This is a genomic window from Streptomyces sp. NPDC046197 (assembly GCF_040646295.1).
GTDB lineage: Bacteria > Actinomycetota > Actinomycetes > Streptomycetales > Streptomycetaceae > Streptomyces.
Map to the genome: position 1 here is coordinate 105,998 of NZ_JBEYZY010000016.1, position 57,671 is coordinate 163,668.

45 protein-coding genes, 1 pseudogene and 1 riboswitch (2 of these 47 running past the window's edge) are annotated in these 57,671 nt (G+C 71.1%); of the genes and pseudogenes, 33 read left to right on the plus strand and 13 right to left on the minus strand.

Features of this window, described 5'->3' with window-relative positions:
* The 4 genes and pseudogenes from AB0A61_RS22995 to AB0A61_RS23010 all read left to right on the plus strand — a co-directional run.
* Nucleotides 1-1,315: pseudogene (locus AB0A61_RS22995) on the plus strand (recombinase family protein); its annotated part reaches 590 nt to the left of the window's first position; the annotation flags it as partial.
* Between the two features lie 448 nt (nt 1,316-1,763).
* Nucleotides 1,764-2,387 (plus strand): TetR/AcrR family transcriptional regulator, encoded by a 624-nt coding sequence (locus AB0A61_RS23000; RefSeq protein WP_361295119.1) that lies wholly within the window; start codon nt 1,764-1,766, stop codon nt 2,385-2,387.
* Nucleotides 2,388-2,468: 81 nt separating this feature from the next.
* On the plus strand, nt 2,469-3,170 hold the full coding sequence (locus AB0A61_RS23005; protein WP_361295122.1) for a ribonuclease HII: 702 nt from the start codon (nt 2,469-2,471) through the stop codon (nt 3,168-3,170).
* Between the two features lie 68 nt (nt 3,171-3,238).
* Nucleotides 3,239-3,868 (plus strand): hypothetical protein, encoded by a 630-nt coding sequence (locus AB0A61_RS23010; protein ID WP_361295125.1) that lies wholly within the window; start codon nt 3,239-3,241, stop codon nt 3,866-3,868.
* Between the two features lie 366 nt (nt 3,869-4,234).
* On the opposite strand, the gene AB0A61_RS23015 is transcribed toward AB0A61_RS23010, so the two are convergent.
* Nucleotides 4,235-4,849: a hypothetical protein gene (locus tag AB0A61_RS23015; protein WP_361295128.1), complete on the minus strand. Its 615-nt coding sequence runs from the start codon at nt 4,847-4,849 to the stop codon at nt 4,235-4,237.
* A 360-nt stretch (nt 4,850-5,209) separates the two neighbouring features.
* The gene (locus AB0A61_RS23020; protein WP_361295131.1) at nt 5,210-7,375 is read right to left on the minus strand and encodes a RecQ family ATP-dependent DNA helicase; all 2,166 of its coding nucleotides are present in this window, start codon (nt 7,373-7,375) and stop codon (nt 5,210-5,212) included.
* Nucleotides 7,376-7,541: 166 nt separating this feature from the next.
* Between AB0A61_RS23020 and AB0A61_RS23025 the strand changes: the two genes are divergently transcribed.
* The 7 genes from AB0A61_RS23025 (at nt 7,542) to AB0A61_RS23055 (ending at nt 19,275) form a co-directional block, all read left to right on the plus strand.
* Entirely contained in the window at nt 7,542-9,179 is a 1,638-nt protein-coding gene (locus AB0A61_RS23025) for a DUF4192 domain-containing protein (RefSeq protein WP_361295134.1), read from the plus strand.
* Nucleotides 9,180-9,619: 440 nt separating this feature from the next.
* A complete protein-coding gene (locus AB0A61_RS23030; RefSeq protein WP_361295137.1) occupies nt 9,620-11,539 on the plus strand; it encodes a glycogen debranching N-terminal domain-containing protein in 1,920 nt (639 codons plus the stop codon).
* Nucleotides 11,540-11,670: 131 nt separating this feature from the next.
* Complete coding sequence (locus AB0A61_RS23035; RefSeq protein WP_361295140.1) at nt 11,671-12,429, plus strand: NUDIX domain-containing protein; 759 nt, start codon at nt 11,671-11,673, stop codon at nt 12,427-12,429.
* A gap of 163 nt (nt 12,430-12,592) precedes the next feature.
* Entirely contained in the window at nt 12,593-15,286 is a 2,694-nt protein-coding gene (locus tag AB0A61_RS23040) for an ATP-binding cassette domain-containing protein (protein WP_361295143.1), read from the plus strand.
* Between the two features lie 162 nt (nt 15,287-15,448).
* On the plus strand, nt 15,449-16,336 hold the full coding sequence (locus AB0A61_RS23045) for an FCD domain-containing protein (RefSeq protein WP_361295146.1): 888 nt from the start codon (nt 15,449-15,451) through the stop codon (nt 16,334-16,336).
* Between the two features lie 418 nt (nt 16,337-16,754).
* Nucleotides 16,755-18,293, plus strand: a complete 1,539-nt coding sequence (locus AB0A61_RS23050) for an RNA polymerase sigma factor (protein WP_361295149.1) — start codon at nt 16,755-16,757, stop codon at nt 18,291-18,293.
* A gap of 121 nt (nt 18,294-18,414) precedes the next feature.
* Entirely contained in the window at nt 18,415-19,275 is an 861-nt protein-coding gene (locus tag AB0A61_RS23055) for a serine protease (protein ID WP_361295152.1), read from the plus strand.
* Between the two features lie 102 nt (nt 19,276-19,377).
* On the opposite strand, the gene AB0A61_RS23060 is transcribed toward AB0A61_RS23055, so the two are convergent.
* Nucleotides 19,378-19,608: a hypothetical protein gene (locus AB0A61_RS23060; RefSeq protein ID WP_361295155.1), complete on the minus strand. Its 231-nt coding sequence runs from the start codon at nt 19,606-19,608 to the stop codon at nt 19,378-19,380.
* Between the two features lie 441 nt (nt 19,609-20,049).
* Here AB0A61_RS23060 and AB0A61_RS23065 point away from each other — a divergent pair, with 441 nt between their 5' ends.
* The 6 genes from AB0A61_RS23065 to AB0A61_RS23090 all read left to right on the plus strand — a co-directional run bounded on the left by AB0A61_RS23065 (nt 20,050) and on the right by AB0A61_RS23090 (nt 27,135).
* Nucleotides 20,050-22,173: a DNA topoisomerase IV subunit B gene (locus AB0A61_RS23065; protein WP_361295157.1), complete on the plus strand. Its 2,124-nt coding sequence runs from the start codon at nt 20,050-20,052 to the stop codon at nt 22,171-22,173.
* A 393-nt stretch (nt 22,174-22,566) separates the two neighbouring features.
* On the plus strand, nt 22,567-23,091 hold the full coding sequence (locus AB0A61_RS23070) for a DUF1453 domain-containing protein (RefSeq protein ID WP_361295160.1): 525 nt from the start codon (nt 22,567-22,569) through the stop codon (nt 23,089-23,091).
* Nucleotides 23,088-24,239, plus strand: coding sequence for a histidine kinase (locus tag AB0A61_RS23075; protein ID WP_361295163.1), 1,152 nt, complete (start codon nt 23,088-23,090; stop codon nt 24,237-24,239). The genes AB0A61_RS23070 and AB0A61_RS23075 overlap by 4 nt, the downstream gene beginning before the upstream one ends.
* Nucleotides 24,236-24,925, plus strand: coding sequence for a response regulator transcription factor (locus AB0A61_RS23080; protein WP_361295166.1), 690 nt, complete (start codon nt 24,236-24,238; stop codon nt 24,923-24,925). Before AB0A61_RS23075 ends, AB0A61_RS23080 begins: the two co-directional genes overlap by 4 nt.
* 69 nt (nt 24,926-24,994) lie before the next feature.
* Nucleotides 24,995-25,546 carry a DUF485 domain-containing protein gene (locus tag AB0A61_RS23085; RefSeq protein ID WP_361295169.1) on the plus strand — a complete coding sequence of 184 codons (552 nt, stop codon included), beginning with the start codon at nt 24,995-24,997 and terminating at the stop codon, nt 25,544-25,546.
* Nucleotides 25,543-27,135 carry a cation acetate symporter gene (locus tag AB0A61_RS23090; protein WP_361295172.1) on the plus strand — a complete coding sequence of 531 codons (1,593 nt, stop codon included), beginning with the start codon at nt 25,543-25,545 and terminating at the stop codon, nt 27,133-27,135. Before AB0A61_RS23085 ends, AB0A61_RS23090 begins: the two co-directional genes overlap by 4 nt.
* A gap of 46 nt (nt 27,136-27,181) precedes the next feature.
* Here AB0A61_RS23090 and AB0A61_RS23095 read toward each other — a convergent pair whose 3' ends face one another.
* The gene (locus AB0A61_RS23095; protein ID WP_361295175.1) at nt 27,182-27,874 is read right to left on the minus strand and encodes a response regulator; all 693 of its coding nucleotides are present in this window, start codon (nt 27,872-27,874) and stop codon (nt 27,182-27,184) included.
* A gap of 161 nt (nt 27,875-28,035) precedes the next feature.
* On the opposite strand from AB0A61_RS23095, the gene AB0A61_RS23100 reads away from it, so the two are divergent.
* The 3 genes from AB0A61_RS23100 to AB0A61_RS23110 all read left to right on the plus strand — a co-directional run bounded on the left by AB0A61_RS23100 (nt 28,036) and on the right by AB0A61_RS23110 (nt 30,926).
* Nucleotides 28,036-28,851: an ABC transporter ATP-binding protein gene (locus AB0A61_RS23100; protein WP_361295178.1), complete on the plus strand. Its 816-nt coding sequence runs from the start codon at nt 28,036-28,038 to the stop codon at nt 28,849-28,851.
* Nucleotides 28,841-29,704 (plus strand): ABC transporter permease, encoded by an 864-nt coding sequence (locus AB0A61_RS23105; protein ID WP_361295181.1) that lies wholly within the window; start codon nt 28,841-28,843, stop codon nt 29,702-29,704. The genes AB0A61_RS23100 and AB0A61_RS23105 overlap by 11 nt, the downstream gene beginning before the upstream one ends.
* 160 nt (nt 29,705-29,864) lie before the next feature.
* Nucleotides 29,865-30,926, plus strand: coding sequence for an ABC transporter substrate-binding protein (locus AB0A61_RS23110; RefSeq protein ID WP_361295184.1), 1,062 nt, complete (start codon nt 29,865-29,867; stop codon nt 30,924-30,926).
* Between the two features lie 52 nt (nt 30,927-30,978).
* Here AB0A61_RS23110 and AB0A61_RS23115 read toward each other — a convergent pair whose 3' ends face one another.
* The 4 genes from AB0A61_RS23115 to AB0A61_RS23130 all read right to left on the minus strand — a co-directional run bounded on the left by AB0A61_RS23115 (nt 30,979) and on the right by AB0A61_RS23130 (nt 35,694).
* Nucleotides 30,979-31,659 carry a response regulator gene (locus AB0A61_RS23115; protein WP_361295187.1) on the minus strand — a complete coding sequence of 227 codons (681 nt, stop codon included), beginning with the start codon at nt 31,657-31,659 and terminating at the stop codon, nt 30,979-30,981.
* Nucleotides 31,656-33,326, minus strand: a complete 1,671-nt coding sequence (locus AB0A61_RS23120; RefSeq protein ID WP_361295190.1) for a sensor histidine kinase — start codon at nt 33,324-33,326, stop codon at nt 31,656-31,658. The genes AB0A61_RS23115 and AB0A61_RS23120 overlap by 4 nt, the downstream gene beginning before the upstream one ends.
* 115 nt (nt 33,327-33,441) lie before the next feature.
* Nucleotides 33,442-34,383, minus strand: coding sequence for a sucrase ferredoxin (locus tag AB0A61_RS23125; protein ID WP_361295193.1), 942 nt, complete (start codon nt 34,381-34,383; stop codon nt 33,442-33,444).
* A 54-nt stretch (nt 34,384-34,437) separates the two neighbouring features.
* On the minus strand, nt 34,438-35,694 hold the full coding sequence (locus AB0A61_RS23130; protein WP_361295196.1) for a citrate synthase: 1,257 nt from the start codon (nt 35,692-35,694) through the stop codon (nt 34,438-34,440).
* A 96-nt stretch (nt 35,695-35,790) separates the two neighbouring features.
* Here AB0A61_RS23130 and AB0A61_RS23135 point away from each other — a divergent pair, with 96 nt between their 5' ends.
* Nucleotides 35,791-36,957, plus strand: a complete 1,167-nt coding sequence (locus AB0A61_RS23135; RefSeq protein WP_361295199.1) for a citrate synthase — start codon at nt 35,791-35,793, stop codon at nt 36,955-36,957.
* Between the two features lie 259 nt (nt 36,958-37,216).
* The gene (locus AB0A61_RS23140) at nt 37,217-37,453 is read left to right on the plus strand and encodes a hypothetical protein (protein ID WP_361295202.1); all 237 of its coding nucleotides are present in this window, start codon (nt 37,217-37,219) and stop codon (nt 37,451-37,453) included.
* 58 nt (nt 37,454-37,511) lie between these two features.
* Here the strand turns inward: AB0A61_RS23140 and AB0A61_RS23145 are convergent, their stop codons facing one another.
* Entirely contained in the window at nt 37,512-38,018 is a 507-nt protein-coding gene (locus AB0A61_RS23145) for a DUF6082 family protein (protein ID WP_361295205.1), read from the minus strand.
* 401 nt (nt 38,019-38,419) lie between these two features.
* Here AB0A61_RS23145 and AB0A61_RS23150 point away from each other — a divergent pair, with 401 nt between their 5' ends.
* The gene (locus AB0A61_RS23150) at nt 38,420-39,625 is read left to right on the plus strand and encodes a CobW family GTP-binding protein (protein WP_361295208.1); all 1,206 of its coding nucleotides are present in this window, start codon (nt 38,420-38,422) and stop codon (nt 39,623-39,625) included.
* Nucleotides 39,626-39,697: 72 nt separating this feature from the next.
* On the opposite strand, the gene AB0A61_RS23155 is transcribed toward AB0A61_RS23150, so the two are convergent.
* Nucleotides 39,698-42,154, minus strand: coding sequence for a DNA topoisomerase IV subunit A (locus tag AB0A61_RS23155; RefSeq protein WP_361295211.1), 2,457 nt, complete (start codon nt 42,152-42,154; stop codon nt 39,698-39,700).
* A 365-nt stretch (nt 42,155-42,519) separates the two neighbouring features.
* Here AB0A61_RS23155 and AB0A61_RS23160 point away from each other — a divergent pair, with 365 nt between their 5' ends.
* The 4 genes from AB0A61_RS23160 (at nt 42,520) to AB0A61_RS23175 (ending at nt 47,398) form a co-directional block, all read left to right on the plus strand.
* A complete protein-coding gene (locus tag AB0A61_RS23160) occupies nt 42,520-43,926 on the plus strand; it encodes a pitrilysin family protein (RefSeq protein WP_361295214.1) in 1,407 nt (468 codons plus the stop codon).
* Nucleotides 43,923-45,311: a pitrilysin family protein gene (locus tag AB0A61_RS23165; protein ID WP_361295217.1), complete on the plus strand. Its 1,389-nt coding sequence runs from the start codon at nt 43,923-43,925 to the stop codon at nt 45,309-45,311. Before AB0A61_RS23160 ends, AB0A61_RS23165 begins: the two co-directional genes overlap by 4 nt.
* 275 nt (nt 45,312-45,586) lie before the next feature.
* Nucleotides 45,587-45,747: riboswitch (cyclic di-AMP (ydaO/yuaA leader) on the plus strand.
* Nucleotides 45,748-45,759: 12 nt separating this feature from the next.
* Nucleotides 45,760-46,518, plus strand: a complete 759-nt coding sequence (locus AB0A61_RS23170) for a M23 family metallopeptidase (protein WP_361295220.1) — start codon at nt 45,760-45,762, stop codon at nt 46,516-46,518.
* A gap of 184 nt (nt 46,519-46,702) precedes the next feature.
* The gene (locus AB0A61_RS23175) at nt 46,703-47,398 is read left to right on the plus strand and encodes a GntR family transcriptional regulator (RefSeq protein WP_361295223.1); all 696 of its coding nucleotides are present in this window, start codon (nt 46,703-46,705) and stop codon (nt 47,396-47,398) included.
* A gap of 211 nt (nt 47,399-47,609) precedes the next feature.
* Here AB0A61_RS23175 and AB0A61_RS23180 read toward each other — a convergent pair whose 3' ends face one another.
* Nucleotides 47,610-47,891, minus strand: a complete 282-nt coding sequence (locus AB0A61_RS23180; protein ID WP_361295226.1) for an HPr family phosphocarrier protein — start codon at nt 47,889-47,891, stop codon at nt 47,610-47,612.
* Between the two features lie 177 nt (nt 47,892-48,068).
* Here AB0A61_RS23180 and AB0A61_RS23185 point away from each other — a divergent pair, with 177 nt between their 5' ends.
* The 4 genes from AB0A61_RS23185 to AB0A61_RS23200 all read left to right on the plus strand — a co-directional run bounded on the left by AB0A61_RS23185 (nt 48,069) and on the right by AB0A61_RS23200 (nt 53,467).
* Nucleotides 48,069-50,900 carry a GNAT family N-acetyltransferase gene (locus tag AB0A61_RS23185; RefSeq protein ID WP_361295229.1) on the plus strand — a complete coding sequence of 944 codons (2,832 nt, stop codon included), beginning with the start codon at nt 48,069-48,071 and terminating at the stop codon, nt 50,898-50,900.
* A gap of 53 nt (nt 50,901-50,953) precedes the next feature.
* Complete coding sequence (locus AB0A61_RS23190) at nt 50,954-51,550, plus strand: DUF5998 family protein (RefSeq protein ID WP_361295232.1); 597 nt, start codon at nt 50,954-50,956, stop codon at nt 51,548-51,550.
* Nucleotides 51,550-52,740, plus strand: a complete 1,191-nt coding sequence (locus AB0A61_RS23195) for a nucleotide pyrophosphatase/phosphodiesterase family protein (RefSeq protein WP_361295234.1) — start codon at nt 51,550-51,552, stop codon at nt 52,738-52,740. Before AB0A61_RS23190 ends, AB0A61_RS23195 begins: the two co-directional genes overlap by 1 nt.
* A gap of 76 nt (nt 52,741-52,816) precedes the next feature.
* Nucleotides 52,817-53,467 (plus strand): thymidine kinase, encoded by a 651-nt coding sequence (locus AB0A61_RS23200; protein ID WP_361295237.1) that lies wholly within the window; start codon nt 52,817-52,819, stop codon nt 53,465-53,467.
* 23 nt (nt 53,468-53,490) lie between these two features.
* Here the strand turns inward: AB0A61_RS23200 and AB0A61_RS23205 are convergent, their stop codons facing one another.
* Nucleotides 53,491-54,294, minus strand: a complete 804-nt coding sequence (locus tag AB0A61_RS23205; protein ID WP_361295240.1) for a VOC family protein — start codon at nt 54,292-54,294, stop codon at nt 53,491-53,493.
* 297 nt (nt 54,295-54,591) lie between these two features.
* On the opposite strand from AB0A61_RS23205, the gene AB0A61_RS23210 reads away from it, so the two are divergent.
* Nucleotides 54,592-55,443 carry a sulfurtransferase gene (locus AB0A61_RS23210; RefSeq protein ID WP_361295243.1) on the plus strand — a complete coding sequence of 284 codons (852 nt, stop codon included), beginning with the start codon at nt 54,592-54,594 and terminating at the stop codon, nt 55,441-55,443.
* A gap of 263 nt (nt 55,444-55,706) precedes the next feature.
* Here the strand turns inward: AB0A61_RS23210 and sepH are convergent, their stop codons facing one another.
* Nucleotides 55,707-56,732, minus strand: a complete 1,026-nt coding sequence (gene sepH / locus AB0A61_RS23215) for a septation protein SepH (RefSeq protein ID WP_361295246.1) — start codon at nt 56,730-56,732, stop codon at nt 55,707-55,709.
* Nucleotides 56,733-57,222: 490 nt separating this feature from the next.
* Between sepH and AB0A61_RS23220 the strand changes: the two genes are divergently transcribed.
* Nucleotides 57,223-57,671, plus strand: the start of a protein-coding gene (locus AB0A61_RS23220) for a hypothetical protein (protein ID WP_361295248.1). Its footprint extends 451 nt past the window's final position; only the first 449 of its 900 coding nucleotides appear in the window; the start codon lies at nt 57,223-57,225; its stop codon lies off the right edge, out of view.

The window sequence follows — 57,671 nt, forward strand, 5'->3', positions numbered from 1 at the left end:
CCTCGATGTGTGTCGGGAGGGCGAGTCCCTGACAGGTGAAGCGGTCACTGTCCGCAGGGCCTATGCGCTGATTGTTGATGACGGGCTGAGTTGGACCGACGCGGCTGCCAAGTTGAATCTTGAGGGTTTGGTGACTCGCTCGGGAGCGCCGTGGTCCAGTGAAAACCTGAAATGCCGCATGATGTCACGTGCTGTACTTGAGGGTGTTCAGGTTTTCAGGGACGTCGAGTCAAGGGATTCTCGGTACGGTCGCGGTGCAAAGGTTGACTCCGACGGAAACCCGCTTTACGGGGCGACGGTCACGATTCGTCTGGATCCCGTGCTTGACGAAAAGCAGGTGCAGAAGCTTAAAGATGCCGCTGAGAAGATTGCAAAGCGGCGCTCGCCACGAAAAGGGAGGAATGTTTACCCGCTCTCTATGAGGATTGAAAGCCTTTGTGGCTCCTATTACGTAGGTCGAGTGCAGTCCTCCACGGGTGAGCGCACCTATGTCTGCTCTGGGAAGCAACCGAAGTATGCCGGGGCTCCCGTGTGTAAGTGCAGTCAGATAAACGCCGAACAGATCGAGGCTGAGGTTTGGGGCCGTACCGCCAAGATCTTTGGAGATCCGGACGAATTGATGGCCCTTGCCTCTGAGTGGATTGACGTGACCCTCGGAGGTAATTTGGCGCATGAAGACCGAATCGAAGACCTCGATCGCAACATGGCAGTACAAGAAAAGGCGATTGCTACCGTCATGGGGATGACGGCGAAACAGGCTGCGGAGATGGGTTTGGAAGGTGAGGCGGCGCAAGATTTGGTTGCGGCCGCAGTCAAGCCGCTGACGGAGGAATTGGCGCGGCTGAAGAAACTCAAGAGTGAAGCCGTGACCTGGCAGTTGGAAACCCTTGCAGCCGAACAGAGGGCACGAGACCTACGGTCGCTGGCTGAGCTGGCGCGCACGGAAATGCCCAGCATGCCGCCAGAAGATCAGGCCGGGGTGATCGACCTAGCAGACATCAGGGTCCGGGTTCAGGGGACGGTTCCCGTGAGGAAGGCGGGCAAGGAATGCTCGGTTGGCATGTGGTTCCGGGAACGCGGCCTGGGGATTCCCGTAGGGGTCACCGATGATGACTGGGCTCAGATTAAGCCGCTCGTAAAGAAGACTGGTCGAGGGTCTGGAAAGAAGACGGATCTTCCGCTGAGGGATGCAGTAGAAGCCATCCTGTGGAAGGGGCGAACGGGAGAGGGGTGGGGCGAGGCGGCTGCGCGTATGCAGCGAGGCGCACGCAAGTCCCTCATGTCGCGCTGGTCAAGGTGGGTCGACGATGGGACCTGGGGCCGTGTCGTGGCCGCTCTGGCTGGCGCTGAGACGGCTCCCGTGCCGGACGTGTCCACAGCGGTTGGCCTGCCTGACCTGGAGATTTCAGGGGCCGTTGAGCCTCGGCTCCTTTTGGAGGACTCCGAGACTCATGATCAAGCTGTCGCGTCGAGTACCACCATGAGTTGGCAGGCGGCGATGACGGTGAGCGCGATGCCGGGATGCCCCTCCCGGCGGGCGGTACTCGGCTTCTGGTCCTGAATCAACTGAGAGGTTGTCACTATGGGTCCCCCACAACAGCATTAGTGAACGATCGCGTTCACTGTCGCGTCAAAGGTAGTGAGTCCCCAGTAGTGAACGCAAGCGTTCACTTAAGGCACTTTCATGTGGCGTGTCCCCCGCCGCTGCCGCTTGGTCTCTCACTCCGAAATCCCCGCTCCCCGCTCGCTGGAGACGAACACACATGGTTACCTCGGGCTGGACGGCCGCCCCCGCTCAGACGACTTCCCCGCGTCGGCGTGGCGCCGTGCTCGAACGCGCGATCCTCGATGCCGCGCTGGAACAGCTCAGTACGGTCGGCTGGAAGGGCCTCACCATGGAGGGCGTGGCCGCCGGCGCCCAGACCGGAAAGGCCGCCGTCTACCGCCGCTGGCCGTCCAAGGAAGACCTCGTCGCGGACGCCCTTCAGGCCGGTCTGCCGCGTGCCGAGGAGGCGCCGGATCTCGGAAGCGTGCGCGAGGACCTGCTCGCGCTGTGCCGCCAGGCGCGTGAGGCGATGTACTCGCGCCCCGGCTTCGCGCTTCGCGCGGTGATTCACGAATGCGACCCCGCGCAGGTGGAGCGCTTCCATGGCGTCATCTTCGAAGGGGTCGTGGAGCCGACCATCAAGCTGCTGCGCGAGGTGATTACCCGCGGAATAGGGCGAGGAGAGGTCCGGCCCGATGCCGCGAACGGCTATGTCTTCGATGCGATTCCGGCCATGTTGATGTACCGCTCCAAGATGTGCGGGAGTGAATGGCCGGATCGGGATCTTGAAGAAATGATCGATCAGCTCATGGTTCCGCTGCTGCGGCCGCACGGTCGCTGACCGCAGGGTCGGCCAGGAGCGAGGTCACGGGGGGAAACCGGGTGTCGCGGCGGGATCCGGGCAGCGTACGCTAAGGGCGCCATGCCGTACGAACCACCTACTCACACCGTCGAGCGCTCCCTCCGGGCCACGACTGGAGCGAAGGTCATTGCCGGTGTCGACGAGGTGGGGCGTGGCGCGTGGGCCGGTCCTGTCACCGTCTGCGCGGCGGTCACCGGACTGCGCCGTCCCCCCGTGGGCCTCACCGATTCCAAACTGCTCACCGTGAAGCGGCGCACCGCGCTCGCCGAGGAGCTGCACACGTGGGTGACGGCGTACGCCCTCGGGCACGCCTCGCCGGAGGAGATCGACGACCTGGGCATGACGGCCGCGCTCCGGCTCGCCGCGGTGCGGGCCCTGGAGGGACTGCCGGTCCGGCCCGACGCGGTGATCCTCGACGGCAAGCACGACTACCTCGGCACGCCCTGGCAGGTGCGTACGGTCATCAAGGGCGACCAGTCGTGTGTGGCGGTGGCCGCGGCTTCCGTGATTGCCAAGGTTCACCGCGACAAAATGATGGCCGAACTGGGTATCGACCATGCAGACTTCGGTTTTGCGGCCAACGCCGGGTATCCGTCGCCCGTGCACCGGGCCGCGCTGGAGGAGCGGGGGCCCACCCCGTACCACCGGCTGTCGTGGGCGTATCTTGATGCGCTGCCCAGGTGGCGGCATCTCAAGAAAGTCCGCGTCTGGGCGGAGGGAAGCGTTCCGGAGATCGAGGGCCAGCTCGGCTTCGATTTCTGACGGTTCCGCTCGTCCCTAGGTGCCACCCGCTCGCGCGTGCCGTACCAGCGTTTGATAAATATCAGCCCATGCCTCTCATTCCCGAGGAGCCTCAGATTCACGAGAGTGCCCAGGGTCCCCGCGTCACTCCGGCCACTGGCCGCACCGCGCCGACCCCTCGTCCCGTACCCGGCCCCCGCCCCGCGGCTCCGCCGCGCCCCGGCCGTCCCGGTCCCCTGCGGCCCGCGGCGCCGGTGCAACGCGCGCCTCGGGACGTGGCCGCGGCCAAGCCCGGGCCGTCGGCTCCGGCCGCCCCCGCGGCCTCGGCGAGCCCGCAGATCCAGTTGATCCCCGCCTCGGCCGAGGGAGCTCTCGACGCGGCAGAGGAAGCGGTCGACCTGCTTCTGGAGTCGGGCCGTGCCCCCGGGGAGGTGCTGGTGATCACCACCGGCGAGCCGCACCCGTGGGCCGCCCATGAGCTGTCCTTCGGTGAAGCCTCCTACTGGGCGCAGCACGATGCGGGCGACGACGTCTTCTACGCGGACGCCGCCCTGGCCTCCCGCGCCGCGCCCCGCCCCGTGGTAGTGGTCGCGATCAACGGCGGTCCCGCCGCCTCCGCCGCCACCGCGCTCCCGCTGGCCCACGCTCGGGCCGGTGCCCTGCTGATCGTCTGCGGCGACCCGCAGCAGATCAACTCGGTGCTGGGCGCCGGCGTCTGAGTGGCTTCCGGTACGTTCGGGACCTTTCCCGTACGTCCGGGGCGAGGGCGACGGGCGCCGTCGCGGCGCACCGGTACGGAGGGAGTTTCGGCGTGCGCCGGTGATCGCGGGCGGTCGGCTGTGCACACCGGTCGCGCGATGTCGTAGCGGGCCGCGCCCGCCGACCGGGCAGTTGCTCAGGGGGCAGAGGCGGTTGCCGCCCAAGGGGCAGAGGGCGTCGGGGGCCGTCCGGACCTGGGTGGGCCATTGCATCCGCAGGGATTCGGGCACAACCGATGGCGCGTACATCTCCGGCGGGCGCGTGACGAGGTGCCCCGGCGAGGGTGGGGCGCGAGGTCCGCAAGGCCCCGGTGCCGAGCCTTGGCGTCAGCGGGCCGCCGCGCGACGCAGGACGTCGGAGGCGGCGCCTCCGGTGCGCGGCGCCGGGGGCAGTGACTCCGCAGTCCCGAGGGGTTCGGGCGGTGAGTCGGCACTCGGACGGCGGCCGCCGCGGCCCTCGCCGAGAACCTGCCAGCCGTCCCGGGTCAGTGTGATGTACGCCCCGCAGCGCAGCCCGTGCAGGGTGCATGCGTCACGCAGGCCCCACATCCACGCGCCGTCCTCCTCCGTCCAACGTGCGTCGCCCTCGCGGCAGTAGAGCAGCACCGCGGTCCGCACCGGGGTACGCCGCCGCAGATCGTGCGGGATGACCCGGCGCAGCTGGGCGAGCACTGCGTTGCGGAACATCCAGCCATCGGCGGAGGAGGGCCGGCGGATGAACGAGGCGCTGGCCCGCAAGCGCTCGTCCGGGTCGAGGACCGCGACGACGGCCGTCGTGGGCTTCGGGTGGTGCCGGGCGTGCAGCCCGCTCACGACTTCCCGGGGATTGCGCAGCAGAGGGATGCCGGCGGCGGCCCACTCCGCGGGTTCGAGCACACGGTGGGCGGAGGCGGCGGACGTCGACAACGACGCCGCCGAGGACGGAGCGAATCCGAAGGTCACGTTCCTCCCTTCGGCTACGCGCCCACACTGCGGGCGGGGTCGGATTCGGGAGCGCACACCGCAGTAGAGCCCTACCTGATCACGGCCGAGCCGTGCGGGGAGCGGACTTCAATTCTTCCTGCCGAACTTGGATGCGGCAACGAGCAATTGGGGCCACCGACCGTTATCAGGTGACCCGTGGCTTATATCCCTACCCACTGTGTCGCCGTGCGACGCCTGATGAGTTCGGACACACACGTTCCTATGTCATGGAGGCGTGTGCGGTCCAGAGGGACTGTCCGCGCGGCCACGTCATTCCGCGCGCGAGTGATCGACCGGGACGCGCACGACTCCCGCGTGCGCCGGGCCACCCGGTCGTGCTCAGCCCTGCACCGCCAGGACCAGCGGCAGCACTCCCTGCGCACCGCACCGCCTCAGCAGGCGGGCAGCGACGGCAAGTGTCCAGCCTGTCTCGGTGTAGTCGTCCACGAGGAGCACCGGGCCCGGGTTCCCGGCGAGGGCGGAGACCAGTGCGGACGGCACGGTCAGCGCCCCGGCCAGGGCCTTGAGGCGCTGGGCACTGTTGCTCCGTGACATCCGGGGCGCGTCGTCGGTGTACTCGACGGTGCCCAGCAGCGGCAGTCGGCCGACCTCGGAGACATGGGCGCCCAGGGAGTGGATCAGCCGGGGCCGGGTGCGTGAGGCCACGGTGACGACACCGACCGGTCGCGGCTGGGAGTCCGCCGCTCCCGAGGCCCAGCCACCGGGCCCCTTGGCCCAGTCGACCAGCACCCCCACCATGGCCCTCGCCACGTCCTCCGGCACCGGGCCGTCGGGCGCGGGGGACGCGAGCATCGGCCGCAGCCGATTCCCCCAGCCGATGTCCGACAACCGCCCCAGCGCGCGCCCGGGAGCGGCCTGTTCACCGGCTGGAATACGTCCCTTGAGATCGACACCGATCGCCGGGAGACCCGTCGGCCACATGCGGCGGGGCTCCACCTCGACACCGGCGCGGTGGAGATCCACGCGCGCCGCGTCCAGCGCGGCCGTGGAGGTGTCCGCGGTGAAGCGGGCGCCGGCACAGTTGTCGCACCGGCCGCACGGCTTGGCCGTCTCGTCGTCGAGCTGGCGCTGCAGGAACTCCATCCGGCAGACCGTCGTCGCCGCGTACTCGCGCATCGCCTGCTGCTCGGCCTTCCGCTGCCGCGCGACCCAGTCGTACCGCTCCTTCTCGTACGCCCACGGCCGGCCCGTCGCGACCCAGCCGCCCTTGACCCGCCTGACCGCCCCGTCCACGTCGAGGACCTTGAGCATCGCCTCCAGCCTCGAGCGGCGCAGCTCCACCAGGGGCTCCAGAGCGGGCAGCGACAGCGGGCCGTCCGCGCGGGCGAGCACGTCGAGGGTGCGGCGCACCAGGTCTTCGGAGGGGAAGGCGAGGGACGCGAAATACTCCCAGATCGCCTCGTCCTCCCTGCCGGGGAGCAGCAGCACCTCGGCGTGCTCGACACCACGACCGGCGCGTCCCACCTGCTGGTAGTAGGCGATGGGTGAGGAGGGCGAACCGAGGTGCACGACGAAACCGAGGTCGGGCTTGTCGAAGCCCATGCCGAGTGCCGAGGTCGCGACCAGTGCCTTGACCCGGTTGGCGAGCAGGTCGTCCTCTGCCTGCTGCCGGTCGGCGTTCTCCGTGCGGCCGGTATAGGCGGCGACCGCGTGCCCGCGTTGCCGCAGGAAGGCGGTGACCTCTTCGGCAGCGGCCACCGTGAGCGTGTAGACGATCCCGGATCCCGGAAGTTCGTCGAGACGGTCGGCGAGCCAGGCCATCCGGTGTGCCGCGTCCGGCAGCCGCAGCACGTTCAGGCTGAGGCTCTCCCGGTCCAGCGGCCCGCGCAGCACCAACGCGTCCGAGGTACCGCCCGTCCCCAGCTGTTCGGCGACGTCGGCGGTCACGCGCGCATTGGCGGTGGCGGTGGTCGCGAGGACGGGGACGCCCGGCGGCAGGTCGCCGAGCATGGTGCGCAGCCGCCGGTAGTCGGGGCGGAAGTCGTGACCCCAGTCGGAGATGCAGTGGGCCTCGTCGACCACGAGGAGCCCGGTCGCGGCGGCGAGCTTGGGCAGGACCTGGTCGCGGAAGTCGGGATTGTTCAGCCGTTCCGGGCTGACCAGCAGCACGTCGACCTCACCAGCGGCGATTTCGCCCTGGACCGTGTCCCACTCCTCGGTGTTCGCCGAGTTGATGGTCCTGGCGTGGATACCGGCGCGGGCCGCGGCCTCCACCTGGTTGCGCATCAGCGCGAGCAGCGGGGAGACGATCACGGTGGGGCCGCCGCCCTGCGCGCGCAGCAGAGAGGTCGCCACGAAGTAGACCGCGGACTTGCCCCAGCCCGTGCGCTGCACGACCAGAGCCCGGCGCCGCTCGGCGACCAGCGCCTCGATCGCCCGCCACTGGTCCTCGCGCAGCCTGGCCGTCCCCGTGCCGTCGCCGACGAGTCGGGCGAGAACGGCATCGGCCGCCGCCCGGAGGTCCGCGTTGCTCGTGTGCTCCATGGGTCCCATACAACAGGACGGCACTGACAATCGGGACACGAGCCCGGGCGGGAAGCGTCGGCCCCGCCCCACCCACCGCACGCGCACGCAACCGCGTTGACGTGTTCCTGGTCGGACTTATCCACAGGCTCAAGCGGAACAATTTGTTTCGCGAGATCGTCGGCGCATGACGAATCACAGCGAAACGACCGGATCCTCCGGAACTGGATTCCCCCGGAACAGCGACATCACGTACGACGGACCGGGCCCCGAACACCAGGTCACCCTCCGCACCCCGGCCGAGCTCGCCGATGCCCTGCCGTACCTGCTGGGGTACCGGCCCGAGGACAGCATCGTGCTGGTCGCTCTCTACGACCGGGACGGACGCGGCCGGTTCGGCGGCCGGGCCAGGCTCGGCATCCCCGCGAGCGCGGACGACTGGCCGGCCGCGGCCCGGCAACTGGCCCACGGGCTGATCACCGGCAGCGAACGCCGGGGTGCCAAGCCCGAGCAGATGGTCGCCTTCCTCTGCCAGGAGCCGTCACCGGGTGAAACGGGCCGAGAGGTCGTGCGGCGACTGGAGCCCCTCGCCCACAGGCTGCGCACGGAGTGCGGCCGGCTCGACGTCCCCGTGATCGAGGCACTGTGCATCTCGGGCGGCCGCTTCTGGTCGTACTGCTGCCCGACCGACGGCTGCTGTCCCGACGAGGGGCTCCCGATGGGCCTGCCCGGCACCTCCGTGCTGGCTGCCGCCGCGACCTATGCCGGAATCCAAGTACGGGGCAGCCTACGGGAGTTGAGGGCCAGGATGCTCCCCTGGGAGAGCTCCGCCGCACTGGAGCAGGAGATCGCCCTGGACGCCGCCGGCATGGCCCTGGTGCCACGGATCCTCGACGACGGCAGCCGCGCGGAGGTTGCCGAGGAGACCTTGGAGCTGGCCGAGCGCGTCATGCGCCGCTTCGCCGAGGCACCCTTCGTATCCGGCACCGCGCCCGCGGACCTCCGCGACGACACCCTGCTCGAACACGATGAAGCAGCGCTACTGATCCTCGGCCTGCAGGACCGCACCACGCGCGACCGCGCGGCCGAGTGGATGGAGGGCGAAGAGGCCGGTCCGGCGCTCCGGCTGTGGCGGGCCCTGGCCCGACGCTGCGTCGGCCCGTACACCGAGCACGCCGCCGCTCCGCTCACACTGGCCGGCTGGGTCGCCTGGTCGACCGGTGACGACATCGAGGCCCGGGAAGCACTGGCCATGGCCCTGGGCGCCGACTCCGAGTACCTGTTCGCCCGTCTGCTGCACCAGGCCTGCAACGAGGGCCTGGACCCGGAAGCGGTCCGCCGCTGCCTGCGCACGGAGCGTGGGGGGCGTGCGGGGCGTGCGGGGTCGAAAACGGGGGTCGACTGCCGGCCGGACGGAGGGGCCGACCACCAAGTGAGCGAAGGGGCCGGTGGACGGGCGGAGGAAGACACCGACGCACGCGCCGCCGAGTGCACTGCCGTGCAGGAGGCAGCCGAGGCCGCGACGCCGCAGAAGGAGGTGGGGCCTACCTGCGACACCGGCTCATCCTCACCGTCAGATGCGTCCGTACCGGCAGGGACGTCCCGCCGTCGGCGCCGCTCCCGTGCCAACAGCTCCGATCCCGGCGCTCTCGGGCCGGACCGCTCCCGCCCGGCGGTCTCCAGGACCGACAGCGCGCGCCCAGGCTCGTCCCGGGCGGCGGACGGCACGCGCCCGCCCATCCCGGCGAAGGGTGGCACACGGCGTCGAGGTGCATGTCGGCCCGCCCCGCACGCTGACAGCGACGCCCCACAGGAGAACACATGAACAACTCTGGGCGTCAGAGCACTCCACGCGCCCCTCGCCGCCTGCTCGCGCAGGCGCGCCCAGCCCGCCATTCGGTCGGCTTCACGGCCGTGAGCGTGACCCGGACCAGCCCCGCTCCGTTCACCTGAGTGGCGGAATGCCTGTCCGGGGCACGCCGCCGCCCCCTCATTGCCCTTCCGGAGCACGCACCAGGCGCCGAGCAGTCCGGGGCCCACAGAGCGCAGAGGAAGCCGCCCATGCACCAGCAGACTCCGCCCTCCGCCGTCGGCGATCCCACCCTCCTGGACCCGGTACCGACCTCGACGGGAGACAGGAGGCCTGCGCGACTCACAGGGGGGACGCGCACCCCCCTTTCCCCGGTTCCGCGTCGAGACCCCCGAGCGCAGGTGTCGCTGTCCGGGCCACAGCGCTCCGGGGACCTGCCGTCCACGCACGACACCATGATCTGCGTCGCCCTCCCCGGACTGGCGATCTCCACCGCGCAAGGGCAGTTGAACGGCAACGGGCTGGAGGGCTTCTACCGCGGGGGCCGACGCCTGCTCTCCCGCTGCCAGGTCCGGGTCGCCGGACGTGAACCGCTCGTCGTGCAGGCCCGGATGATCACAGCCGGCCGGGTCCGTTTCGTGGGCACCCTGCGCGCTTCCCCCGGTTCCCGACCGGACCCGGACGTCGTCGTCGAGCGCATGCGTGACGCGGACGGCACCGAGCGGATCACGCTGCGCAGCGCGGCCCTGCGCCCGCTGCGCCTGCCCCTGGAGGTGGCCCTTGGCACGGACCTCGCCGACCTGAGCACGATCGCCTCCGGTCGCACGGCGGGCGAACTTTCGGCAACCGTCCGCGACTCGGGCCTCCGCTGGTCCTGCGACACCGCGAGCGCGTCGGTCACGGCCGACCCGCCTCCGACGGACGCGCTGGCTTCCGCCGGACTGCTGCGCTGGGAGTTCGACCTGCCGGCGGGCGGCACGGCGAGCGTGGAGCTGCGGGTACGACAGGACGGCGCGGGGCCAGTACGGGCCGTCGGCCGCACGGCTACGAGCCCCTTCGCCCCCGCGTACGCCGTCGGCGACGCGTCCCAGGCCGGCGGGCTGCTACGCACCAGCGTCGACGACCTCCGGGCGTTGCTGCTGCGGGACCCGACGCATCCCGCGGACCTGTATCTCGCGGCGGGCGCGCCCTGGCGCTGTGGTCCTGCCCCGGCCGAAGCGCTCGCCGCGGCCCGGATGGCGCTGCCTCTCGGCACCCGGCTCGCGGCCGGCACCCTGCGCGCCCTCGCCCGCACCCAACTCAAGGGCTCCGGGCCACAGTCAGGAATGATCCCCGGGCCCCGCCGGGACGCCGGACCGCACCTTCCGCCGGGCTGCACCGGCACGGAGGCCACCCTGCTCTTCCCCACGCTGCTCGCGGAGGCCCGCCGCTGGGGACTGCCCGAGCGCGAGACCGAGGACCTGCTGCCGACGGCGGAGCGCTGTCTGACCTGGCTGCGGACCACCGTGGGCGACGGCACGTACCTGAGCGAGCCGCCGCTCGGCGGCCCCGTTCGCTGTGACACGCAGGCCCACGCGCACCGGGCGGCCCTGCTGGGCGCGGATCTGCTGGACGCGTTCGGGCGGCCGGGCGCCGCCGAGCTGCTGCAATGGGCCCAGGAGCTGCGGTCGGCGTTCCGCGAGGATTTCTGGGTCGAGGACCGCACCGGGGGCAGGCCGGCCGCCGCCCGGGCTCCGGACGGACGCCTCCTGCCGCATCTGGGCGGTGCCGCCGTGCATCTCCTGGACACCGGCCTGCTGGGCGGCGGTGAACCCGCGCCCGGGCTCCTCGACAAGGTGCAGACCGAGCAGCTCGCCCGGCTGCTCGGGTGCCCCGCCATGGACTCGGGATGGGGGCTGCGCGGGCTGGCCGCGAAGGAGGTCGGCTACAACCCCTTCGGTCACCGCGCCGGTGCCGTGCGGGTTCAGGAGACCGCCGTCGCGGTCGCAGGCCTGGCCGCCGCAGGCTACGAGAAGGAGGCGGGATCGCTGGCGACGGGAGTCCTGGCGGCAGCCGAGGCATTCGGCCACCGGCTGCCCGAGATGTACTCCGGGGAGCAGCGCAAGGACGGCAGCGTCCCCGTTCCGCACCCCGCGGCCTGCCGCCCCTCAGCCACGGCCGCGGCCTCCGGGGTCCTGTTGCTGACCGCGCTCGCGGGAATCCGCCCCGACGCTCCGGCCCGCGCGGTCACGCTGCGCCCCGTGCGCAGCGCGCCCCTCGGGGAGATCGGTCTCATGGGGCTCCGGGTCGCCGGCGCGCCCTTCTCCGTGCGGGTCAGCCGGCTCGGGCTCGCCCTGGTCGAGGAGGCGGCAGACGGTTTGCAACTGGGAGTGTGACCTCGCACGATGCGCCACCGGAAGAGAGCGGGACGCGGACCGTGACAACCGCGGACGGCCGAAGCGGCTCAGTCGGCCGTACGACCGGCGAAGGGAGTGTTTATCGTCAGGCAGACGACTATGATCGCGGCATGCCCTACGACCCGTCAGCCTTTCCGCCCTTCGCCGTCACCGTGGACCTGGTCGTGCTGACCGTACGCCGCCATTCACTGTGCGCGCTGGCGGTCCGCAGGGGCGAGCCGCCTTTCCAGGGGCGCTGGGCACTTCCGGGCGGTTTCGTGCGCGCGGACGAGGACCTGGCGCAGGCGGCAGCGCGCGAGCTTGCCGAGGAGACCGGACTGCGCGCCCACGACCCGTCCACTCCCGTCCAGGACAACGGAGCCCATCTGGAGCAGCTCGCGACCTATGGCGACCCCAAGCGCGACCCCCGGATGCGCGTGGTCAGCGTCGCCCACCTCGCCCTGGCTCCGGACCTGCCCGCGCCCCGGGCGGGTGGTGACGCCAGCAACGCCCGCTGGGCGCCAGTCGAGGAACTGCTGCAGCAGGGCGGCTACGGCCGCGACGGTGAGCCGCTGGCGCCGCTCGCGTTCGACCATGCCCAGATCCTGGCGGACGGGGTCGAGCGGGCCCGGTCGAAGATCGAGTACTCGTCGCTGGCGACCGCCTTCTGCCCGCCCGAGTTCACGGTCGGCGAGTTGCGCCGGGTCTACGAGGCGGTGTGGGGCGTGGCGCTCGACCCGCGCAACTTTCACCGCAAGGTGACCGGCACACCGGGCTTCCTGGTGCCCGCCGGGGGTACGACCACCCGCCAGGGTGGTCGGCCCGCCCAGCTCTTCCGGGCCGGCGGCGCGACCCTCCTGAATCCGCCGATGCTCCGCCCCGAGGTCTGAGGAACGGTCCCCGGCAAGGCGACGATCAGGTCCAGGGCCGGGCCACGGTGAGCCGTCCTTGCTTGCGAACGGCGAACACGGAGTCGACCGGCGACGACAACGGCTTACGGCGAGGGTGTCGCGATACCCGAAAAAACGGACATAACGCGCTATCTTGCTGCGGGTGATCCAGGCCTTCGGACTGACCAGCGACCACCGTAAGGACCTTCCGCCTGCCGTCGACGACGTCTCTTTCGAAGCGCCCGAGGGGCGTGTCACCGCGCTGCTCGGAACGGCGGGCGCGGGTAAGACGACGACGCTCCGGCTCATGCTCGAACTCCAACAGGGCCGCGGCATCACCTACTTCAGGGGCCGTGCCCTGCACCGCATCGCCCATCCTTCGCGCGAGGTCGGCGTCCTGCTCGGCGACGTCCCCGGGCATCCCTCCCGTACCGTTCGTGGCCACCTGCGCCTGCTGTGTGCCGCGGCGGGAGTCCCGGCCCGGCGTGCCGACGAAGTCCTCGAAGTGGTCGGTCTCGTCAGTCTGCGCGACGAGCGCCTGGGCACTCTCTCGCGCGGAATGGACCGCCGTCTGGGCCTGGCCTGCGTGCTGCTGGCCGACCCGCACACGCTGGTGCTCGACAATCCGGCCGAGGGACTCTCCACGCGAGAGGGGCGTTGGCTGCACGGCATGCTGCGGGCGCACGCGGCCCACGGTGGCACGGTCCTGTTCACCACGGCCGACTCCAAGGAGGCGGCGCGCGTTGCCGACCGCGTCGTCACGCTGGAGCACGGCAAGGTGGTGGCCGACCAGGAGACCAAGGACTTCGCCCGCACCCGGCTGCGCCCCCGTGTCGCCGTCCGCAGTCCGCACGCCGCCCGTCTGGCGGCTCTGCTCGCCAAGGAGGCCCGCGCCGCCCGTCGCTCCCTCGAAGTCGTGCGGGAGGAAGGCAACCGTCTGTCCGTCTACGGCAGTACGTGCGCCGACGTGGGCGACGCCGCGTTCCGTCACGGCATTCTCATCCACCAACTCGCCGACGAGGTGGGTGACATGGACCCCGGCGCCGGAACGACGCCCTCGGGCGCCGGCCGAGCCTCCGATGCCCTCACGGCGCGGGCGTCGGCGTCGGTCGCCGATGCGCGGCAGGCGCCCGCCGACGCGCGGCAAGCGCCGACCGACCCGCGGAGGGCGCCGACCGACGTGCGGCAGGCGCCGACCGACGTGCGGCAGGCGCCGACCGACGTGCGGCAGGCACCGGCCGACGCGCGGCGGGCATCGGCCGACGTGCGGCTGGAGCCCTTCGACTCCCCGGTTGCCCGACGGCGTGAGCCCGTCGCGGGCCGTCGGTTCACCGACACGCCCGTCTCGGGCACCGGCATGCCGCGGGGGGCGGCGCCGTCCGAGTCCACGATCGGCACCGCGGCCGCCGCCGGGCGCGACAGGAACGTATCGTCGGCGACGGATCTCGAGCGTGCCTCCGTAACCGGACGCCCCGGGACCTCATCCGCCGCGCCGCACGTCGAAGGCGCGCCCGCCGCAGCGAGCCCACAGGACGCGCCCGACGCCCCACCGCCGGAGAGCGCATGGGGCACCGCGGGTCCGGGGGTCGTCCCGGGTTCCCCGCGTCGCGTTGGCTCCTCCGCCGCAGCGGGGACGGGGGGCGCGGTGGACCGCCCGCGGCTGGAGAACGCGTCGGTCACCTCGCGTACCCGGGCCGCATCCGGCCCACCCGGGTCGGACGGCGCTTCCGCCGATGCGCATCCCGAGGCCGCATCCGTCACCATGCGTTCGGACGGCGCGCCGGTCACTTCGCGTGCCGACCCCGCACACACGCCGACGCGCGCCAACGGCACTTCCGTCACCGCCCGTCCCGCAAGGCCGTCCGCGGCGGAGCGCCACCCGGACGCGCGCGCCACTTCCCGGCTCCCAGAACCATCCGCTGCTGCACGGTCTCCCGAGACGCCCGCACGCGCGGGCGCGCTCACGGGCGACACGGATGCCCCCGCCGCAGCGACCGCCCAGCCCTCGATTCCGACCCCGCGTCCCGCCGAGGTCACCGCCTTCGATGCCTCGTTGCCTCTGCCGCCTCCCATCTCCGTGCATCCAGGTCGCAGCCCCCTGCGCCCGCTGCGGTACGAGCTGCGCCGCGCCGCCGGCATCAGCACGGGCTTCGTCACGGGTGCCGCGGTCCTCGTCCTGTCAGCCCTGACCGCCCTGGTCCTGGGGCATGTCGGTCACACGCCGCAGGCACGGCTGCTGACCGCGTGGCCGCGACAGCTTCCCCTGCCGCCCGCGGCACTTGGTGCCGGGCTGCTCGGCGCGCTCGCCTTCGGCGACGAGTTCCGCCACCCGGCGCTGGCGGCGGACCGCGGCACCGTGCCACGCCGGCTGGGGCTGCTCGTCGCCAAGCTCCTGGTCGCCGCCGGCACCGCGCTGATGCTGGCCTTCCTCACGGTGGGCTGCGACGCCGAAGCGCTCTACGTCGTCTACGGACGGGAGCTCGCCCAAGTTCCCGGCGACTGGCTGTCGATGGGCGCGAGTTGGATCGGTCTCGTGATCGGATGCGCCTGGGTCGGCGTGCTGGCCGCGGGTCTGTTCCGGTCCACCACGGCCGGACTCGCGGCGGTGATCTTCGTGCCGGTCCTCGGCGTACCTCTGGTGGAGAAGGCTCTGGGCGCGTCTGCGGCGCGGGCCTCGGCCGGCCTTCCCGCGCGGCTGCGCGAGGTGTTTCTGCTGCGGTGGCCCTTCGGGGGCGATCGCTACCTCGCCGCCGCGGCGCAGGTGATCGCCCAACCCACCGGCGCCGCACTGACGTTGTCGCTGGCTGGGCTGCTGTGTGCCTATCTGCTCACCGCTCTGCGCAGCCGGGTCCGGTGAACGCGATGCGGCCTCTTTCGGTCGCCGTCTGCGCGCAACTCCCCGGAGGAAGCCCATTTCTTTCCGATAAGGCGTCAATTGCGACGGGGTGAGCGATCACCCTTTCGTGTGCTTTTCACCAAAGACCTCAAGGGAGTTGGAGGCGACGCCGACAAAGGATCCGTGAGTACCCTTGCGCACACCATGATGACCGCCGCCCGCTCGTCAGACTCAGGTCTCGTCGGCCCGGGCGAACTCGACCGCTACCCCTACGCGGAGGCGCCTGCCCCCGATCGCGTGGGAGCCCCTTCCTGGGAGGGCTCGGACCCGGAGCTGGGCCGCGTGGGCAGGCGCGCCGCGGGCAGCCGCGGCCGCGGACTGCACGGCCAACTCGTCCAGCAGCTGGGACAGATGATCGTCTCGGGGGACCTGGGCGCCGACCGCCCGCTGGTACCCGAGGAGATCGGCCAGCGCTTCGAGGTCTCCCGCACCGTCGTCCGTGAGTCGCTCCGCGTTCTGGAGGCCAAGGGCCTGGTCAGCGCGCGCCCGAACGTCGGCACGCGCGTGCGCCCGGTCAGTGACTGGAACCTCCTGGATCCGGACATCATCGAGTGGCGGGCCTTCGGCCCGCAGCGCGACGACCAGCGCCGCGAGCTGAGCGAGCTGCGCTGGACGATCGAACCGCTCGCCGCGCGTCTGGCCGCCGGGCACGGGCGCGAGGACGTCCAGCAGCGCCTGTCCGACATGGTCGAGATCATGGGTCACGCGATGGGGCAGGGGGACGCGCTCACGTTCTCCCGCGCCGACACCGAGTTCCACACCCTGCTCATCCAGATCGCGGGCAACCGCATGCTGGAGCACCTCTCCGGGATCGTCTCGGCGGCCCTCCAGGTGTCCGGCGGCCCCGTCACGGGCTGCGACCGGCCGAACGAGACCTCCCTGGCACAGCATGCCCGGATCGTCGACGCGCTCGGGGCCGGTGACGGTGCGGCGGCCGAGGCGGCCATGCGGCAGCTGCTCACGGTCCACCCCGAGGTGGAGCGGGTGGTTCCCGCGCCGCGCGAGCACTGAGCCGTGCGCGGACGGCGGCTTGTCCGCCGTCCTCCCGCGGCCCCACCCGGTCGGCGGATCGTCTCTCGCAGGACCCGGCCGGACACTCCGCGGACCCGGCGGGGTCCGCGTGCGACGAGCAGTCGAGCCGCTGGTGGGGCCACACGGAAAACACTCATGGTCTTTTCTGCCCGCATCTGTCACATTTTGAGCGCTTACGGGGTGTGACTCGGGCCACGCAGATTGGGCGTAACGCTCGTGGGAACAGCGCGATGACCTAAGAGGTGACAGCCGCGGAGGGAATACGGACGTCGTTCACGGCGCTGTGAATCTTCCCGGCCCCCGCCCGCGCCGTCGGCCCATCCCCAGGCCGGTGGTCGGCTCCTGTCCGCTGTGGACGGGGCCGGAAGCCGTTTTCCAACGTTCCGAGAGGTTGTTCGTGTCGGCCAGCACATCCCGTACGCTCCCGCCGGAGATCGCCGAGTCCGTCTCTGTCATGGCTCTCATTGAGCGGGGAAAGGCTGAGGGGCAGATCGCCGGCGACGATGTGCGTCGGGCCTTCGAAGCTGACCAGATTCCGGCCACTCAGTGGAAGAACGTACTGCGCAGCCTCAACCAGATCCTCGAGGAAGAGGGTGTGACGCTGATGGTCAGTGCCGCGGAGCCCAACAAGCGCACCCGAAAGAGCGTCGCAGCGAAGAGTCCGGCCAAGCGCACCGCCACCAAGACGGTCGCAGCGAAGACGGTGACCACCAGGAAGGCCACCGCCACCGCCACTCCGGCGGCACCCGCCGCCGACACGCCCGTCGAGGACGACGCCCCCAAGAAGGCCGCTGCCAAGAAGACGACCGCCGCGAAGAAGGCGGCGGCGAAGAAGACCACCGCCGTGAAGAAGACGGCGGCCAAGAAGACCACCGCCGCCAAGAAGGACGACGTCGAGCTCATCGAGGACGAGGTGCTCGAGGACCCGAAGGGCGCCGAGGAGCCCGAGGGCGCCGAGAGCGCAGGCTTCGTGCTCTCCGACGAGGACGAGGACGACGCGCCCGCTCAGCAGGTCGCCGCGGCCGGCGCCACCGCCGACCCGGTCAAGGACTACCTCAAGCAGATCGGCAAGGTCCCCCTGCTCAACGCCGAGCAGGAGGTCGAGCTCGCCAAGCGCATCGAGGCGGGCCTGTTCGCCGAGGACAAGCTGGCCAACGCCGACAAGCTCGCCCCGAAGCTCAAGCGCGAGCTGGAGATCATCGCCGAGGACGGCCGCCGCGCCAAGAACCACCTCCTGGAGGCCAACCTCCGACTGGTGGTCTCCCTGGCGAAGCGCTACACCGGCCGCGGCATGCTCTTCCTGGACCTCATCCAGGAGGGCAACCTCGGTCTGATCCGCGCGGTGGAGAAGTTCGACTACACCAAGGGCTACAAGTTCTCCACGTACGCCACCTGGTGGATCCGTCAGGCGATCACCCGCGCCATGGCCGACCAGGCCCGCACCATCCGTATCCCGGTGCACATGGTCGAGGTCATCAACAAGCTCGCCCGCGTGCAGCGCCAGATGCTCCAGGACCTGGGCCGCGAGCCCACCCCGGAGGAGCTGGCCAAGGAGCTCGACATGACCCCGGAGAAGGTCATCGAGGTCCAGAAGTACGGCCGCGAGCCCATCTCGCTGCACACCCCCCTGGGTGAGGACGGCGACAGCGAGTTCGGTGACCTCATCGAGGACTCCGAGGCGGTCGTCCCGGCCGACGCGGTCAGCTTCACGCTGCTGCAGGAGCAGCTGCACTCGGTCCTCGACACGCTGTCCGAGCGCGAGGCGGGCGTCGTCTCCATGCGATTCGGTCTCACCGACGGTCAGCCGAAGACCCTCGACGAGATCGGCAAGGTCTACGGCGTCACGCGTGAGCGCATCCGCCAGATCGAGTCCAAGACCATGTCGAAGCTGCGCCACCCGTCGCGTTCGCAGGTGCTGCGCGACTACCTCGACTGAGGCACGGCTCTGGACACCGAAGGCCCGGTTCCCCCGACGGGGACCGGGCCTTCGTGCTGCGGGTCGCGCCGCCGTGCATGACTCTGGGTGTCCCATGACCATCCCAGAGTGAGGAGCATGCATGCGACGTCGCATTGTCCGGGCACTGGCCCGGCCGCTGGTCCTGGCGGCCGCAGGAGCCGCGATACCACTGATGACTGCCGCCCCTGTCGCCGCCGACGGCATCGTCGTCGGCGGATTCCCCGTCGACGTGTCGGCGAGCCCCTGGACCGTGGCGCTGTCCAGCCGTGACCGGTTCGGGGGTACGCGCGCGGGGCAGTTCTGTGGAGGGGTGGCCGTGGGCCGTACGACCGTGGTCACCGCGGCCCACTGCATGACCAGGGAAGTCCTGGGCGCACCACCGACGGGTGACCTGAAGGTCATCGCAGGGCGTACGGATCTGCTCTCCAGCCAGGGCAAGGAGATACCCGTACGCGACACCTGGGTCAATCCCCGCTACGACGCCGCCACCAACTCCGGGGACTTCGCCGTGCTCACCCTCGCCGAACCCCTGCCGCAGAGCTCGGTGATCAAGATGGCGGGTGCGAGCGACCCGGCGTACACGCCGGGCACGGGCGCCGAGGTCTACGGCTGGGGGGACACCACCGGCACGGCCGCCTACGCGCACAGTCTGTACGCGGCACGGGTGCACGTGCTGCCCGACTCCCAGTGCCGCCGGGCGTATCCGGGCAGCGTCGACGGCACCTACCTGCCCGAGACCATGCTGTGCGCCGGAGAGAGCGCGGGAGGCCACGACGCCTGCCAGGGGGACAGCGGGGGGCCGCTGGTCGCGCAGGGCAAGCTGATCGGGCTTGTGTCCTGGGGGAGTGGCTGTGGACGCCCGGGGAGTCCGGGGGTGTACACGCGCGTGTCCGACGTCGTGCGGACACTGAGCCTGTTCGGCGGTACGAGCGCATCACACTCGGCGTCCGGTGTGAGCTGACCGGGATCGCCGGCCACGTGGATCGGGCGGCCGCTCCTGGGTGTCAGGAGCGGCCGCCCGATCGCCGGCCTGTGCCGGCGCTGGCTCGTCGCGCGAGGTGTTTCAGTGCTCGTCGTCGGACGCGGATGCGGGGATCGACGTCAGGCGCTCGCTCTCGTCCTGTATCTCAGCGGCGATCTTCTTGAGTTCCGGCTCGAACTTGCGGCCGTGGTGGGCGCAGAAGAGCAGCTCTCCGCCGCTGAGCAGGACGACGCGCAGGTATGCCTGGGCGCCGCAGCGGTCGCAGCGATCAGCGGCCGTCAGCGGGCTCGCGGGGGTCAGAACAGTAGTCACGTCGCCTCTTCTCTAGCTCGACGAGCTGTCGTACCAGGGTCAACATCCAACCAGCCCCAAACGTTCCCGCTCGCGGCTTTTCCTCGAAAAAATCTTTCGTGGCGGTCGGCTGCTGCCGGTTTGGCGGCGAATGTGCCGTAATGCGTGTCTGTGTGTCTTACGGTTTCGCGCTGTCGGTCATGGTCGAGTCCTCCCGGCCGGGTTGCCGGTTGTTCATGAGGACGTGCCCGGAGCCTAAATGGTTCATGCCTCGAAGGGAACGTGATATGTGCTTCACTCCATCGAAGGATCGAACATGCATGCGACTCTCTACTACTCTGGGTTCCTGCCGAGGGTTGCGTTACAAGGGCTCTACCAGGCCTCGGTACCCTCTGAGCGGCAACCCAAGCCGCGGCCTTACCCCATAGGGCCTCACCTGAAATTCAGCGAGGAGCGAACCGCGTGACCGCCGAGACGTCCGTGCCGTCCACAGCTCTGCTGGCAGGAGCAGACCGGGACGGTTCCAACTACACCGCGCGGCACCTGCTCGTCCTGGAGGGCCTCGAGGCCGTGCGCAAGCGCCCGGGCATGTACATCGGCTCGACCGACAGTCGTGGCCTGATGCACTGCCTGTGGGAGATCATCGACAACTCCGTGGACGAGGCACTCGGCGATTACTGCGACCACATCGAGGTGATCCTCCACGACGACGGCTCCGTCGAGGTGCGGGACAACGGTCGCGGCATCCCGGTGGACGTGGAGCCCAAGACCGGCCTGTCCGGCGTCGAGGTCGTCATGACCAAACTGCACGCGGGCGGCAAGTTCGGCGGCGGCTCCTACGCGGCCTCCGGCGGTCTGCACGGCGTCGGCGCGTCCGTGGTGAACGCCCTGTCGGGCCGGCTGGACGTCGAGGTCGACCGCGGCGGTCACACGCACGCGATCAGCTTCCGCCGCGGTGTGCCCGGCGCCTTCGCCGGGGAGGGCCCGGACGCGAAGTTCGAGGCCAAGCAGGGTCTGCGCAAGACCAAGAAGATCCCCAAGACCCGCACCGGTACGCGCGTGCGGTACTGGGCGGACCGCCAGATCTTCCTCAGGGACGCCAAGCTCTCCCTGGAGACCCTGCACCAGCGCGCCCGCCAGACCGCCTTCCTGGTCCCCGGCCTCACCATCGTCGTCCGTGACGAGTACGGGCTCGGCGAGGGCGGCAGCAAGGGCGAGGAGTCCTTCCGCTTCGACGGCGGCATCAGCGAGTTCTGCGAGTACCTCGCGACCGACAAGCCCGTCTGCGACGTCCTCCGCTTCACTGGGCACGGGACCTTCAAGGAGACGGTCCCGGTACTGGACGAGCACGGCCAGATGACGCCCACCGAGGTCACCCGCGAACTCGGCGTGGACGTGGCACTGCGCTGGGGGACCGGCTACGACACGACCCTCAGGTCCTTCGTCAACATCATCGCCACGCCCAAGGGCGGCACCCACGTCGCCGGCTTCGAGCAGGCCGTCGCCAAGACGATGAACGAGGTGCTCCGCGCCAAGAAGCTGCTCCGTGTGGCCGAGGACGACATCGTCAAGGACGACGCCCTGGAGGGGCTGACGGCGGTCGTCACGGTGCGCCTGGCGGAACCGCAGTTCGAGGGGCAGACCAAGGAGGTGCTCGGCACCTCTGCGGCCCGCCGCATCGTGAACAACGTGATCACCAAGGAACTCAAGGCGTTCCTCACCTCCACCAAGCGAGACGCCGCCCAGCAGGCCCGCGTGGTCCTGGAGAAGGCCGTCGCCGCCGCCCGTACGCGCATCGCCGCACGTCAGCACAAGGACGCACAGCGGCGCAAGACGGCCCTGGAGTCCTCCTCGCTGCCCGCCAAGCTCGCCGACTGCCGCAGCGACGACGTCGACCGCAGCGAGCTGTTCATCGTCGAGGGCGACTCCGCGCTCGGTACGGCCAAGCTGGCGCGGAACTCCGAGTTCCAGGCGCTGCTGCCGATCCGCGGCAAGATCCTCAATGTCCAGAAGTCGTCCGTCACGGACATGCTGAAGAACGCCGAATGCGGCGCGATCATCCAGGTCATAGGAGCCGGGTCGGGCCGCACCTTCGACATCGACGCGGCCCGCTACGGCAAGATCATCATGATGACCGACGCCGATGTCGACGGCTCCCACATCCGCACCCTGCTCCTGACGCTCTTCCACCGCTACATGCGCCCCATGGTCGAGGCCGGACGTGTGTTCGCCGCGGTGCCGCCGCTGCACCGGATCGAGATCGTCCAGCCGAAGAAGGGCCAGGACAAGTACGTCTACACGTACTCGGACCGTGAGCTGCGCGAGAAGCTGCTGGAGTTCCAGAGCAAGGGCATCCGGTACAAGGACTCGATCCAGCGGTACAAGGGCCTGGGCGAGATGGACGCCGACCAGCTGGCGGAGACGACGATGGACCCGCGGCACCGGACCCTGCGGCGGATCAATCTCTCCGACCTGGAATCCGCGGAGCAGGTGTTCGACCTGCTGATGGGCAATGACGTGGCGCCGCGCAAGGAGTTCATCGCCAGCTCCGCCGCGACGCTGGACCGCTCCCGCATCGACGCGTAGCCGCGGCGCTCGGGTCCGGCTGCGCGCCGGGATCGCTTCCGGGCCGTTTCCGGGGCTGCGGTGGGCCGGTGCCGGTGCCGGTGCCGGTAGGTGGTGCCGGTGTCGGCGGTGGTGCTGGTGTCGCTCGCGGGCCAAGGGCTGTGTGGGCTTGGGGTTGCGCTTGGACCTGAGCTCGGGCCTGGGCTCGGGCTTGATCGCCCTGCCCCGGCCCCTCGTGCTCCGCGCGTGCCGTGACCGGCGGGTTCGTCCACCCTCGGGTGGAGGGCGGCGGTGTCTCGGGATCCACCCACGATCCACCCCGGATCCGATCAGCCGGCCCGCGGATTTCCGTAGCGTCGAAGGCGTCGGCGGCACTCGGCCGTCGGCATCTCCTTCCCGCTCACGGAGGCACTGATGTCCGGGCTCGTCAACGCGCTGGTGATCGTGGCAGTCGCCGCCCTGGTGATCTCGCGGCAGTTCCGCGCCCGCCGGTTCGACACCGATCGGCGCTGGTGGCTGCTGCCCGCGGTCCTGGCCGTAGTCGCACTGCGTCGGCCCGGAATAGTCGACGTCCATCACGGGACCGAGTCCGTGCTTCTGCTGGCCGCCGAGGTGTTGATCAGCCTGGGCATCGGAGCGGGCTGGGCCTGGACCACCCGCATATGGGTGGAGCCGGACGGCTCCGTGTGGACCAAGAGCACCAAGGCGAGCCTGGCGGTCTGGATCGGCGGCATCGCAGTGCGCGCCGGCCTCTTCGGTCTCGGGCTGGTGCTCGGTGTGCACCAGAACAGCTCCGCTCTCATGCTCGCCCTCGCCGGCACCCTGCTGGTCCGCTCGGGAGTCCTGGCCTGGCGGACGCAGTCCATCGGCTCGGCCCGCACCGTGACCGCGGCGTACCGTGACGACATGCCCCGGGCCCTGCGGAAGGAGCATGCGTGACGGAGAACGCCTGGACGCGCTGGCCCTCCCGAGAGGCGCTGGGACGCGCGGGAGTCTCAAGGCCCCGGAGGATGCTCGCCTGGGGCACGAGGGTCCTCGTCCTGGGGATGCTGCTGTGGGGTGTCTTCAACGGCAGTCACGCCCATGGCTGGGACGCCGTCGCAGCCGCGGCGGGCGTCATACTGACCGGACTCGTCGCCTGGGCCTTGTTCCGCACCACGCTCGATCACAGACTTTGGTCGTCCCTGACCCTCATGATCGTTCTTCTGGGGATGGCGGTCGCGGCACAGGCGGCCGGATTCCGGGTGCCGGCGCTGGTCATCTGGTGCTTCTGTGGCGTCGCATCGCTTGAACGTCTGCCCATCGCCGCCGCCCTGCCCGTCACCTCGGTGGCCCTCGCGTCGTACGCCGTGGTCAACAACGACATGTGGCTGACCACCGCCGCCACGACAGTGGGGCTCGCACTCGCCGGATATGTGCTGCGTCTGGACGCCGAGGCCCGCGGCAGTGCCCAGCGGCTGCTCGCCCAGGAGCGGGCCGCACGGGCGGCGGAGGCGGAATCGGCGGCGCTGGCGGAGCGGGCCCGGATCGCCCGGGAGATCCATGACGTGCTGGCGCACAGCCTCTCGGCCCAGCTCGTGCATCTGGAGGCGGCTCGGCTCCTCATCGAGCGGGGCGCAGCTCGTGAGCAGATCCTCGAACGGGTGGTGGCAGCGCGAGGGATGGCCCGTGACGGTCTTGCCGAGACCCGGCAGGCCCTGTCCGCCCTGCGGGGTGAGCTGACCCCGCTGGAGACCTTCCTGAGCGAGCTCGTCGGGGCGAACGACGGTGCCGAGGTCACTGTCACGGGTGAACCCAGACCGCTGCCGGCCGAGGCATCGCAGGCCGTGCGCAGGGTTGCCCAGGAGGCGCTGACCAACGTCCGCAAGCACGCTCCGGGCGCCAAGGTCCGGCTGCGGCTCGACTATGCCGAGCATGAGGTGACCCTCGACGTGCGGGACTCCGGCGGCACGCCTGGTGAGCTCACCGGGACCGGAGGCGGGTACGGTCTCCTGGGCATGCGGGAGCGTGCCGAGCTGCTGGGCGGCTCGCTGGAGGCCGGGCCGCACGAGGAGGGGTTCACGGTGACGTTGAAGGTGCCGGTATGACGGAGGGGGCCGAAAGGAGGCCCGCGCGGGTGGTGGTGGCGGACGATCAGACCGTTGTCCGGGAGGGCATCGTGATGTTGCTCGGGCTGCTGCCCGGGATTGAGGTCGTCGGATCCGCGGGCGACGGGGACGAGGCTGTGAGGCTTGTCGCCGAACTCGCCCCGGACGTGGTCCTGATGGATCTGCGCATGCCCCGCTGCGACGGTGTCGAGGCCACTCGTCGGATCCGCTCGGAGCATCCGGGCACACAGGTGGTGATCCTCACGACGTATGCGGACGACGAGTCGCTGTTCCCCGCGCTCAGGGCCGGAGCGCGCGGATATCTCACCAAGGACGCGGGCGGCGACGAGATCGTCCGGGCGGTGGAGAGCGTGCTGTCCGGGGAGGCGGGACTGGCGCCGAGCATCCAACGAAGGCTGCTCGAACGGCTCTCCGAGCCCCAGCGCGAACCTCGGGTGGCTGCCCCGGCCGAGGCACCGGACGGGCTCACCGCGCGGGAGACCGAAGTGCTGGCGCTGATCGCCGAGGGCCTGACCAACCAGGAGATCGCCCGCAAGCTGCACGTCTCGACGGCGACCGTGAAGACCCACATCAACAACCTCTTCGCCAAGACCGGTCTCAAGGACCGTGCGCAGGCGGTGCGGTACGCGTATGCAAAAGGGCTGGTGGCGCCGCCCGCGGGGTGAGTCACCTGATGGGGTGAAGAGGGCGGGGAAGAGAAGTCAGGGATCTTCCCGTTCTGTCCATCCTTGGGCATGCAGTCAAGCAACGATCGTTCCCGCGGCGGCGGGGATGGTCCCGAGTACGCGGCCGAGACCCACGACAGCCAGGAACGGCCGCCCGAGGACCTGAGGTACCGGGACCCCTGGTACGACGCGCTGGCCTCCGGCTGGGGCGAGGCGGACGGCACGGGCACCCCCTCCGTACAGGTACCGGCGGCCCGTCGAGAGCAGCAGGGCGGCCGGGTCGCCGGCGCGGCGGATGTGTACCTGGAGGTGCAGCGCAGCGCGGCGTTCCAGGAGGTGCGCAGCCGGTATCGCAGATTCGAGGTCCCGGCGGTCGCGGTGTTCCTCACCTGGTACGTGGGCTACGTCGTGACCGCGACCACCGCGCCCGGGTTCATGGCGCGGCCGGTGGCGGGCGCGGTGAACGTGGCGATGCTCGCGGGGCTCGGGCAGTTCCTCACCACCTTCCTTCTGGCCTGGGCCTATGCCCGCCACGCCCGGCTGCGCAGAGACCGGGCCGCGCTCGAACTGCGCTGGGACACACAGGAGATGACCCGTGGTGTGCAGGGCGGTGCCTCATGACCGGTGACCATCAGCCCCTGGCGCTGCTCCTGTTCAGCGCGTTCATCGTGGTCACACTGGCGATCACGACATGGGTGAGCCGTAAGCGGCACGGTTCGGCGGAGGAGTTCTATGCGGGCGGCCGGTTGTTCTCGCCGATGGAGAATGGTTTTGCCATTGCCGGGGACTACATGTCGGCCGCTTCCTTCCTCGGGGTCACCGGGCTCATCGCGCTGTTCGGCTACGACGGGCTGTTGTACGTGGTGGGCTTCCTGGTGGCCTGGCTGGTGGTGCTGTTCCTGGTCGCCGAACTCGTGCGCAACTGCGGGCGGTTCACGCTCGCCGACGTGGTCGCGGCCCGGATGAGGGAGCGGCCGGTGCGGATCGCGGCGGGAACGTCCTCGGTCACCGTGTCGGTTCTTTATCTGGTGGCGCAGATGGTGGGCGCGGGAAGCCTGGTCGCGTTGCTGCTCGGGCGGACGGGCGAGGCGGCCCAGGCCTGGACCGTCATCGGCGTCGGCGCGCTCATGGTGATCTATGTGTCCCTGGGAGGGATGCGCGCCACCACCTGGATCCAGATCGTCAAGGCGGTCCTGCTGCTCGGCGGCGCCATCGTGCTGACCGTGCTCGTCATGGTCCGTTTCCACGGCGACCTGGACCGGCTGCTGCTCACCGCGGCCGAACGCAGCGGCCACGGTGACGCGTTCCTCGCACCCGGACTGAAGTACGGCGGGGACTGGACCGCGCGCCTGGACTTCATCAGCCTGGGGCTCGCCCTGGTGCTGGGCACGGGCGGGCTGCCGCACATCCTGTCCCGCTTCTACACCGTGCCGACCGCGCGAGCCGCCCGTCGCTCGGTGCTCTGGGCCATCGGACTCATCGGCGGCTTCTATCTGATGACGATCGTCCTCGGCTTCGGGGCGGCAGCCGTCGTCGGCCCGGCGGCCGTACGCGGCTCGAACGCGGCCGGGAACACCGCGGTACCGCTCCTGGCCCTCGACCTCGGCGGCGGTGCGGACTCCACCGGGGGTACGGTTCTGTTCGCAGTGGTCGCCGCCGTCGCTTTCGCAACGATCCTGGCGGTGGTGGCCGGCATCACGCTCGCCTCCTCGGCCTCCGTCGCCCATGACCTGTACGCGTCGCTGCGCCGCCGGGGGGCCCGGCCGCGCAGCGAGGTCTCCGTGGCACGTGTCGCCGCGGTCGGTGTCGGTGTGGCGGCGATCGCCATCGGCCTGCTGGCCCGCGACCTGAACGTCGCGTTCCTGGTGGGTCTGGCGTTCGCCGTCGCCGCCTCCGCGAACCTGCCGGTCCTGCTCTACTCGCTGTTCTGGCGGGGCTTCACGACGCGCGGCGCGGTCTGGGCCGTATACGGCGGTCTGATCCCTGCACTCGGGCTCGTCGTGCTGTCCCCGGTGGTGTCCGGAAGCGCAGACTCGCTGTTCCCCGGCGTCGACTTCCAGTACTTCCCGCTGCAGAACCCGGGCATCGTGTCCATCCCTCTGGGTTTCCTCGCGGGCTGGCTCGGCACCGTGACCTCCGGTGAACTGCCCGACGACGCCAAGCACGCGGAAACGGAGGTGCGGTCGCTGACCGGAGCGGGAGCCGCGTAGTTCCGCGCCTGACCGTCGTACCGGCTCTGCCCTTGGCGACGCGGAACTACGGAGCCACCCACGCGTACCGGTGTTCGGGCCGTCCGGTGTCGCCGTACTTCAGGGAGAGGCGCAGTCGGCCGGCCTGCTCCAGATTGCGCAGATAACGCTGGGCCGTGGAGCGGCTCAGCCCCGTGCGGACGGCGACCTCGTGCGCCGACAGTGGGTGGTCGGCGCGGTGCAGAACGCCGCAGATCAGATCCGAGGTGGGCTCCGAATGACCACTGGGCAGCCCCGGGGACGAGGGCGCGGGGGTCGTGCGCAGGGCACCGAAGATGCGGTCCACCTGCTCCTGGCCGGCCACCCCGCGCCCGCCGACGCGGTCGACGGTGCGGCGCAGGGCGGCATAGGAGTCCAGGCGGGTGCGCAGCGCGGTGAAGGTGAAGGGTTTGACCAGATAGTGCAGCGCCCCCAGGCGCATGGCCTGCTGCACGGTCGTGACGTCACTGGCCGCGGTGATCATGATGACGTCGGTGCCGTGGCCCTGTTCGCGCATGCGGTGGACGAGGTCCAGGCCCGTCTGGTCGGGCAGGTAGTGGTCGAGCAGGACCAGATCGATGCCGCCGCGCTGTACGGCCGCAAGGGCCTGTACAGCACTGTGTGCGCGGGCGGCCACCCGGAATCCGGGAACCTTTCCCACGTACTTGGCGTTGATCTCGGCGACACGGAAGTCGTCGTCGACCACCAGGACGTCAATCATCGGGCCTCTTTCCCTCAAGGCCAGGCGAGCGTTGAGCCCGTGTTTCGGCTCCGTTGTTGTAGCGCGAGCAAAACGAGCACAACAGGTCCTTGCGAGCAAAACATCGGGTTGCGCTCAGAAGACTGCTGATGTGGCCCGGGCCACATCTACCGTCCCGGCCCATGAGCGCAGACACCTGCCCCGCCATCGAGCTGAGGGGCGCGAGCAAGACGTTCAGGACCCCCTCCGAGGGCCTGCACACGGCCGTCAGGGACCTCGACCTCACCGTGCGGCGCGGTGAGTTCGTGGCCGTCGTCGGCCCCACCGGCTGCGGCAAGTCGACCACGCTGACCCTGGTCAGTGGCCTGGAGGAGCCGACCGAGGGCGACGTGCTGGTCGCCGGGCAGCCGGTCCGCGGCGTCGGCGACAAGGTCGGCTTCGTCTTTCAGCAGGACGCCACCTTCCCCTGGCGCAGCGTGCTGTCCAACGTGATGGCGGGCCCCCGCTTCCGCGGCGTGCCCAAGGCGGAGGCGAAGGATAAGGCGCGCGAATGGCTGGCCCGGGTCGGGCTCGCCGCCTTCGAGGACCGCTACCCGCACCAGCTGTCCGGCGGCCAGCGCAAGCGCGTCGCCCTCGCCGCCACGTTCGTCAACGACCCCGAAATCCTGCTCATGGACGAGCCGTTCTCGGCGCTCGACGTGCAGACCCGGGCGCTGATGTCGGACGAGCTGCTGGAGCTGTGGGAGGGGACCGGCGCCTCGGTCGTCTTCGTGACGCACGACCTGGAGGAGGCCATCGCGCTTGCCGACAAGGTCGTCGTGATGACGGCCGGTCCCGCGACCGTCAAGCAGGTCTTCGACATCGATCTGCCGCGGCCGCGCAAGGTCGAGCAGGTGCGCCTGGAGTCGCACTTCATCGACATCTACCGCGAGATCTGGGAGTCCCTCGGCGAAGAGGTCCGTATCACCCGTGAGAGGGGTGCCGCCCATGTCGCCTGAGGTCCTCAGCACACCGGTCGCCGACACGGTCAAGAGCCCCGACCGGGCGCACTCGCGTGCGCGTGCGGCCCGTCGGCGCAAGGCGGTGGTCACCGCGGTCCGTGTCCTGCTCCTCGTCGTCGTACTCGGCCTGTGGGAGGCGCTCTCCCGGGCCAAGGCCATCGATCCGTTCAACTTTTCGATGCCCTCGCAGATCTGGGACCAGATCTGGACCTGGGTGACCCACGGCACCGCGCTCGGCTCCCTGGGCGAGCAGATCTGGTACACGCTCTACGAGGCTTTGCTCGGCTGGGTGTTCGGTGTGGTGGCCGGTGTGGTCCTGGGTATCGCGCTCGGTCGCGTCGCCTTCCTCGCCGATGCCCTTGGTCCCTACATCAAGGTGCTCAACTCGATACCGAGGATCGTGCTCGCTCCGATCTTCGTGATCTGGTTCGGCCTCGGACCGGCCTCCAAGGTCGCCTCGGCCGTGGTGCTCGTCTTCTTCCCGGTGTTCTTCAACGCCTTCCAGGGCGCCCGCGAGGTGGACCGCAATCTGGTCGCCAACGCCCGCATCCTCGGCGCCGGCGACCGCAGGGTGACGCTTCAGGTGGTCATCCCGTCCGCGACCTCCTGGATCTTCACCAGCCTGCACGTCAGCTTCGGCTTCGCGCTCATCGGTGCCATCGTCGGTGAGTACATCGGCGCGACCAAGGGCGTCGGTCTGCTCGTCGCGCAGTCCCAGGGCACTTTCAACGCGGCCGGCGTGTACGCCGCGATGGTCATCCTCGCCGTGGTCGCGCTCGTCGCCGAGGGACTGCTCACCTTTGCCGAGCGCCGCATCTTCCGCTGGAAGCCCGCCGGCTCGGAACAGTGAACGGTTCGAGCCCCCGAGCGGGGTTCCGAGTGGCCAAAGCCCACCGCTGAACCGCTGTTCCCCACCCTCCTGCCTCTCTTGCCCCCTTCTCTTTTCTGCCTTCCCGCACCTTCTCCTTCTGCCTTCCCCGCACCGCCTTCTCACTAGGACGTGAACCGCCATGCGCAAGACCGCCAGATTCGCCGCCTCGACCGCCGCCGGCCTGCTCGCCCTGTCCTCCCTCACCGCCTGCGCCAACGACGCGGCCGGCTCCACCGCCGACTCCGGCAGCGGCGGAGGCGGCGGCAAAGGCGAGCACGTGAAGATCATGGTCGGCGGCCTCGACAAGGTCATCTACCTGCCCGCAATGCTCACCCAGCGCCTCGGCTACTTCACGGCGGAGGGTCTGGACGTGCAGCTGCTGAGCGAACCGGCCGGTGTGCAGGCCGAGACAGCGCTCGTCTCCGGCCAGGTCCAGGGTGCCGTCGGCTTCTACGACCACACCCTCGACCTCCAGGTCAAGGGCAAGGCGGTGGAGTCCGTCGTGCAGTTCTCGCACGCCCCCGGTGAGGTGGAGGTGGTCGGCAACAAGGCCGCGGGCGAGATCACTTCACCCAAGGACTTCAAGGGCAAGAAGCTCGGCGTCACCGGCCTCGGCTCCTCGACGGACTTCCTCACCAAGTACCTCGCGGTCAAGAACGGCGTGAACGTCAGCGAGTTCACCCCGGTCGCCGTGGGTGCGGGACCCACCTTCATCTCCGCGCTCCAGAAGGGCGCCATCGACGGCGGCATGACGACCGATCCGACCGTTGCGACGATCCTCGACAAGAAGGCCGGCAAGATCCTCCTCGACATGCGCACGCCCGAGGGCTCCCAGCAGGCGCTCGGCGGTCCGTACCCGTCGTCCAGCCTGTACATGCAGACGGACTGGGTCAACGGCCACAAGGAGACCGTCCAGAAGCTGGTCAATGCGTTCGTCAAGACGCTCAAGTGGATGTCCACGCACAGCGCGGACGAGATCGCGGCCAAGATGCCCGCCGACTACTCGCAGGGCAACAAGGCGCTCTACGCCCAGGCGATCAAGAGCACGCTGCCGATGTTCACCAAGGACGGCGTCATGCCGGCCGGCGGACCCGCGACGGTGGAGAAGGTCCTCAAGGCGTTCAACCCCAACATCAAGAACGCCAAGGTGGACCTGAACAAGACCTACACCACGGAGTTCGCGGAGAAGGCGACCGGCTGACAGCCGTATGCAAGGGGGCACGGTCGCTTCCCCCGCCCCACCGGCCGTGCCCTCAGGCGCGGGTCGCCCACACGTAACGGTGTTCCGGGCGGCCCGCGTCGCCGTACTTGAGGGTCAGCAGGGCCCGTCCGGTGCGCTCCAGAAGCTTCAGATAGCGCTGGGCGGTCTGCCGGCTCACCCCGGTGCGCTCGGCGATCTCCTGCGCCGACAGCGGGCCCTCGGCCTTCATCAGACACTGGCGGACGAGCCCGGCGGTGGTGGGGGAGTGCCCTTTGGGCAGCCCCGGCTCCGGCGGCACGGACAGCGCGCCGAAGATGCGGTCCACGTCGGCCTGTTCGGCCTCGCCGCCGCCGTCCAGAGTGCGGCGCAGCGCCGCGTACGCCTCCAGCTTGGCGCGCAGGCCCCGGAAGGCGAACGGCTTGACCAGATACTGCAGTGCTCCGTGCCGCATCGCCGCCTGCACGGTCGACACGTCCCGGGCCGCCGTCACCATGATCACGTCTGTCTGGTGACCGCGGCGGCGCATCTCCTGGACGACCGCCAGGCCCGTGTCGTCGGGCAGGTAGTGGTCCATGAGCACAAGGTCGAGGTGCGGCAGCGTCTCCATCAGGCGCAGCGCCTCGGCCGCACTGTGGGCCTCGCCCGCGGCCCGGAAGCCCGGCACCTTCTCGACGTAGGCCACGTGGACCTGTGCGACGCGGGTGTCGTCGTCCACGACCAGGACCTCGATCATCGCGCCTTCTCCTCGGTGGCGGGTTCGAAGGCGGCGGTGAGAGCGGGCTTCGGGTGGGGCTCGGTGAGTGCCTCGGGGAGGACGACGGTGAACTCCGCACCGCCGCCCCGTGCCTCGTCCACCGTCACCCGCCCTCCCTGGCGCTCGGCGAAACGGCGCACCAGGGAGAGGCCGATGCCGCGCTTGCCGTGCGCCGGCGGCTTCTTGGTGGACCACCCTTCCGTGAAGATCAGGTCACGCTGCTCGGCCGGAATTCCGGGACCGGTGTCACGCACCCTGAGGACGGCGGTACGTCCTTGAGTACGCAGTTCGACCTCCACGCGCGCGTGTGGAGTCCCCGCGACGGCGTCCAGCGCGTTGTCGACCAGGTTGCCCACGACCGTCACCAGGCCCCTGGGGTCGACCAGGCGGTCCGGCAGCCGTGTGCGGTCCGAGACCCACAGGGCGACCCCGCGTTCCGCGGCGACGGTCGCCTTGCCCACCAGCAGGGCGGCGAGGAGCGGGTCCTGGATCTTCTCGGTGACCTGCTCGGCCGTGGCCCGGTGATCGCCCACCACCTCGCCGACGAACTCGACCGCGTCGTCGTACATCTCCAGCTCCAGCAGGCCGAGCAGGGTGTGCATGCGGTTGGCGTGCTCGTGGTCCTGGGCGCGCAGGGCGTCGATCAGGCCGCGGGTCGAGTCCAGCTCCCGGCCCAGCTGCTCCAGTTCGGTGCGGTCGCGCAGGGTGGCGACGGCGCCGCCGTCCCCGGTGGGCATGCGGTTGGCGACCAGGACGCGCTGCCCCCGCACGGTGAGCAGGTCGGTGCCGGTCACCCGGCCGGCCAGCACATCGGCCGTGCGGCCCTCGCCGAGCGCCTCGTCGAGGGAACGGCCGACCGCTTCGTCCCCGATGCCCAGCAGGCGCCGCGCCTCGTCGTTGAGCAGGCGGATGCGGCCGGTGCGGTCCAGGGCCACGACTCCTTCGCGGATCCCGTGCAGCATCGCCTCGCGCTCGGCGAGCAGGGCGGCGATGTCCGAGAAGGCCAGGTCGCGGGTCTGCCGCTGGACCCGCCGGGAGATCAGCCAGGCGGCCAGCGCACCCACGGCCAGGGCGCCGCCCGCATAGGCGAGCAGGCCGGGGATCGCGTCGACCAGCTTCGCCCGGACGCTGTTGTAGGCGATGCCCACCGAGACCGCCCCGATGATGCGGCGGTCGGCGTCGTACAGCGGCACCTTGCCGCGGGCCGAGCGGCCCAGGGTGCCGTTGTCGATCTGCATGACCTCCTGACCGGCCAGGGCCTGAGTGGGGTCGGTCGACACGGGCCTGCCGATCTGCCGTGGATTGGTGTGCGACCAGCGCACCCCGCGCCGGTCCATCACCACGATGTACTCGGCGCCGGTGGCCTTCCGGATCCGCTCCGCCTCCTTCTGCACGGGGCCACCGACGGTCGGGGCGGTGTGCTGCAGGTCCCGCGCGATCTGCGGTTCCTGGGAGGTGGTCTGCGCGATGGCGAGCGCGCGGCGCATCGCCTGGTCGTCCAGCTGATGACTGAGCGGTGCGAGGAACAGCCCGGTGGCGAGCACCGCGACCCCCGCGGCGATCGCCAACTGCATCAGCAGCACCTGCGAGAACACCCGCCGGGGCAGACCGAGTCGCCGACGGCGTACGGGGGGAGTGCGGCTCATACCCATGACGGTACGTCGGCGGGAATTGCCTGCCCCAGGGAGTGCGGTGTGGATCTCTTGACCCGGTCTTGGGACAGGGTGCTTCGCACCCGCCCGGGACCGCGTCCTCACGGCGTCAGCTCGCGAGTGGAGCAGCCGTCAATTGGCGCACCGCCACCACGTCCATGCGCGCGGGCGCACCCAACACCGCGGCTCCGCAGCTCTCGGGGCGGGGCGGCACAGACGCCCCCTGGGCCACCAGCACGTGCCAGCGGCGTCCGTCGGCGTGGGCGACGGTCACCTCCCAGCGGGGTGCGGAGCCCGCCGTGCGGACGACGGACAGCGCGTCCGCACGGTACTCGCCCGCCGCCGTGCGGACGGCCAGCTCGGCGGCCTGTCCGGGCCGCTCCCAGGACGAGCGGCCGCGGCAGCCCTCGACCACGACCCGCCCGTCCTGAACGCCGTGCAGGACGTCCTTGACGGCATGCGCATCGGCGCGTCCGTACGCGTATCCGTACGGCAGGACGAGCAGTGTCGGCGAGAAACGGTGGCCGCCCAGGTGCGTGACCTCCCACACGCCCGTCACCCCGGACGCGGCTAGTTCGGTGGCGAGCGGACGGCCGAGCAGGGCGCAGCACCGGTCGCGCTTGCCGTTGGTGCACACGAGCGTGAGCGGCCTGCCGGTGTGCGGCCGGCCCCCCAGCACCGCGTCGAAAGTGCGGTGGTCGCCCTGGCCCAGAGCGGTGAAGTCGAGGCCCAGCAGTCGCTCCGGGTCAGTGGTCGTGGCGCTGTGCAGCCAGACGCCTCCGGGTACGGTGTGGGCCGCGTACACGTGCCGCACGGACCGCATCCGGCAGTCGGCGTGCCGCCCGGGGCGGCGGATCAGCGCGATGCGGACGCCGGTGCCCTGTGCGGCCCGCTCCAGGGCGCGGCCCAGCGCGGGGTCCAGGTGGCTGGACGTGAGCGCTTCGGCACCCCACGGGCCGGGCTGTTCCAGCAGCAGCCACGTCGTCGCCGTCGCCGCGGTCCCGGACATCGGCTCGTCGAGGGCCCGGGAGGCGGTCGCGCACGTACTCACAGAGGCGAGCCTAACCTGACTTGTGGCGGAGCGGCGTGCAGCCCGAGGGGTGATCTACTGCGGCAGCGGCTGCGGTGGCCGCTGTCCCACGTAGTGTCCGCTCGGGCGCATGCGCAGCGGGCGTTCGCCGTACTCCTCCAGGGCGTGCGCGATCCATCCAGCGGTCCGGGCCACCGCAAAGATCGTCTCGCCCGCGGTGGCGGGCATGCCACAGGAGACGGTGAGCACGGCGAGGGCCAGGTCGACGTTGGCGTGCAGCGGTGTGTGGCGCGCGACGGTGGTGACGATGTCGCGGGCCGCGGCGAGCGCCGGGGCGGCCTGGGGCATCTCCTCCAGGAGCCCGAACAGGGCACGCGCGCGTGGGTCTTCGCCCAAGTAGAGCCGGTGGCCGAGGCCCGGGATGCGCCGGCCGTCCCGCAGTTCCTCGGCGATGACGGGGCCCGCGGAGCCCCGGTCGAGCGTTTCCAGCAGCAGCCGGTGGGCCAGCCCGCTCGCCGCGCCGTGCAGCGGCCCCTCGATCACGCCGAGCCCGGCGGAGACGGCGGCGTAGGCGTGCGCGCGGGCGGAGGCGGCGACACGTACGGCGAGCGTCGACGCGGCCAGGTCGTGGTCGGCGAGCAGTCCGAGGGCGGTGTCCAGGGCACGCAATGACGCCTCGTCGGCCGGACGGCCGCTCAGCCGCGCCCACAGGCGGTGTGCGAGGGGTCCCTGGTCGCGGTGGCCCCGCAGCACCGGCGGCAGGGCGTTGACGAGCGTGGGGACGAGGGCCCGTGCGGTACCGAGGACGGCCTCCTCGGACAGGTCGAAGCGCAGCGGGTCCGCGGCCGCGGCGGCGATCGCGGCGACCCGTAGCCGGTCGGTGGGCCCGGTGTGCTCGGGCAGCGCGTCGACGGCCCGGCGGGCCACCGCGACGGAGGCCTTCGGCGCCGTGAGGGTGGCGCCGCGGCGCAGTTTCCCGGTCCACAGCCACTCGGCGACCTCCTCGTAGCTGTGCCGGGCGGCGAGGTCGGTCGCGTCCACGCCGCGGAAGTAGTAGCGGTCCTTGTCGATCAACGTGATCGCGGTCCGCACGGACAGCTCGCCGCCGGAGCCCGAGGCCACTCCTGCCTCCCGCCTGGTGCGGCGGGCGAGTGCCTCGACCTCCTCGGCGGCGAAGGTGCTCCCGCGGCCGCCCGGTTCGCGTCGGCTGCTGAGCTGGCCGCGGCTGACGTACGCGTACACGGTCTCCGGCTTCACGCCGAGCAGTTCGGCCGTCTCCCTGGTGCTCAGCCGTCGCTCCGCCGGTCCGGCGGCGGGTTCCTGGTCATGCATGGAGGTCACCGTATCCGTCCGACTCATATTGATGAAATCAATATTGACAAGAGAACAGTCAAGCATGGACAGTCAAATCAAGTCCAGGGAGGAAACATGTCCGTCGACAGGGCCGCAGCCACTCTTCTCGACGCACCGCGGGGCCTCGCGGGAGTCGTGGTCACCGACACCCGCATAGGTGACGTACGAGGGCTTGAGGGCTTCTACCACTACCGGCAGTACTCGGCCGTCGAACTCGCGCAGACCCGCGGTTTCGAGGACGTCTGGCATCTGCTCGTCCACGGGGAACTGCCGGACGCCGGTCGTGGTGCCGCCTTCGCCGCCGAGACCGCCGCGCTGCGTCGGCTGCCCGACGAGGTCAGGGCGGTGCTGCCGGCCATCGCGGCGGCGGGCGCACGGTCCGGCCCGCTCGCGGGCATGCGCACCGCGTTGTCGCTGCTGGGTGCGGCGAAGGGCTTTCGCCCGGTGTACGACATCGACGCGGACCGGCGACGGCAGGACACCCTGGCGGCCTGTGCGGCCGTACCGACGCTGCTCACCGCCCTGCACCGGCTCGGGAAGGGGCTGGAGCCGGTGGAGCCGCGCGAGGACCTTTCGTACGCGGCCAACTACCTGTACATGCTGACCGGTTCGGAACCGGATCCGGAGCGGGCCCGGGCGGTCGAGCAGTATCTGATCTCAACCATTGATCACGGATTCAATGCATCAACCTTCACCGGCCGGGTCGTCGCATCGACAGGCGCGGACGCGGCGGCGTGTCTGGTGGCAGCGGTCGGGGCACTGTCGGGCCCCCTGCACGGAGGCGCGCCCAGCCGGGCGCTGGACACCCTGGACGCCATCGGCAGCCCGGACCGCATCGATCCGTGGATCCGGGAACGGGTGCTGGCCGGCGAGCGCATCATGGGCTTCGGCCATGCGATCTACCGCACCGAGGACCCGCGCTCCCGGATGCTCCGAGAGACGGCCGAGCGCTTCGGCGGTCCGCGCGTCGCCTTCGCCGTCGAGGTCGAGCGCCGGGTGGAGGCGATCCTCGCGGAGCTCAAGCCCGGCCGGGAACTGCACACCAACGTCGAGTTCTACGCCGGCGTCGTCATGGAACTGTGCGGTCTGCCGCGGGAGATGTTCACGCCGACGTTCGCCGCGGCCCGCGTGGTGGGCTGGAGCGCGAACATCCTGGAGCAGGCCGAGGACTCGAAGATCATCAGGCCGATGGCGCGCTATGTGGGGCCGGGCGCACCGATGGCGGTGCCGGCGCCGAACTGAAGCGGAACCTGCCGCTCGCGGGGCCCTGTCGGAAGCGGAGACGCCGGTGGCCTTGCCGCCGGTCAAGGCCACCGGCAAAATTTCACTCAGTCGCCTGCTGCGTCACACGCACCGGAGTCGATATCTTGTCGCTGGCCCCTCTCCGGGCGCTCCGGCGAAAACCCTTGCGTACGGAGAGAGCATTCCGACGGAACCAGTTCGGACGGTCGGCTCGGAGGACACCGCTCCCTACCCTCCGAGTTGAAGGTGGTATCTCTCCGTGAAGATCGTGCGACGTGTCGGGGCTTCTCCTCGGGAGCGCGGCAGCAGCACCGGGCAGACCTGCCCCGACATCTTCGAGCTCAGCAACGGCGACTTCGCCGTCATCGGGCGCGAAGCCACCGCGGAACTCGACCCCGAACTTCCGTCCGACGCCGCACGAGCCGACTACGAGCGCATCGTGGTCATCACGCGCGACACCCTGGTGCGCGCCAAACGGGACATCCCCGACGTCTGAACGCCGCGAGGCCGAGCCGACCGCGCAACCGGCCGATCGCGCAACCAGGGGTGCGGGGTCACGCCGGTTCCTCGGGCGGCCGGCCCACGACCCACCACTCGTCCGTGTCGGCATCGGCGAGTTCCTGAATCAGATCGTCCATCATCCTGCCCAGCAGGAACTCCTCCGACGTGGCGGGCAGGCTCTTCCTGTGGTGGCGGGTCGCCTGCCAGTACTCACGGAAGACCGTGTTCTGGCACATGACCCGCAGGTGCCCGTAGAGCTCTCCTCGTGACAGGGCCCCGATCCGGTAGAAGTAAAGGCTGTTGACGTAGAGGGCGTTGGCGAAAAGGAACTGGCGCTGCTTCTCGAGGGGGATCTCGGACTCGTACGTGTCGAGGACCGCGGCCAGGGCGGGATCGTCCATGGCCTTGCAGAGCAGGTCGAAGTGGAGCCGGTGCTGTTCGGTGAGAGCCGCGCGCCTGTTGTGGCGCGCGCTCGCCGCGGCGAGCGAACCGGCGGCGGCAGCTAGCTTCGTTTGTGCAGCCGAAACGATCCTGCGAATCCCTGAACTCTGTGTGGTCATGTCAACAATCCCCGATCAGGCGGCCGTCCGCCGGTCGTCGGGTGTGTGGGTCGGATGACGGGGACCGGCGAGCGGTGGGCGGCGCTTGCCGTCTCCCAGAGTGCCGAGCGGTTCTGATCGGCGGGGAGGCGGAGAGGAGGCGCACGGAGGGAAGCGAGGGTCGCACGACCGGGCGCCATGCCCATCGTCTGCCCCGCAAGTGCTGCTAACAATCGTTCACTTCGTCACGGTTTCTACGGCTCGTATCCTTGGTCGGCAGTCCATCTTCGTGCGTGCACCGGGGCGTGAGCCGGTGCACGCGTCGGCGTGAGAGAGGTCGTACGGTGAGTCAGCCCAGCCCGAGCCCGACCCCGAGTGCAGATGGAAACGGGAGCGCGGGTTCGGGCCCCGGTTCGAGTCCCATGGCGCGGCAGATCCCGGTCGTCGTCCTCGCCGGATTCCTCGGCTCCGGCAAGACCACGCTCCTCAACCACCTCCTCCACCACAGCGGAGGCAGTCGCATCGGCGCGATCGTCAACGACTTCGGCGCCATCGAGATCGACGCCATGGCCGTCGCCGGGGCGCTCGGGGACTCCACCGTCTCCCTCGGCAACGGCTGCCTGTGCTGCGCGGTGGACGCCGGCGAACTGGACGTCTACCTCGACCGGCTGGCACGACCCGCCGCGGGCATCGACGTCGTCGTCATCGAGGCCAGTGGGCTCGCCGAACCCCAGGAGCTCGTGCGCATGGTCCTGGCCAGTGAGAACCCGAGGGTCGTCTACGGCGGGCTGGTCGAGGTCGTCGACGCCGCCGAGTTCGACGACACCCGTGCGAAGCACCCCGAGATCGACCGTCACCTCGCCCTTGCCGACCTCGTCGTCCTCAACAAGGTCGACCGGACTGCCGACAGCGACAGGGTGCTCGGGCTGGTACGGTCCCTCGTCGACCGCGCGGCCGTCGTCCCCGCCACCCACGGCCGCGTCGACCCCGAGTTCCTCTTCGACTGCAGGCCGAGCGAGGAGCGCATCGGGCAGCTGTCCTTCGACGACCTGTATGACGACCTGTACGAAGACCAAGCGCGCCGACACGATGACGACGGCTGCGCCGGCGAAGGCGGCGATGACGACTGCTGTGCTAGCGACGCTCACGCCGGGCGCGCGGACCACTCGCGCGCCCACGAAGGCCACTCGCGCGCCGGGCGCGCGCACGAAGGCCACTCGCACGCCGGGCATCTGCACGCCGGGTACGACAGCCTGTCCTTCGTATCCGACGTGCCGGTCGATCCGCGTCGGCTGATGCGGTTCCTCGACAGCCGCCCCGAGGGCCTCTACCGGATCAAGGGGTACGTCGACTTCGGCCCCCACGACCGGCGCAACCGCTATGCCGTGCACGCCGTCGGCCGGTTCCTGCGCTTCTATCCCGAACCCTGGGCCGCCGCCGGCACCCGCCTCACCCAGCTCGTGCTGATCGGCTCCGGCATCGACATTCCCTCGCTCGACAGGGAACTTCAGGGGTGCAAGAGCGACGCCCCACACGCCGACGAACACGGCATGTGGGGCGTCCTCCGCTACGTACGGGACCCGGAACTCCAGGATCCGGAACCGGACCCGGAGCACCCCGCGGCCTAGGGACCCGGCCTGATCCGCCGGACCGGCCGTGGAGTGGCCCTGGACCGGCCGTGGAGTGGCCCTGGAGCAGCCTCAGACCGGCCCGGCCACCGCCGCCACCGTCTTCTGCAGCGACACGCCCGAGCCGTCGCGGCGCGGGTCGATGTCCGGAAGCTCGGCCGGGTTGCCGTTCTTCTGCGCCGCCCGCGCCGGGATCGGGCCCGTCCAGGCGAAGGACAGGCAGTCCTCGCCCTTCAGGAACCGCTGGCAGCGGACGCCACCGGTGGCGCGGCCCTTGCGCGGGTACTGGTCGAACGGGGTCACCTTCGCCGTCGTCTGCACGGAGTCGTCGAGCGTGCCGCGAGAACCCGCCACCGTGAAGACCACCGCGTCCGCCGCCGGGTCGACGGCTGTGAAGGAGATGACCTTGGCGCCCTCGGACAGCTTGATGCCCACCATGCCGCCGGCGGGGCGGCCCTGCGGACGGACCTGGGAGGCCTGGTAGCGCAGGAGTTGGGCGTCGTCCGTGATGAAGACCAGGTCTTCCTCACCGGTGCGCAGTTCGGCGGCGCCGACGATCCGGTCGCCCTCCTTGAGGGAGATCACCTCCAACTCGTCCTTGTTCGCGGGATAGTCGGGCACCACGCGCTTGACGACCCCCTGCTCCGTGCCCAGCGCCAGGCCCGGCGAGGACTCGTCCAGAGTGGTCAGGCAGACCACCGTCTCGTCGTCCTGCAGGGAGACGAACTCCGCCAGCGGCGCGCCGCCCGAGAGGTTCGGCGCCGAGGTCGTCTCCGGCAGCTGGGGCAGGTCGATGACGTTCAGCCGCAGCAGGCGGCCGGCGGAGGTCACCGCGCCCACCTCGCCGCGGGCGGTGGCCGGGACCGCCGAGACGATCACGTCGTGCTTCTGCCGCTTGCCGTCCGCGGCCTGAGGGAACGGGTCGCCGTTCGCCGTGCGGGCCAGCAGGCCGGTCGAGGACATCAGGACACGGCACGGATCGTCCGCCACCTGCAGCGGCACGGCGGCGGCCGGGGTGTCGGTGGCCTCCAGCAGCAGCGTGCGCCGCGGGGTCGCGAACTGCTTGGCGACCGCGGCCAGTTCGCCGGAGACCAGCTTGCGCAGCTCCGCGTCCGACTCCAGGATCCGGGTCAGCTCCTCGATCTCCGCGGTGAGCTTCTCCTTCTCCGCCTCCAGTTCGATCCGGTCGTACTTGGTGAGGCGGCGAAGCGGCGTGTCGAGGATGTACTGGGTCTGGACGTCACTCAGCGAGAACCGCCGCATCAGGCGCTCCTTGGCCTGGGCGGAGTTCTCGCTGGCGCGGATCAGCCGGATCACCTCGTCGATGTCCAGCAGCGCCGTGAGCAGGCCCTCGACCAGGTGCAGCCGGTCCCGCTTCTTGCCGCGGCGGAACTCGCTGCGGCGCCGGACGACGTCGAAGCGGTGGTCGAGGTAGACCTCCAGGAGCTCCTTCAGGCCCAGCGTCAGGGGCTGGCCGTCCACCAGGGCGACGTTGTTGATGCCGAAGGACTCCTCCATCGGCGTCAGCTTGTACAGCTGCTCCAGGACGGCCTCCGGCACGAAGCCGTTCTTGATCTCGATGACCAGGCGCAGGCCGTGTGCGCGGTCGGTGAGGTCCTTGACGTCGGCGATGCCCTGGATCTTCTTCGCGCCGACCAGGTCCTTGATCTTGGCGATCACCTTCTCCGGGCCGACGGTGAAGGGCAGCTCGGTGACGACCAGGCCCGAGCGGCGCGCGGTGACCGTCTCCACGGACACCGTGGCGCGGATCTTGAAGGTGCCGCGGCCCGTCTCGTAGGCGTCCCGGATCCCGGGCAGGCCCACGATCCGCCCGCCGGTCGGCAGATCGGGGCCGGGGACGTGCTTCATCAGGGCTTCCAGGTCCGCGTTCGGGTAGCGGATCAGGTGGCGGGCGGCCGCGATGACCTCGCCGAGGTTGTGCGGCGGCATGTTCGTGGCCATGCCGACGGCGATGCCCGACGAGCCGTTCACCAGCAGGTTCGGGAAGGCGGCCGGCAGGGCCACCGGCTCCTGCTCCTGGCCGTCGTAGTTGGGCGCGAAGTCGACCGTGTCCTCGTCGATGGACTCCGTCATCAGCCCGGTGGCCTCGGCCATCCGGCACTCGGTGTACCGCATGGCGGCGGGCGGGTCGTCGTTGCCCAGCGAGCCGAAGTTTCCGTGGCCGTCCACCAGGGGCACGCGCATCGAGAAGGGCTGCGCCAGGCGCACCAGGGCGTCGTAGATCGACGCGTCGCCGTGCGGGTGGAGCTTGCCCATGACCTCGCCGACGACGCGGGCACACTTCACATAGCCGCGGTCGGGGCGCAGGCCCATCTCGTTCATCTGGTAGACGATGCGGCGGTGCACCGGCTTGAGGCCGTCGCGGGCGTCCGGGAGGGCGCGGGAGTAGATGACCGAGTACGCGTATTCGAGGAAGGAGCCCTGCATCTCGTCGACGACGTCGATGTCGAGGATCTTCTCCTCGTACGGGTCGTCGGGCGGCGGGGTCTTCGTGCTGCGGCGGGCCATCGCTGCCGGCTCCTTGCTGAGGCGTGAACGATCTGACGCGGACCATTGTGGACCGCGGGACCGACAGCGCGGGAACAGGACCCGGTCATGACCGCCCGCCCCGGCGCTCCCCGGGTGCCGTCCGGCCCGGGGCCCCGGGCCGAAACCCGCCTTGTCGCTCCCGGGGAACCGCCCTGCCGCTCCCGGGCAGCCGGCCCGCCCCGGCGCTTCCGCGCGGCCTCACCGCGCTTGCTCCGGGTGACGGCGTTCTCGCTCTCGGCGTACGGCCTCACGGAACTTCGCCAGGCGTCCGCGCGCTTGCATACAGTGGCAGGACGGCAGGAAGACGGCGGTTCCACGACCGCCACCGCGATCGAAGGGACGACATGCCCATGGGTCACACGGCCACAGCCGAGGCAGGCTCCGGCGGCCTGACAGCGACCGAGCACCGCCTGGCCAACGGCCTGCGCGTGGTGCTCTCCGAGGACCACCTGACCCCGGTCGCGGCGGTGTGCCTCTGGTACGACGTCGGCTCCCGCCACGAGGTCAAGGGACGTACCGGCCTGGCTCACCTTTTCGAGCACTTGATGTTCCAGGGCTCCGCCCAGGTCAAGGGCAACGGTCACTTCGAGCTGGTGCAGGGCGCGGGCGGTTCGCTGAACGGCACGACCAGCTTCGAGCGCACGAACTACTTCGAGACCATGCCCGCCCATCAGCTGGAGCTCGCCCTCTGGCTGGAGGCGGACCGCATGGGTTCCCTGCTGGCGGCCCTGGACGACGAGTCCATGGAGAACCAGCGGGACGTCGTCAAGAACGAGCGCCGCCAGCGCTACGACAACGTGCCGTACGGCACGGCGTTCGAGAAGCTGACCGCCCTCGCCTACCCGGAGGGGCATCCGTACCACCACACGCCCATCGGGTCCATGGCCGACCTGGACGCGGCCACCCTGGAGGACGCCCGGCAGTTCTTCCGCACGTACTACGCGCCGAACAACGCCGTGCTCTCCGTCGTCGGCGACATCGATCCCGGGCAGACCCTCGCCTGGATCGAGAAGTACTTCGGCTCGATCCGGTCCCACGACGGCAAGCCCGCGCCCCGCGACGGCTCGCTGCCCGACATCATCGGCGAGCAGCTGCGTGAGGTCGTCGAGGAGGAGGTTCCGGCCCGCGCCCTGATGGCCGCCTACCGGCTCCCGCAGGACGGCACGCGCGCGTGCGACGCGGCCGACCTGGCGCTGACCATTCTGGGCGGCGGCGAGTCCTCCCGCCTGTACAACCGGCTCGTCCGGCGCGACCGTACGGCCGTCGCCGCCGGCTTCGGCCTGCTGCGGCTGGCCGGGGCGCCCTCACTGGGCTGGCTGGACGTGAAGACCTCCGGCGACATCGAGGTCCCGGTCATCGAGGAGGCCATCGACGAGGAGCTCGGCCGGTTCGCCGAGCAGGGCCCGACGGCCGAGGAGATGGAGCGTGCCCAGGCCCAGTTGGAGCGCGAGTGGCTGGACCGGCTCGGTACGGTCGCGGGCCGCGCCGACGAACTGTGCCGCTACGCCGTCCTGTTCGGCGATCCGCAGCTCGCGCTGACCGCCGTGCACCGCGTTCTGGAGGTGACGCCCGAGGAGGTCCAGGAGGTCGCCAAGGCCCGCCTGCGCCCCGACAACCGCGCGGTGCTCGTCTACGAGCCGACCGCCTCCGGCGCACAGGACGGCGCACAGGACGGCACACAGGACGACGCCCGGGACGACGCCAAGAACGCGGACGCCACGGCCACCGACGACACCGAGGAGGCGAAGTGACCGAGCTCGCCACGATGGAGTTCCACCCCCAGCCCAAGGCCGGCGAGGCCAAGCCGTGGGCGTTCCCGGCGCCCGAGCGCGGGACGCTGGACAACGGCCTGACGGTGCTGCGCTGCCATCGCCCCGGCCAGCAGGTCGTCGCCGTCGAGGTGCTGCTGGACGCGCCCCTGGACGCCGAGCCGCAGGGCCTGGACGGCGTCGCCACGATCATGGCGCGGGCCTTCTCCGAGGGCACCGACAAGCACTCGGCGGAGGAGTATGCCGCCGAGCTGGAGCGGGCGGGCGCCACGCTTGACGCGCACGCCGACCACCCGGGCGTCCGGCTGAGCCTGGAGGTTCCGGCCTCGCGCCTGGCCAAGGGGCTCGGCCTGCTCGCCGACGCCCTCAGGGCGCCCGCGTTCGCCGACAGCGAGGTGGAGCGACTGGTGCGCAACCGCCTCGACGAGATCCCGCACGAGCTGGCCAACCCCTCCCGCCGTGCCGCCAAGGAGCTGTCCAAGGAACTCTTCCCGGCCGCCACGCGCATGTCGCGCCCGCGCCAGGGCACCGAGGAGACGGTCCGGAGCATCGACGCGGCGGCCGTCCGCGCCTTCTACGACCGGCACGTGCGGCCGGCCACGTCCACCGTCGTGGTGGTCGGCGACCTCACCGGCATCGACCTCGACGAGCTGCTCGGCGAGACCCTGGGCGCCTGGACCGGCTCGCCGGCCAAGCCGCACCCGGTGCCACCGGTGACCGCCGACGACACCGGCCGCGTGGTGATCGTGGACCGTCCCGGCGCCGTCCAGACACAGCTGCTCATCGGCCGTGTCGGTGCCGACCGGCACGACCGCGTGTGGTCCGCACAGGTGCTCGGCACCTATTGCCTCGGCGGCACCCTCACCTCCCGCCTGGACCGTGTCCTGCGCGAGGAGAAGGGCTACACCTACGGCGTGCGGGCGTTCGGCCAGGTACTGCGCTCCGCCCCCGACGGCTCGGGCGCGGCGATGCTCGCGATCAGCGGCTCGGTCGACACCCCCAACACCGGCCCGGCCCTGGCGGACCTGTTCACGGTGCTGCGCAGGCTCGCCGCCGAGGGGCTCACCGACGCCGAGCGGGACGTCGCCGTGCAGAACCTCGTCGGCGTCGCCCCGCTGAAGTACGAGACGGCGGCGGCCGTGGCCGGCACGCTGGCCGACCAGGTCGAGCAGTACCTGCCGGACGACTACCAGGCCACGCTGTACCGGCAGCTCGCCTCCACCGGCACGGTCGAGGCCACCGCGGCGGTCGTCAACGCCTTCCCGGTGGACCGCCTGGTGACGGTCCTCGTCGGCGACGCGGCGCAGATCAAGGAGCCCGTCGAGGCCCTCGGCATCGGCCAAGTCACCGTCGTACCGGCCGAGTAGAGGCACATCGCGCGGCGGTCCGGCCGGCCGTCGTGCGCGTACGGCCGGACCTGCCGGCGAGCGGCACACGCGCGTGGGGCCCTGGTGAGCGAAGCGCCACCAGGGCCCCACGATGTGTCCGAAGGATGTCCGAACGATGTCCGAATTGAGGGAGAGGCTGCCTGTCTGCCCTGTGGCATGCGCTACAAAACTCCTGATCCGTTTGGGAATTGGAAGACGCCCCCTTTAGCGTCAACCCGGCTGTCCGTCAGGCAGTGCGTCGCAGCCGCGACACCGGACAGCCATCGCCGAATCCCCGTACGGCGCGAGCCAGGGGAGCCGGGGACCCACCGTCCCTGGGGTGAATCGGACGCCCGCGCACGAGCGAGGGGGTCCGTAGGAGACCTTCCTGCTCCGAACCCGTCAGCTAACCCGGTAGGCGAGAGGGAAGGAAAGGACCAGCGTCTACATGGCGTTCACCCGCGCCTCGGGGAAGCATCGTCGTCCCAGCCGGATGCACCGCACCACTGCCCGCGCGGCGGGCGTCGCGGCCCTCACCACCACCGGCGTCATCGGCACCCTCGCCGCCGTTCCGGCGCTCGCCGCCGAGACCCCGGCCCCGGAGGACACCGGCCTCACCCCGGTCATCACGATCGGTGACTCGGTCGCCGCGAAGATCGACGCCCAGGCCGCCGCCCAGAAGCAGGCGGCCGAGCAGAAGCTGGCCCAGGAGGCCGCCCGCAAGGAGGCCGCCGAGCAGGCGAAGAAGGAGCGGGAGGCCAAGGCGCGCGCCGCCCGTGAGGCCGAGCGGAGGCGCCTCAACGCCTTCGTCGCGCCGATCTTCGACTCGTACGTCTCCACCGGCTACAAGACCGGCGGCTCGCTGTGGTCCTCCGGCGCCCACACCGGCATCGACTTCCACGCCGCTAGCGGCACCACCGTCCACGCGGTGGGCATGGGCACCGTCGTCCAGGCCGGTTGGGGCGGGGCGTACGGCAACCAGATCGTGATCAGGATGGCCGACGGCATGTACACCCAGTACGGCCATCTGTCGTCCATCGGTGTCTCGGTGGGCCAGACCGTCGTGCCCGGCCAGCAGATCGGCCTGTCCGGCGCGACCGGCAACGCCACCGGACCGCACCTGCACTTCGAGGCCCGTACGGGTCCCGACTACGGCTCCGACGTCGACCCCGTGGCCTATCTCCGCAAGCACGGTGTGAACGCCTGACGCCACAGCAGACGTCCCGAAGCCCCGGCCGCTCGTGCCGGGGCTTTGGCGTTTCGGACGCCCCGCTGTCCAAAAAAACTCCATGGATTCCGGCCCGCCATCGGAAATTCCCGCGCGCTGCAATAGAGTCACGGAACAGGCGTCCATCGTCGACGTTTCACGGGGATTAAGGCGGAGGTCGGGCATGCGTATTCCGGCGCACTCGGTGTGCACGGCGATCCGGGACGACATCGTCGCGGGTGTCTACGAGCGCGGCGGCCGGCTCACCGAGGAAGTCCTCGCCCGTCGCTACGGCGTCTCACGCGTCCCCGTGCGTGAGGCCCTGCGCACCCTGGAGGCCGAGGGCTTCGTGGTGACCCGGCGGCACGCGGGCGCGTGCGTCGCGGAGCCGACCGAGCAGGATGCCGCCGACCTGCTCGAGATGCGCCTGCTGCTGGAGCCGCTCGGCGCCTCGCGCGCCGCCCAGCGTCGCACGGACGCCCATCTGAAGGTGCTGCGCGGCCTGGTCCGGCTGGGCCAGGAACGGGCCAGGCGGGGCAGCAGCGAGGACCTGCGCTCCCTGGGGGGCTGGTTCCACGAGACGCTCGCCCAGGCCTCCGGCAGTCCCGCGCTGACGTCGATGCTGACCCAGCTGCGGCACAAGATCGCGTGGATGTACACGGTGGAGGCGCCCGCCAGCCCCGTGGAGTCCTGGGCCGAGCACGGGGCGATCGTGGACGCCGTCGCACGCGGCGACAGCGAGCGCGCGCGGGCCGTCACCGCCCTGCACACCGAGCGCGCGACGGTGGTCCACCGGCTGCGGTTTCCGGGCGGCGCGACGCGGGCCGACCGTGTGAGGACTTCGCAACATCCCGTAAACATGTCGGGCCTACGGCATTAACACCCGCGCCGTATACAAAGAAGGCGTATTCGGTGGGGGTGGATTTCCGCTGCCCTTTTTCCGTCCGTCATGAATTCCCGTTGGTTTGCCGCGTCGCGCATCTCGGTCGAGGAGGCGGGTATGTGGCCGGGGAAATCCACCGCCGGGCGGGAAAGGGCGAAGCCGCGCCGCCCGGAATGGGCGACACGGCTTCGCCGCGCGATCGGCTCGATCAGACCGTCTCGGGCAGCTCCTCAAGACCCTCGGAGACCAGCTTGGCCAGCCGGTCCAGGGCGGCGTCCGCGCCCTCGGCGTCGGAGGCCAGGACGATCTCCTCGCCGCCCTGGGCGCCAAGGCCGAGAACGGCCAGCATGGAGGCCGCGTTGACGGGGGTGCCGTCGGCCTTGGCGATCGTCACGGGAATGCCGGTGGCCGTGGCGGCCCGGACGAAGATGGAGGCGGGGCGGGCGTGGAGGCCCTCGGCCCAGCCGACGTTGACGCGGCGCTCAGCCATGTGATGCTGCCCTTCAGGTGTTCAGGGTTGTCTAGACCAGTTTCCCATATCGCGAAGCGTGCCCGGAGCGGTGCCCTGCCCGGCTCCGGGCGGCGTCGGACCGCGGCCTCGGCCCGACGTGTGTCCTCCACAGACTGCCTCGCGCCGTTGTCGTACGCGAGCCTTACTCTGGGCCCCATGCAGACCTCGTCGGACCGGCACGAGTACCCCGCCCACTGGGAAGCCGACGTGGTGCTGCGCGACGGTGGCACCGCGCGGATCCGCCCCATCACCGCCCACGACGCCGACCGCCTGGTCAGCTTCTACGAGCAGGTCTCGGACGAGTCGAAGTACTACCGTTTCTTCGCGCCCTACCCGCGCCTGTCCGCGAAGGACGTCCACCGCTTCACGCACCACGACTTCGTGGACCGGGTGGGGCTTGCCGCCACGGTCGGGGGCGAGTTCATCGCCACCGTACGCTACGACCGCATCGGCACCGACGGGATGCCCGCCTCGGCGCCGGCCGACGAGGCCGAGGTCGCCTTCCTGGTGCAGGACGCACACCAGGGCCGTGGGGTCGCCTCCGCCCTCCTGGAGCACATCGCGGCCGTGGCGCGCGAGCGCGGCATCCGCCGCTTCACCGCCGAGGTGCTGCCCGCAAACACCAAGATGATCAAGGTGTTCACGGACGCCGGATACACCCAGAAGCGCAGCTTCGAGGACGGCGTGGTGCACCTGGAGTTCGGCATCGAGCCGACCGACCGCTCGCTGGCCGTGCAGCGCGCGCGGGAGCAGCGCGCCGAGGCGCGGTCGGTGCGGCGGCTGCTGGTGCCCGGCTCGGTCGCCGTCGTCGGCGTCGGCCGTGCGCCAGGGAGCGTGGGCCGAAGCCTCCTCGACCACATCCGCGACGCCGGCTACACCGGCCGTCTGCACGCCGTGAACAGCGCTTTCCACGAGGACCAGAAGGAGATCGACGGGGTGCCCGCCCACCGCTCGGTGCGGGACATCGACGGGCCGGTCGACCTGGCCGTCGTCGCCGTGCCCGCCGAGCACGTCCCCCAGGTCGTCACCGAGTGCGGCGAGCACGGCGTGCAGGGGCTCGTCGTGATCTCCGCCGGATACGCGGAGAGCGGCCCCGAGGGGCGCGAGCGCCAGCGCGCACTGGTGCGGCACGCGCGCGCCTACGGCATGCGGATCATCGGACCCAACTCCTTCGGGATCATCAACACCTCCCCGGACGTCCGGCTGAACGCCTCGCTCGCACCCGAGATGCCCCGCCCCGGCCGCACCGGGCTGTTCGCGCAGTCGGGGGCCATCGGCATCGCGCTCCTGTCCCGGCTGCACCGGCGCGGGGGAGGGGTCACCGGCGTCACGGGCGTGTCGACCTTCGTGTCGTCCGGCAACCGCGCGGACGTCTCCGGCAACGACGTCCTCCAGTACTGGTACGACGACCCGGACACCGACGTGGGCCTGATGTACCTGGAGTCCATCGGCAACCCGCGCAAGTTCACCCGCCTCGCCCGGCGGACCGCCGCCGTCAAGCCACTGGTGGTGGTGCTGGGGGCCGGCTCCACCCCGCAGGGGCACGCCGTACGAGCCACCCGGCTGCCGCACGCCACGGTGTCCGCGCTGTTCCGGCAGGCCGGCGTGATCCGCGTGAACACCATCACCGACCTGGTGGACACGGGACTGCTGCTCGCCCGGCAGCCGCTGCCCGGCGGGCCCCGGGTGGCGATCCTCGGGAACTCCGAGTCCCTCGGAGTGCTGTCGTACGACGCGTGTCTCGCCGAGGGGCTGCGGCCGCAACCGCCGCTGGACCTGACGACCGGGGCGTCGGCCGAGGACTTCCGGGCCGCCCTGGCCCGGGCGCTGGCCGACGACACGTGTGACGCGGTGGTCGTGACCGCGATACCTGCGGTGGGGGAGGGCGCGGCCGAGGACGCGGCCCTGGCCGAGGCCCTGCGGTCCGCCGCGGCGGCGGACCCCGGGAAACCGGTGCTCGTGGTGCACGTCGAGCTGGGCGGACTGGCCGAGGCGCTGTCGGCCGCGGCCGGCACGGCACCCCAGGCCGAGGCGAACCCGCAGCGCCTGCCCCGTGCGGCAGCGGACCCGGGCGCCCTGCCCGGCCCCGCACAGCCGTGCGCCACCGCCGGCCCCGGCACCGGCTCCCGTCTCATCCCGGCCTACCCGGCTGCCGAACGCGCCGTCCGGGCCCTGGCCGAGGCCGTGAAGTACGCCCGGTGGCGGCGGGAGGCCGCCGACCCGGGCAAGGTGCCCGAGTACGACGACATCGACGAGAAGGGCGCCGCCGGGCTGATCGGCGGACTGCTCGAGCGGGGCCAGGGGCTCACGCTCGGGACCGAGGAGACCCGCGAACTGCTCGGCCGGTACGGCATCGCCGTCCGCCGGGCCATCCCCGCGCCCGCTGCGGACGCGGCCGCCGAAGCCGCCCACACCCTCGGCTACCCCGTCGCCCTCAAGGCCACCGCCCCGCACCTTAGGCATCGCGCGGACCTGGGCGGCGTACGTCTGGACCTCGCGGACGAGGAGCAACTGCGGCGGGCGTACACCGAGTTGACCGAGCTGTTCGGCAGCCCCGACGAGCTGCGGCCGGTGGTTCAGGCCATGGCACCGCGCGGTGTCGACACCGTCGTACGGGCGGTCATCGACCCGGCGGCCGGCGCGGTGCTCTCCTTCGGCCTCGCCGGGGCCCCCTCGCAGCTGCTCGGGGACATGGCGCACCGACTCGTCCCGGTCACCGACCGGGAGGCGACCTCGATGATCCGGTCCATCCGGGCCTCGCCCCTCCTCTTCGGCTGGCGCGGCTCGGCGCCGGTCGACACGCCTGCGCTGGAGGAGTTGCTCCTGCGCGTGTCCCGGCTGGTCGACGACCATCCGGAGGTCGTGGCGGTCACCCTGGAGCCGGTCGTCGTCGCCCCGCGCGGGCTGAGCGTCCTCGGTGCCAGTGTGCGCCTCGCGCCGCCGCCCGCCCGCGACGACCTCGGCCCGCGGACCCTTCCGGCCTACTGAGCGAGGTTTCTCCGGCACGGAGCGGTGCCTCGCAGTCGGTGCACCCCCGTAGGATGGACGGCATGGCCAAGACCAGTACGACGACCCAGGGGCTGCGTTCGGCGATCGAGCGCAGTGGCTACTACCCGGCTCTCGTGGCCGAGGCGGTCGAGGCCGCCGTGGGCGGCGAGCCCGTCCGGTCGTACCTGGTCCACCAGGAGACGACGTTCGACCAGAACGAGGTGCGCAGGCACGTGACCGTGCTCGTGCTCACCGGCAACCGCTTCATCGTCAGCCACACCGACGAGCAGGCGGCCGACAGCACCTCCCCGACGCCGTACGCCACGACGTCCACGGAGTCGGTGAAGCTCGGCCGGATCTCCTCGGTCGTGGTCAGCCGTGTCGTCGCGAACCCCGAGCAGTACACGCCGGGCACGCTGCCCCGCGAGGTGGTGCTGACCATCGGCTGGGGCGCCGTCTCCCGCATCGACCTCGAGCCCGCCGCCTGCGGCGATCCCAACTGCGAGGCCGACCACGGCTACACGGGCAACTCCACGGCGGACGACCTCAGCCTGCGCGTGAGCGAGGCGGGGGACGGCCCGGAGACGGTGCGCCAGGCCCTCGCCTTCGCCCAGGCGATCTCCGAGGCGACCGCGGACCTGAACCGCTGATGGCGCAGCCCACCGCCTGGGACCACCCGGAGCCCCTTGCCGTCGAGTCCGCGCCCGTCCCGGCGTACGGGTCCGGCTCGCTGGCCGACCTGCTGCCCACACTGGCCGCCGGCATGGGCGTGCCGGGCACGGCCGCCGCGATCACCGAGCTGACCCCCACCGACCGCGCCTGCGTCTTCCTGATCGACGGCCTCGGCTGGCAGCAGCTCGCGGCGCACCCGCAGGACGCTCCCTTCCTGACCTCGCTGCTCGCCGGCTCGCGCGGCGGCACCGGCCGCCCGATCACCGCCGGCTACCCGGCGACCACCGCGACCTCCCTCGCCTCCGTCGGCACCGGACTGCCGCCGGGCGCCCACGGCCTGCCCGGCTACACCGTGCGCAATCCGGCCACCGGCGAGCTGATGAACCAGCTGCGCTGGCAGCCGTACACAGATCCGGGGCCCTGGCAGCCGTACCCCACCATCTTCCAGCTGGCCCACGAGGCCGGCGTGCACGCCGCCCAGGTCTCGTCCCCGACCTTCGAGAACACCCCGCTGACCCGGGTCGCCCTCAGCGGCGGAACGTTCCTCGGGCGGCTGACCGGCGAGGACCGCATGGATCTCGCCGCCGAGCAGCTCGCCGCCGGCGACCGCGCCCTGGTGTACACGTACTACGCCGAGCTCGACGGCGCCGGTCACCGCTACGGCGTCGACTCGGACACCTGGCGCGGCCAGCTCATGTGCGTCGACCGGCTCGCCCAGCGACTGGCCGAGCAGCTGCCGCCGCGCAGCACGCTCTACATCACCGCCGACCACGGCATGGTCGACATCCCGTTCGACGAGCAGCACCGCATCGACTTCGACGAGGACTGGGAGCTGCGCGCCGGGGTCGCGCTGCTCGGCGGCGAGGGCCGCGCCCGGCACGTCTACGCGGTACCGGGCGCCGAGACGGACGTACTCACCTGCTGGCGCGAGGTGCTGGGCGAGCAGTTCTGGGTGGCCTCGCGGGACGAGGCCGTCGCGGCCGGCTGGTTCGGGCCGCGGATCGACGACCGCGTGTACGCGCGTATCGGCGACGTGGTCGCGGCTGCCCGTGACGACGTTCTGCTCATCGCCTCGGAGCGGGAGCCGAAGGAGTCGGCGATGGTCGGCAACCACGGTTCCATGACCCCTGCCGAGCAGCTCGTTCCCCTGCTCGAAGTACGCTCCTGACGCCACAACCCGCCGCCCGCCCGCCCGCCCGCCCGCCGGACCTCCTCCGAACTCACCGAAAGGTGTGCAACACCCCATGCCCGAGCTGGTGTTCTTCTCCGGAACGATGGACTGCGGGAAGTCGACACTGGCTCTCCAGATCGAGCACAACCGCTCGGCGCGCGGACTCGTGGGCATGATCCTCACCCGCGACGACCGCGCGGGCGAGGGCAAGCTCTCCTCGCGGCTGGGCCTGGTCACGGACGCGGTGGAGGTGAAGGACGGCATGGACCTGTACGGCCACCTCGTCGAACACCTGTCGCAGGGCCGCCGGGCCGACTACGTGATCGCGGACGAGGCGCAGTTCCTCGCGCCGGAGCAGATCGACCAACTCGCGCGCGTGGTCGACGACCTGGACGTCGACGTGTACGCCTTCGGTATCACGACCGATTTCCGCTCCAAGCTGTTCCCCGGCTCCCAGCGCCTGGTCGAGCTCGCCGACCGCGTCGAGGTCCTCCAGGTCGAGGCACTGTGCTGGTGCGGAGCCCGGGCCACGCACAACGCCCGTACGGTGGCCGGCGTCATGGTCGTCGAGGGCGCCCAGGTGGTCGTCGGCGACGTCAACCAGTCGGCGGACGAGGTCGGCTACGAGGTGCTGTGCCGCCGCCATCACCGCCGCCGTATGACGGCCGCATCGGCCCGCGCGGCCGCGCTGTCACCGGACGTCCTTCCCGTCTCACCCTCCTGAGCGACCTCCAGAAGCCACCGGAGTCACCGCGGGCTCTCGATCAGCGAGAAGCGGGCCCCTTCCGGATCCGCCACGGCGGCCACACGGCCGTGGGCGGTGTCCCGGGCCGGCTCCAGGACCTGGCCGCCGAGGCCGACCAGGCGTTCGAGTGCATCATCCGTGTCCGCGACCTCGAAGTACGTCGTCCAGTGCGGGCCCCGGTCGCGTGGCAGGGCGTGCCCCACTCCGTGCACACCCGCCACCGGACGGCCGTCGACGTACAGGGTCATGTAGTCGAAGCCGGCGGACACCACCGGCTCCTCCGTGAAACCGAACACCGTCTCGTAGAACTTGGCGACGCTCGCGGTCTCGAAGGTCGTCAGCTCGTTCCAGGCGGGGGTGCCCGGTACGCCGGTGATGCCCGTGCCCCGGTGTGCCGCGGCCTGCCAGATGCCGAAGACGGCGCCCGAGAGGTCGGAGCCGAGCGCGAGGCGCCCGGCGTCGGCGGCGTCCAGCGGGCCCACCCCGATCGTGCCGCCGCACAGCCGCACCGTCTCCGCCGTCAGATCCACGTCGTCCGAGGCGAAGTAGGGCGTCCAGGCGACGGGCAGATGGCGGTCCGGCGGCAGCTGGCCGATGCCCGCCACCTCGTGGCCGTCGAGCAGGGCCCGCGCATAGGGGCCGAGCTGACGGGGGCCCGGCTCGAACTCCCAGTCGAACAGCTCTCCGTAGAAGGCCTGGGTCGAGGCCATTCCGTGGACCATCAGGCTCACCCAGCATGGTGTGCCGGGTGTGTACCGAGCGTGTGCTTCGCCGTTCGGGCGAGCCGACTCCGGTGCCTCGGTCATCGTCACTCTCTTCTCGGCCTCATGCGGTGGCCGTCTCGCTTCCGCTCTGCAGGACCCCCGAGCCGATGCTCGCACTCCCCGTGGTGCGGCGCGCTCCGGGCGCACCCCAAGGGCGGTTCCCTGCCCGGAGGATGCCCGGTACCCGGTTTCCTGCCCGTTTCGGTGCGCTTGCCGACAAGTGTCGATCGGCGGTACAGCATGTGCCTGATTCCATACGCCGGGTGATCAGACCTGTCCGGCCGAGCAGACTAGTCGGACCTGGACGATGCGGCCACCCCGTGCGCAAGGATGGTGGCCATGAACGCCATCATCTCCGCATCCGACCTCGCGAGTGAGCTCGCGGGTCCGCACCCGCCGGTGCTGCTCGACGTCCGCTGGCAGCTCAGTGTGGCCAAGGCGGCCGGCGAGCCGTCCTTCGACGGACGTGCCGCCTACGAGGCCGGGCACCTTCCCGGCGCGGTCTTCGTCGACCTGGACCGTGAACTGGCCTCCGCGCCGGGCGGAAAGGGCCGGCACCCGCTGCCCGACACGGAGGAGTTCGGTGCCGCGATGCGCCGCGCGGGTGTGTCGTCGCGGCGGCCGGTCGTCGTGTACGACGGCGGGCAGGGCTGGGCGGCGGCACGTGCCTGGTGGCTGCTGCGCTGGGCCGGTCACCCGGACGTGCGAGTCCTGGACGGGGGCCTGACGGCGTGGCAGGGGCCGCTGGAGACGGCGGTGTCCGAGCCGGCCGAGGGCGACTTCTCGCCGCAGCCGGGCGCGCTTGCGCTGCTGGATGCCGACGGGGCCGCGGCGTTGGCGCGGTCCGGCGTGCTCTTCGACGCCCGCGCGGGCGAGCGGTACCGGGGAGAGGTGGAGCCGATCGACCCGGTCGGCGGCCACATTCCGGGAGCGGTGTCGGCCCCCACGAACGACAACGCGGGCCCTGACGGCCGGTTCCTGCCCGCGGAGGAGCTCCGGGCGCGCTTCAAGGCGCTCGGAGCGGTCGGCGACAGGCAGGTCGGCGTCTACTGCGGTTCCGGCGTCTCCGCGGCGCACGAGGTGCTGGCGCTGGCCGTGGCCGGGATTCCGGCGGCGCTGTACGTCGGTTCCTGGTCGGAGTGGTCGTCGGACCCGTCCCGCCCGGTCGCCGTGGGACCGGATCCGCAGTAGGCAGCAGGGCGTCGGTCCGTGGGGGCCGTCGGGGCGCGGCTGCGTGGTGACCCGCGTCGGCTGCGGCGCCTGAGGTGCTGCCCGGCCCGGGTCGTGGCACCCGGCCCCATTCCGGTCCGCAGCAGCCGACTGGTGGCCGGTGACAGGAACCGACACGACCGGCTCCGGTGCCGCGGCCGGTGTCCGTCCTGCATCGGTGCCGACCGTATGCGAAGGGCCGCCCCGAAGCCGGTGCGGCCCTTCCTCGTTCTCGTGCGGTGTCGCTATTCCTGCTTCTTCCTGCGTGTCCCGAAGACGATCTCGTCCCAGCTCGGCACCGCGGCTCTGCGGCCGGGGCGGACGCCGTCCGCTTCGGCCTGACGGTCGGTGGCGCCGATGAGGCGGTCGCGGTGGCTGCCCACCGAGCGCGGCATGAGGACGTCCGCATAGGCGGAACCGGCCGAGGCCGCGGGCGCCGGAGGTTCCTCCTCCGCCGCCTCCGTGACGGGCTCCTCAACGGGCTCCGGCGCGCGCTCGGGGACCACCATGTCGCCCCGGAAGCTCGGCACCGCCTCCAGCAGGCTGGTCAGCGAGTCCCGCTCGCCGATGCTCTCCTCGGCCGGCTCCGGTGCCTGGGCCGGCAGGCTCGCCCGCTCCCGGTCCCGGTCGAAGGAACGGTCCCTTGGCAGACGGGCGATGCGCGGCACGAACGGAAAGCTCGGCTCCGGGGCCCCGAGGTCGTCGGACTCGCCGATCAGGGACCGGGCCTCGTCGTCCACGGCCTGCACGAGCCGCCGCGGCGGGTCGTACGTCCAGCTGGCCGAGTGCGGTTCGCCCGCCACCCGGTACACCAGCAGGACCTCCCAGGTGCCCTCGTCGCGGCGCCAGGAGTCCCACTGCACGGTGTCCTTCTCGGCACCGCGCAGCAGCAGCCGTTCCTGGACGGCCTCGCCGAGCAGCGGGCCGGAGTTCTCGCCGGGGCGGCGGACCGGGGTCTTCCGGGCCCGCTCGGCCATGAAGGCGCGTTCGGCCAGGACGGGGCCCTCGAAGCGGCGCACGCGGTCGACGGGGATGCCGGCGAGTTGCGCCACCTCCTCCGCGGTCGCGCCCGCACGTATCCGCGCCTGGATGTCACGGGGGCGGAGATGGCTCTCCACCTCGATCTCGATCTGGCCGAGGCGGGGACGGTCGCCGCGCACGGCGGCGCGGAGCCGTTCGTCGATCGGAAGCGTGTACTCCGTGCTGTCCGCAGCCTTCAGCACCAGCCGTGTGCCGTCATTGGAGACGGCCACGACACGCAGTTCGGGCATGGGGACCTCCCGGGTGGTGCCTGCCGACGTCACGTGCGTCGCTGCTTCCGCTAGTCGAGTGTGGCCTGCCCGGGTGCAGCCTGCCACAACCTTGCCGAGTTGCCCGGCGTGTCGGGCACGGGCCCTGGATCGCCGTTATGGCACGGTTACCTGTCCGCAACGCTAAGTGACCAACTCCGTCACCCTGTGCAACCAGCCCCCTCCCGGCGGTCCAGCAAGGCCCTGGACACCCTGGCGGGAGACCGGACCCAGGGCTCGCAACAGTACTCCATTTGGACCACGTGCGTGGATTGGCGCGCCGCCCAACTTCTGGCAAGGGACGGCGCTTGGCCGCCCCTGACCGGTTTTATCGATCAAGGAGGTGGCCTACTTCACGTATTCGCCAGAAACGGAACTAACGGTTTCGTCCATACGTCCCCTTCTCGTGCAGTCGGTCGATCAAAGTCCGGAAGATACGGCCGTGTACGGGAAAGGCAGGCAAGATCCGGGGATGCGCGAAAGGCCCGACAGTCGAGTCACACCGAACTTCGGGGAGGCCGGGGAGGCCGGGGAGTCCAGGGAGTCCAGGGAGTCCAGGGAGTCCAGGGAGTCCGAGTCCGGGGAGTCCGGTGAGGAGGTGCGGGAGAAGCGGATCGACCTGAGCGTCCCTCAGGTCGCGGGCAGTGCCGTGGCGGCGGTCGTGGCCGCGAAGCTCGCCTCCTACTTCGGTGTCTACGGCACGATCCTCGGGGCGGGCGTCGTCAGCGTCATCGCCACCTGCGGCGGCTCGGTCTTCCAGCACTTCTTCCGGCGCACCGGGGAGCAGATCCGCGAGGCGGCCGTCGTCTCCGGGCCCTGCGAGGCGGCCGCCACCCCCGTGGCCGGCGAACGGACGCCGCCGCCGGGCGAGTTCACCGAGGGCACCGTCTACCGCGCCCGTGTCCGCAGGGGAAAGCGGCC

Coding starts and splice junctions, on each gene's coding strand:
- AB0A61_RS23000 (WP_361295119.1), top strand. CDS start 1,764: ATGGTTACCTCGGGCTGGACGGCCGCCCCCGCTCAGACGACTTCCCCG.
- AB0A61_RS23005 (WP_361295122.1), top strand. CDS start 2,469: ATGCCGTACGAACCACCTACTCACACCGTCGAGCGCTCCCTCCGGGCC.
- AB0A61_RS23010 (WP_361295125.1), top strand. CDS start 3,239: ATGCCTCTCATTCCCGAGGAGCCTCAGATTCACGAGAGTGCCCAGGGT.
- AB0A61_RS23020 (WP_361295131.1), bottom strand. CDS start 7,375: ATGGAGCACACGAGCAACGCGGACCTCCGGGCGGCGGCCGATGCCGTT.
- AB0A61_RS23025 (WP_361295134.1), top strand. CDS start 7,542: ATGACGAATCACAGCGAAACGACCGGATCCTCCGGAACTGGATTCCCC.
- AB0A61_RS23030 (WP_361295137.1), top strand. CDS start 9,620: ATGATCTGCGTCGCCCTCCCCGGACTGGCGATCTCCACCGCGCAAGGG.
- AB0A61_RS23035 (WP_361295140.1), top strand. CDS start 11,671: ATGCCCTACGACCCGTCAGCCTTTCCGCCCTTCGCCGTCACCGTGGAC.
- AB0A61_RS23055 (WP_361295152.1), top strand. CDS start 18,415: ATGCGACGTCGCATTGTCCGGGCACTGGCCCGGCCGCTGGTCCTGGCG.
- AB0A61_RS23070 (WP_361295160.1), top strand. CDS start 22,567: ATGTCCGGGCTCGTCAACGCGCTGGTGATCGTGGCAGTCGCCGCCCTG.
- AB0A61_RS23080 (WP_361295166.1), top strand. CDS start 24,236: ATGACGGAGGGGGCCGAAAGGAGGCCCGCGCGGGTGGTGGTGGCGGAC.
- AB0A61_RS23085 (WP_361295169.1), top strand. CDS start 24,995: ATGCAGTCAAGCAACGATCGTTCCCGCGGCGGCGGGGATGGTCCCGAG.
- AB0A61_RS23090 (WP_361295172.1), top strand. CDS start 25,543: ATGACCGGTGACCATCAGCCCCTGGCGCTGCTCCTGTTCAGCGCGTTC.
- AB0A61_RS23095 (WP_361295175.1), bottom strand. CDS start 27,874: ATGATTGACGTCCTGGTGGTCGACGACGACTTCCGTGTCGCCGAGATC.
- AB0A61_RS23100 (WP_361295178.1), top strand. CDS start 28,036: ATGAGCGCAGACACCTGCCCCGCCATCGAGCTGAGGGGCGCGAGCAAG.
- AB0A61_RS23105 (WP_361295181.1), top strand. CDS start 28,841: ATGTCGCCTGAGGTCCTCAGCACACCGGTCGCCGACACGGTCAAGAGC.
- AB0A61_RS23110 (WP_361295184.1), top strand. CDS start 29,865: ATGCGCAAGACCGCCAGATTCGCCGCCTCGACCGCCGCCGGCCTGCTC.
- AB0A61_RS23115 (WP_361295187.1), bottom strand. CDS start 31,659: ATGATCGAGGTCCTGGTCGTGGACGACGACACCCGCGTCGCACAGGTC.
- AB0A61_RS23120 (WP_361295190.1), bottom strand. CDS start 33,326: ATGAGCCGCACTCCCCCCGTACGCCGTCGGCGACTCGGTCTGCCCCGG.
- AB0A61_RS23130 (WP_361295196.1), bottom strand. CDS start 35,694: ATGCATGACCAGGAACCCGCCGCCGGACCGGCGGAGCGACGGCTGAGC.
- AB0A61_RS23135 (WP_361295199.1), top strand. CDS start 35,791: ATGTCCGTCGACAGGGCCGCAGCCACTCTTCTCGACGCACCGCGGGGC.
- AB0A61_RS23145 (WP_361295205.1), bottom strand. CDS start 38,018: ATGACCACACAGAGTTCAGGGATTCGCAGGATCGTTTCGGCTGCACAA.
- AB0A61_RS23150 (WP_361295208.1), top strand. CDS start 38,420: ATGGCGCGGCAGATCCCGGTCGTCGTCCTCGCCGGATTCCTCGGCTCC.
- AB0A61_RS23155 (WP_361295211.1), bottom strand. CDS start 42,154: ATGGCCCGCCGCAGCACGAAGACCCCGCCGCCCGACGACCCGTACGAG.
- AB0A61_RS23160 (WP_361295214.1), top strand. CDS start 42,520: ATGCCCATGGGTCACACGGCCACAGCCGAGGCAGGCTCCGGCGGCCTG.
- AB0A61_RS23170 (WP_361295220.1), top strand. CDS start 45,760: ATGGCGTTCACCCGCGCCTCGGGGAAGCATCGTCGTCCCAGCCGGATG.
- AB0A61_RS23175 (WP_361295223.1), top strand. CDS start 46,703: ATGCGTATTCCGGCGCACTCGGTGTGCACGGCGATCCGGGACGACATC.
- AB0A61_RS23180 (WP_361295226.1), bottom strand. CDS start 47,891: ATGGCTGAGCGCCGCGTCAACGTCGGCTGGGCCGAGGGCCTCCACGCC.
- AB0A61_RS23185 (WP_361295229.1), top strand. CDS start 48,069: ATGCAGACCTCGTCGGACCGGCACGAGTACCCCGCCCACTGGGAAGCC.
- AB0A61_RS23190 (WP_361295232.1), top strand. CDS start 50,954: ATGGACGGCATGGCCAAGACCAGTACGACGACCCAGGGGCTGCGTTCG.
- AB0A61_RS23195 (WP_361295234.1), top strand. CDS start 51,550: ATGGCGCAGCCCACCGCCTGGGACCACCCGGAGCCCCTTGCCGTCGAG.
- AB0A61_RS23200 (WP_361295237.1), top strand. CDS start 52,817: ATGCCCGAGCTGGTGTTCTTCTCCGGAACGATGGACTGCGGGAAGTCG.
- AB0A61_RS23205 (WP_361295240.1), bottom strand. CDS start 54,294: ATGACCGAGGCACCGGAGTCGGCTCGCCCGAACGGCGAAGCACACGCT.
- AB0A61_RS23210 (WP_361295243.1), top strand. CDS start 54,592: ATGAACGCCATCATCTCCGCATCCGACCTCGCGAGTGAGCTCGCGGGT.
- sepH (WP_361295246.1), bottom strand. CDS start 56,732: ATGCCCGAACTGCGTGTCGTGGCCGTCTCCAATGACGGCACACGGCTG.